We start from the raw sequence: 57,671 nt of genomic DNA, 5'->3' as shown, positions 1-57,671 counted from the left end.
GTGGCAAATAAGTTACGTACACAATAAGCTGGCCAACAAGCGCGCCCAAAAGCTGAGCCACAATATAAGGTGCAACATTTTGCCACGGGAACATGCCATTTACGGCTTGTGCAATTGTCATAGCAGGATTTATGTGTGCGCCAGAAATTCCGCCAAACATTAGCACTGGGAACATAACACCAAAACCGTAGCCCATAGCAATGTTTAGCCAACCTGCGTGATGACCTTTAGTGTTTTTAAGTTCAACATTAGCAACGGCTCCATTGCCAAAAATCATAAGAATGGCAGTGCCAATAAACTCAGCTGCCAACATTACTGTAAACGAGTGTTGCATGGTTCTTCGATCCTTCTTAATTGTTTTGCTGTTTTGCTCTTATTTAATAAATCATTTTCAAAGAAGCTAAGAAAATGACTTTTAACAATATCTTCCAACAATTATTCTTTGATAGTTTCCCCTAAGAGCCAGACAGTGTGTATGTGCGATGGTGCGGGGAGTAGCCAACCAGCGCTCGCCAGTACTTAAAATTCCCGAGCATCAAAAGAGGCTCACCACCTTGGCGAGCCTCTTGTTTACAAAAACAATCTTGCGGATTCATCTGCACAACATCCTCGTTGCAACGGTAAAAGTCTTAAGTATCCGTCCAACGTAATTGGAATCTAACATCCATACATTTTTGTGGGTTACCGCTCTTTTAATTTGTTCTTGTGATTATTATTATCACAACTTTTTACTCAAGAGTAAAGTGCAAAATTGCTTTTGTTAACATATTGTAATTAGTGTTCATTTGCACGCGGGAAAGTCGCAAGTTTTGCATCATTTTGTGAACATGCAATGGTTGTCATGTTCAAATGCGTTCACATATTGAAGATATCGGCGTGTCGAGCACTCGCAGCCGCCGACACTCAGTCGCGCACATCCCTTACAGCGCATACAATTACGGAGTATGGTACAAATTTTTGACGCTCCCTCAAAGGCGATTCTGCGCGGACAAATTGCAGAGCACATCGCCGAAGACGAAAAGGCAGAAAAGCGTGAAGCTCGTGAGGGCGAGCTACCGTTGCCAAAAGATCGCTTCTTTGACCGCGAGCTTAGCTGGTTAAAGTTCAATCGTCGCGTGCTTGAGCTAGCGCAAAATACTGATTTACCACTTCTTGAACGCGCTAATTTTGCAGCCATCTTTGCGTCCAACCTAGACGAGTTCTTTATGGTTCGAGTTGCAGGCTTAAAGCGTAGAATCGACTCGGGAATCGCAGTAACCGCAGCAAGTGGGCTTAGCCCGCGTCAACAATTGCGCGCAATTAGCGAGGTTACGCATCGTCGTCAAGATGAGCATGCGCATTATGTTATTGACCACATTTTGCCAGAACTTGCTAAGCAGCGCATTGTTATGCTCAGTTGGGATAAGCTTACGCAATCCGAAAAAGATAGACTTTCAGACTATTATCGCAAGCAGGTTTTCCCAGTATTAACGCCACTTGCAGTGGATCCTGCTCACCCGTTCCCATATATTTCTGGCAAGTCAATCAACTTGGCTGTTATTGTAGAAAATCCAAATTCTGGAAAGTCGCATTTTGCTCGCGTGAAGATTCCAGATAATTTGAATCGTCTTGTTCCAGTTGACGATTTAACAGACGAAGAGGGTCGCGAAGAGCGATACGGCTTTATTACTATGGAAAAGTTGATTGCAGCACATTTGGAATCGCTTTTCCCAGGCATGATTATTAAGGAAGCGCGATCTTTCCGCGTTACGCGTAACGAAGATATTGACGTTGAGGAAGACGATGCAGAAAACTTGCTCAACGCTATGGAAAAGGAGCTTTTGCGTCGTCGTTTTGGGCCGCCTATTCGTCTTGAGATTTCCGACGAAGCTAGCCCATTCTTGTCGCAGCTGCTCGCTAATCAATTGCGCGTAAGTCCAGAGGAAGTCTATCGTTTGCCTTCGCCGCTAGATATGACGGTTCTTTTTGAGTTGCAAGCGCTAGATCGCCCAGATTTGAAGTATCGTCCATTTATTCCTACTACAAATCGCCAGATTGCAGAAGTCGAAACTAGCCACGCGCAAGATATTTTCGCTTCGATTCGCGAGCATGATATTTTGTTGCATCACCCTTACGATTCGTTCTCTACTTCTGTTCAGGCGTTCTTGGCGCAAGCGGCGGCAGATCCAAAAGTGCTTGCAATTAAGCAAACGCTGTACCGCACGTCGAGTAATTCGCCAATTATTGACGCTCTTGTAGACGCGGCTCACGCTGGCAAGCAGGTGCTTGCGCTTGTTGAGATTAAAGCGCGATTCGACGAAGATGCCAACATTGCTTGGGCGCGCAAGCTTGAGCGCGCAGGCGTTCACGTTGTGTATGGCATTGTTGGATTAAAGACGCATTGCAAGCTTTCGCTTGTGGTTCGTCAAGAAGCCGAAGGATTGCGTCGATATTGCCACGTTGGTACTGGCAACTACAACCCTAAGACGGCTCGCCTTTACACGGACTTGGGCTTGCTTACTTGCGATCCTGTAGTTGGTCAAGATTTGACTCGTTTGTTTAATCAGCTTTCGGGTTACGCTCCAAAGTCAAGCTTCCATCGCTTGCTTGTTGCTCCTCGCACAGTTAGAACTGGCATTATTGAGCGAATTCGCAGGGAAGAGGCAGCGGCTCTTGCTGGAAAAGAAGCGTGGATTAAGATTAAAGTCAATTCTGTTGTTGACGAAAAGACGATTGACGCTTTGTATCGAGCGGCTCAAGCTGGCGTAAAGATTGACATTGTGGAGCGTGGAATATGCTCGCTAAAGCCTGGCATTGAGGGCTTGAGTGAGAATATTCGCGTTCGTTCTATTCTTGGCAGGTTCCTTGAGCACAGCCGAATCTACGCGTTTGCTAATTCTTGCGGTCCGCAAATTGGCGATGGCCCTGCAAGTGGCCCAGAAGTGTGGATTGGCTCGGCCGATTTGATGCATCGTAATCTTGATAGGCGCGTTGAAACGCTGGTTCGCATAAGTGCTCCAGACCAGGTGGAAGCGTTGATTCAGTACATTGATTTGCAAATGGCGGATTCAACGGTTTCTTGGTGGATGGATGGCGACGGCACTTACACGTTGCATTCTCGCGATGCAGAGGGCAGGCCATTGGTAGATAGCCAGGAATACTTGATTCGCACGCATACGCGTAAGCCGCGCGGCGTTAATTAACTTACGATTAGCAAAAAGCCAGGGCGTTTAGCTCTGGCTTTTTTGCGCTCCGAATTCGTTACATTTGTCTCGCTCGCGAGACATTTGTAACGCTGGCGGTTTCCCGACTTTGTACCAAATTTGGCAAATAGTTCGCGCGTTACAGCGCGCTCACGTCTTCGCCGCGCGTAAAGTCCACTGGACTTTACGTTTGAGCGGCTCAGCGCTCCGAATTACCTTTTCGCGCTACGCTCTAAGCGAAAAGGCAGGTCGGAGCGCGTACAAAAATGCCGCGCAAGATTTATTCAAGCGCGGCATAACATTAATCGCAGTTTAATCGCAAGTTAACTTGCAACTGAATTCGCAACTAATCACGAAGCGTAGAGAATATCTACAACAAAGTAAAGCGTTGAATTTGCAGGAATCGTTACGTTTCCTTTTGCGTCCTTCTTGTCTTCTTTGCCATATCCATCTTCTGGCGGAATTACCAAAAGAACTTGTGATCCAACTTTCTTTCCAGCTAAGCCTTTAGTCCATCCTGGAATAACTTGACCAGCCAGCGAGAAGTCTGCAGGAGTGCCGCGCTTCCATGATGAGTCAAATTGGTACAATTTTCCGTCTTTGTCTGTAGTCCATCCAGTGTAGTGAGCGGTTACTGTGCTTTTTTCGGTAACCACTTTGCCGTTGCCTTCAATCAAAGTTTGAGAAATCAACTTTCCATTTGGCACGTAGTTATTCTTATCTAATGACGGTGCGCCAGACTTATCGAGAGTTACCTTCGGCAGATTTTGCGGAATATCTTTAACTTTGTTGCCTGTTGCGCGATCAAGAGTTTTCATTGCAGAAACAAGAGTTAACACCATTACGTACGCGTCTTGCTTAGTTTGTGGATTTGCAGGAATTCCAAACGCAATCGTGGAATTAATCTTCCTGCCCTTAAGCAGCGTGTAGTAAGACTTGCTAGTAACACCCTTTTTAACAACAATTGAGCAGTCTGGCTTTCCTTGCTTCCATGTGTTCATAAGCTCTTTGCCGCTTTTAGCGTTGTACACAATGCCATTAGCGCATACGCGACTATTTTCTGGGATTTTAGTGCCATTTCCATCTTGCAAAATGGCGTAAGAATTTGGCTTAACATCTATAGGTGCTGTTAACTCAACCTTTGGCTGCTTTCCTAAAGCTCCGCTAGCCTTAACGCCACTTAAAACGCTCATTCCAGCTGCGTTTGCTTCGCTACTTGCTGCGCCATTGCTTGACTCGCTGTTTGCGCTACAAGATGCTAATCCAAAGCACATGGCAATTGCGCTCGCAGTACAAATTACTCGAGTTATAACTGATTTAGTCAAATTTAATTTGGTTTTTGTCATAAGTTTAAGACTATAACTTGCATGTGATTTTGGTGTGATTTAACTAGCGATTTGTGTGCGATTTTAGTGTGATTTAACTAGCGATTTTAGCGCGATTTAAGAGCGATTTAAGAGCGATTTAGTCGCAATTCCAGCGTGATTTATTGCGCAAAACATCAAACCTTATAAAAGATTAGTAAAGATTGTAGAATAGATAGCAGTGGATAAAATATAACGAATTTAGAATTACGTTAATAAGTTTGTGCGCGTGCGGGGTGCCTAATTGGCGGCGTGCCAAGCTTAAGAAAGAGGTTTGATGCAACGTCCTACAAAACGAGCTAGGTTTATGCGAGGAGTAGTGGCCCCAATTTTTGGCCTTCTTGCTGCTCTTAGTATTGTTCTTGGTGTGCTTAACGCAACTGTTTGGAAGCCAAGCTCTATTGTTTCGGCGCATGCAAACGTGTATGGGTCTAGATACATTGTTACAGATCCAGGCGTTTTGAATCTTGTTGACTATAGAGTAAAGATTAGCGTTGCGGCACTAAATAGTCGCAAGCCGATTTGCGTTGCAGTTGGCTTAGCTAAAGATGTTCGTGGATGGACTAAGGGTTATTCCGTTCAGCGAATAACGGGCCTTAATAACTGGAGTAGTCTTTCTACCGATGTTATGAAGGCAGACGATAATGCGCGTGTAGATAGCGCAAAAACGGCCGATTCTAAGGTTTCTAAAGACGTTTCTAAAGATGCTTCTAAAGACGTTGATTTTAAGGATTCCGATTTATGGACTAACGCCACTTGCCAAATGGGTTTGGCAAAGTTGTTTGTAAATGCTGCCGACTTTGAGCAAGTGGGGAATGCGGCGGATTTAGCGTTAAAGCAGGAGTCGCAAGAGCAAAATAGTGCGCAAAGCAATGCTCAAAATGGCGCGCAATCGCAGACTTCTCATCAAAAATTGTCGTCGGAGTTGCAATCAAAAATTGCACGCAGGGTTCTTATAATCGATCTTGGTAAGAATTCTCCCGAAGCTTTTGTTGAATTGCGTTGGCGCAGGCATAATCTTCCTGATTTTGCTACTCCTATGTATTTTGTAGGAGCGTTGTTTATTTTGCTATGTGGCCTTTCGGCTTCTGTGTTTGCAATGGCTCCGCATCGCAGACGAAACAAGCGACTTGTTGCAAGCAGAACGGGATTGATTAGTGTTGAAAACAATAGCCAAGAAGAAGTTAAGTTCTCGGAGGCTTTGGCTGGAACAATAGCTGGCGTTTTTGGTAGCAATAAAGACAAAAAGTCTAAGCATAAAGTGGGCTCTGGTGCGCATGCGCGTCACGGAGTTCACGCAAGAACGCGTACAACAAAGTCGCAAGCCGCTGGAGATTCTTCTATAAGCGTAAAGTCTGGTCTAAATTCTTCCCCTACTGCGGCTTTAGACGAAACAACTGTTATTTCTAAAGATGATTTGCAAGCTTATTTTGCAAGGCTTGCGAGCGAGTCGGGTTCTGATTTTAAGGGCGATTTTGCGGCAGTGAATAATGCTGCAGGGAATAACGCTGCGGAGAATAATGCAGCGGAGTCTTTCGACTTGTCTAGCGCGAATCAGTCGGAGCAATCGAAGGATTTGCATGAATCTGCGGAATCTAGCGAATCTAGCGAATCTAGAAATTCGGGAATTGCAGGGAAGTCTGGAAAATCACAAAAATCACAAGGCGCATCTAAATCACAAACTGGGTTTGCAAAAAAGCGCTACAAGAAGGAATCGTATAAGGATCGCAAGGATCGCAACGATTGCAAAGAAAATTTTGCTGACGACTCCAAGAAGACCAATCGCGGTGAACATAAAAATCGAGATGGCATAATGGATGCAGAGTATCGTAAAGACAACGATAATCGTAAGCGCGATAATCGCATTGGCGAAAATCTTGGCAAATCGTTGGAGGCTGGCGATTCGAGTAGCGCAAAGCCTGGTGAAGCAAGGCGCAAGTCGCGCAACCAGTTTAACCAGCGTGACAACAGAAGCCAAAATCGTGGCAAAAATCGCAAGTATAAAGGCTCAGAGAATCGCACGAGTGGCTATGCAAGTGGCGGAAATACCAACGGCAACAAGGTCAGCAATAACGCCAGCAATAATGCCAATCGTGGTGCAAATGGCTCTAATAATGCTAGCCATCAAAATGGCAGCCGCCAAAACGGTCCTCAAAATGGTTCCCAAAGTGGCTCCTCAAAACCTTCAAAAAACCGCAAAAAGTAACGTATTTTGGAAAGTGTGACTATGTTTTATGCGCATAAAATCAAGCACTACGCGCGTTTTGCGTGTGCTTCGGTAATTGCTTCGGCAATGTGCCTTACGCTTTGCGCTTGCGAAGGCCAAGTTCCTAAGGCTGCAGAAGGCTCTAGCGTTAAAGAGCTTCCAGATGTAACTCCAATCAAAGAAAAAGATATACGTTTAAGAGTTTTGCGCTCTTTAGAAAAAGCTAACGAAGAGAAAAACGCAAGTAATCTTGCGGAATACATGAGTGGCCCTTCGGCTCTTGTGCGCGCAAGTGAGCTGGCGATTGCTGCAAAAACGGGCAAGCTAGATGCAAAAACCACTATTCCGCGTGAAGTTGCTCAAACAATTGTTCCAACAAACGCAAGTTGGCCGCGCGATTTAATGACAATTACTACAACAACAAAAGACCAGCAGTCTAAACGTTTGTTGGTGATTCGCCAAGATAGCGCGCGCTCAAACTACAAGCTTTGGGCTGTTGCAAGGCTTTTCCCTGGTGTGCATTTGCCAAAATTCCCAGTTCCTTCAATCGGAGCTTCTATGGGCAAAGCTAATGATTCGGGGCTTGTTATGTCTCCACACGCGGCTGCGACTGCATATGCGGATGTTTTGCAAAGGGGAGAATCGAGCAAGTTTGCAAAGTATTTTGCTAATGATTACTTGCGATCGAAACTAAGCGAGCTTTCTAAAACAGTTCAAGCTGGAATGGAGCGAAATAAGGGATCTCAAGAACAAGTTTTTACTCCTATAACAAACCAGATTAGCGTTATGCGCGCAAGCGATGGGAGTGATTTGGTTATTGCTCGCATTGATTCAGTTTGGACTAGAAAAGCTGGAGAAGGCCGCGAATCTAGGCCAGCTTCCGACGAAGAAAAAGCGTTATTTGGGGATTCTAAAGCCACTTCTACAATGCGCGTAACTTATGTGAACGTTGTTGCTATGGTTGTACCTCCTGCTGGCTCGGATGCAAAGATTATTCCTGTTGGAGCGGAGCGTCAGCCTATAAAAGTGGAAGCGTTGTAGAAGCGCTTTAGGCTTGCTGTAATGCGTTTAACGTTTTAGAGATATTTGTAAAGCAATATAAGCAAAAGAGGAAATATGGTTGATTCGCAATCTATGGGCATGAATCCAGGCGGATTTTCGCTTGCTGGAGCAGTAGACTTAGAAGGCGTAAAGCGCAAAGCGGAGGCTCTTGCAAAGCGCGAAGCTGCCGAAAAATCTGGCAAACCGCAGTCTAAAATTCCGCTTGCAGGCGGATACGTGATTGATGTTAACGATCAAACTTTCCAGGCAATGGTTCAAACTTCCGTAAGTTTTCCAATTATTTTGCTTGTTTGGCAAAAAAGTGACGAAACTTCTTACGACTTAGCGCAAAAGCTTGCGGATTCTGTTAGCGCCTTAGATGGCAGAATGCAACTTGCGCGAATTGATGCGGATGAAAGCCCATCGATTGCTCAAGCTTTGCGTGCGCAGCAGCTTCCAGCTGTATATGGATTGGTTGGGGGCAGGCCAATGCCTATTTGCCAAGGATTGCCTAGCGAAGATGAGTTGAATCAGATTTGTAGTGCCATTTTGCCGCAATTAGTTAAAGTTGCGGAAAAGTCTGGTGTTGCTGGAACGGCTCCTTATGTTGATTCGGCATATTCTGGTGTAGACGATAATTCTGCGGATTCTGGCGACTCTGCGAATTCTGGCGATTCTGCCAATTCTTCCAGCATTCCACCTGAGCACAAAATTGCACACGATGCAGCTATGAATGGCGATTATGCTCTTGCTGCGCGCGAGTATGAAAAAGTATTGCAAGCTAATCCGAATGACGAATTGGCATCTCGTGAGCGCGCTAAGGCTTTGCTTCTTAGCAGAAATACGAATACAAACGTGGAGGCTGTGCGCAAGGCTGCTGGCGATAATCCTGGCGATGCTTCCGCTCAGCTTGCTGTAGCAGATGTAGATATGATTGACGGCCACATTGACGATGCTTTTGGCAGGCTTCTTGATTTTCTTGCTTCTCACAAAGATTGCGCAGAGGTGATTAAAGACCGCATGCTTGAGTATTTTGCAATGCTTCCAGCTGGCGATGAGCGCTTGAATCGCGCTCGCCGCCGTCTAGCGATTCTCCTTTATTAATACATCAGATATCTTGTATTACTTGAGTAATTTTTTGGTAATACCTCGGTGATAATCTAGTATCAATAGTCTTCGGCTTATGCGAGGTGTTTGTGAATGAGGGTTTATATATTGCCGCGCGTTCATAAGAGGCATCCAGAACTCACTGATGAAGATGTTCTTACAGCATTTCATAGTGTAATGATTGATGCACGCAGAGATAATGAAACCTGGGTATGTATTGGTCTTGATTCTCGTGGTAGAAATGTTGAGATTGTATACAAGCAGATTGGTGAAGATGTGTTGATATATCACGCAATGACTCCGCCAACTAAAAAGATTAAAATTGAGTTAGCTAAAAGAAGGTATTGAAAATGAACGAAGAGAGTCTACTAAGAAAATTTGGAATGACATCCGAGCAAATTGACAAGGATGTTGAGATTTTGGAAGATGAGAACCAAGATGATGGAGTAATAGGACCTGTATATTATGGGCTACATATGGCCTCTGCACAAGATGAACCTTTAGTTAGTATGACAATAAAACTACCTAAAGCGCAGCTTGAAAGCATAACAAAAGCTTCGAAAAGTTACCATATAAGCAGAAGTGAATATGTTCGCAGAAAGCTTGCAGGAGCTGTTAGTTAGTAAAAGAAAAGCCAAGATTCGCATTCGTGAGAAATATGCGATTCTTGGCTTTCTCGTAGCGGGGCATGGATTTGAACCATGGACCTCTGGGTTATGAGCCCAGCGAGCTACCGAGCTGCTCCACCCCGCGTCGGCTACTTTTAGCAGCTCTATCTACGATAGGGGCAAATTTGGATTTGTCAAGTCTTCGGCGTGTTTCTCGCATAATTTTATCGCGCAAGCAGTTTAATTTTAAACAAATGTGGAGTATAATAAACAAGTGACTAAAGCGAGTTATTAAGAATTTGCGTACTTGCTATAATCGCAACACTCGTTAATAATCAGCAATATAACTCAAATATAACTCAAATGTACAAACTAAGAGTAGAATCAGCTTTTTAGAGATATGTTTTCGTTTCGCACATACGTCAACGAATGAATTTACAGGATTTACGGTTTTACAAACTAGCTTGTGAATAACTTTAATATTTAGCGCAACTGTATTGTAAAAGAGTCCTACAAGGAGGCACGAATGAGTGGAGCTATCGAAGTTTTAGCGAAAGCTGCGCATATAAATGTTGCGGCGTTGCTAGCTTCAGCAAAGCCAGAGATGCCAAGCATTAATGACTTTTTGCCGCCAGAGATTTTATTCCAAGGCACACCTTTTGCCATGAATCGAATTATTATGGTGCGTCTTATTATGGCCGTAATCGTTATGATTATTTTTGGCATTGGAGCAGCCCGCGCAAAAGTGGTTCCAGGAAGATTCCAAAGCGTGCTAGAAATTCTAATGGACTTTGTGCGATTTAACATTGTGTACGAAATGATTGGCGAAGAGCGCGGAAAGCGTTATGTGCCAATGATTACAACTCTTTTTATAACAATATTCTTCTTTAATCTTTGCTCAGTTATTCCAGGCTTAAATATAGCTGCAACCGCAACTATTACAGGGCCATTAGTGTTTGCTCTTTGGGTTGTGTGCCAATACTTAATCACTGGAATTAGAGAAAAAGGATTCCTAACGTTCTTCCGCGAATCCTTGTTCCCAGCAGGCGTGCCATGGCCGATTTACTTTATTCTTACGCCATTGCAGCTGCTGGAATTGTTGATTGTGCGACCACTTTCGCTTACAATCCGTTTGTTTGCGAATATGATTGCTGGCCATTTGCTGGTGGCCACTTGCCTAGTATTCACCAACTTCTTTGTGGTGGATTCCAGCAATAAACTCCTTGCCTTAGGCGGTGCATTGTGGCTGCTTGGTGGCATTCTGTTTACAGTATTCGAAATAATAGTTGCAGGCTTGCAGGCATTTATTTTTACCGTTCTTGCATCTGTGTATATTTCGGAAAGTTACCCCGAGAAAGAAGAAAAATCTGCTGTTGCTGTTGCATAGATAGTTAAAACTAATTAAAGCAAACAAATAAATCAGGTTTAATAATCTTAGGGTTTATAACTGGTTACTGTTCCTAAAGAAAGGAAACCAATGAATAGTATCATCGCTCTCGCAGGATTGACGGGCAACCTTAGCATTCTCGGCTTTGCCGTTGCTACTCTTTCCCCTGCTATCGGAATGGCAATGGTTGTATCCAAGGCTATGGAATCCACTGCACGTCAGCCAGAAGTCGGCAACCGTATTCAGTTGTTCATGTTTATTGGCTTGGCATTCATCGAGGTTCTGGGCTTGCTCGGATTCGTTGCCTACATTATGGGAAGCTGAACCGAACGAAACAACTCGTTCCAACGCATACAAGTGTTGAAAGAATAGAAAGGACAAGCCATGGCATATGCAGCCGAAACTAATAAACTGGCGTTGTTCTTGCCGGAGCCTTACGACGTTATATGGTCGCTGGTTATTTTAGTTGTTCTTGCAGCGTTTTTCTACAAGTTCGTTATGCCTAAATTCCAGGCAATTCTTGATGAGCGCGCAGAGAAAATCGAAGGCGGAATGTCTAAAGCAGCCAACGTGCAGCGTGAAGCTGATGAGCTAAAGAGCCAGATGGAAGAAGAACTCGCCCAAGCTCAAGCAGATGCTGCAAAGACTCGCGAACAGGCTCGTGCACAAGCTTCCAAGATTGTTGATGAAGCAAGACAGCGTGCAGAGAAAGATGCTGCGAAGATTATTAGTGAAGCTCAGCATTCCATTGAAGCTCAGCATAAGCACGCCATGACTAGCCTCCAAGGAGAAGTCTCGGTACTCGCTGCGGCGTTAGCTGGAAAGATTCTTGCTTCTAAGCTAGATGACGATACCGTAGGCTCCAAAATCATTGATCATGTGATTGATGAAGTAGGAGACGTTAAGGATTCGGCGCAAAACAAGTAGTCAAAGCAAGCTTTCACTAAGTCTTAAGTTTTAAGTCTTATGTCTTAAGTCTTAAATCTTAGTGTTGCTAATCGCTACTTAGTTTTGCATAAATGAGGAGGTACGGATGCCAGAAAAGGCATCGCGAGTAAGCGAAAACTTATCGCGTTCTTCGCTTGCGCAAGCCATTTCAGACGCTCACGACGAAGCTCAGCGCATATCTGATGAGCTTTCAACAATGATGGATACGCTAGAAAAGTATCCAGAGCTTTCTGATGCCATTACCGATCCAAATAGGTCTTCGGAAGATAAGTCTCGCTTAATCGACGAGCTTATTGGAGGTAAGGCGCATCCCGTTGTTTTGCGCATTATGCACTACCTGGTGGGAACTTGGCACGGTGGCGCAGAAAGTGGCAAGACGGGCAGCTTTGGCGGCGCATGGTCTGGTTTTGAGCGCGAAGCAGGCGAAACTTTGGTTACTGTTACAACCGCTCAGCCTCTTACGGATAAGCAAATCAAGCGTTTGATTGAGATTTACAGCAATAAGTTGGGTCATCGTGCGTACATAAACCCAATCGTAGATCCAAACGTGCTTGGTGGAATGCGTATACGTATTGGCGATCAAGTAACAGACCGCACAATGTTAATGCAGCTTAAGCAGTTGCAGCGTTCTGCGCGCAATGGCGCTTGGACACAGGCAGTGAAGTAATAAATTAAGGAGAATTATGGCGGAACTATCTATTGATCCCGCCCTTATACGCAAGGCACTTGACGGGTTTGTTGACTCGTACAAGCCAGCAGACATGCCAACGCAAGAAGTTGGCTATGTTGTTACGGCTGGTGACGGCATTGCGCACGTAGCTGGATTGACTGGCTGCATGGCAAACGAGCTGCTCACCTTTGAGAACGACACCCTGGGCCTAGCGTTTAACCTTGATGCTCACGAAATCGGCGTGGTTATTCTAGGCGATTTTACGGGCATTGAAGAAGGGCAGGAAGTTTACCGCACTGGCGAAGTGTTATCTGTGCCAGTGGGAGACGCCTATCTTGGTCGTACAGTAGACCCATTGGGTAATCCAATTGATGGTCTTGGTGCGATTGAGTGCAAGGAGCGTCGTATTCTTGAAGCCCAGGCTCCAGACGTGATTCATCGTCACCCTGTGGATGAGCCTTTGTCTACTGGCTTAAAGGCTATTGACGCAATGACGCCAATCGGCCGCGGTCAGCGTCAGTTGATTATTGGCGATCGTCAAACTGGTAAAACCGCAATCGCAATCGATACGATTATTAACCAGCGCACAAACTGGGAAAGTGGAGATCCAAAGAAGCAAGTTCGTTGCATTTACGTAGCAATCGGACAAAAGGGTTCAACAATCGCTGCTGTACGTCAAAGCCTAGAAGAAGCAGGCGCTATGAAGTACACAACAATCGTTGCAAGCCCAGCTTCGGATTCTGCAGGTTTTAAGTACATTGCTCCATACACTGGCTCTGCAATTGGTCAGCATTGGATGTACAACGGCAAGCACGTTTTGATTGTTTTCGACGACTTGTCTAAGCAAGCAGAAGCATATCGTTCAATTTCTTTGCTTCTTCGTCGCCCACCTGGGCGTGAAGCTTACCCAGGCGACGTGTTCTATCTTCACTCTCGTCTGCTAGAAAGATGCGCAAAGCTTTCCGACGATATGGGCGGAGGCTCAATGACTGGCTTGCCAATTATTGAGACCAAGGCAAATGACGTTTCTGCATACATTCCAACTAACGTGATTTCCATCACCGATGGTCAGATCTTCTTGCAGTCCGATTTGTTCAACGCGGGTCAGCGCCCAGCAGTCGATGTTGGTATTTCCGTGTCTCGTGTTGGTGGTGCTGCTCAGGCTAAGGCTTTGAAGAAGGTCTCTGGCATGCTTAAGATTTCGTTGGCTCGTTACAAGTCTTTGGAATCCTTTGCAATGTTTGCTTCCGATTTGGATGCAGCTTCCAAGGCTCAGCTCACTCGTGGCGCTCGCTTAACCGAGTTGCTTAAGCAGAAGCAGTTCTCGCCTCGCTCTATGGAGCAAGAAGTTGTTTCCGTGTGGGCTGGTACTCATGGAAAGTTAGACGACATTCCTGTAAAAGACGTGCTTCGCTTTGAAAGCGAGATGTTGGATTATCTCGATAAGGGAACCGACATTTTGCAGGTGATTCGCGATACCGAGGACTTTACAAAAGAGACAGAAGCAAAGCTTGATGCAGCAATCGAAGATTTCCGTAAGTCGTTTAAGACTTCTGCAGGAAAGCCTTTGATTGTTAAGGATTCTTTGCCTCCTGCCGAGAATCCTGCTCCTGTTGAGAAGGAAAAGCTTGTTGCAAAGCCAAAGTCGGATGGTCGCGATTCAAGCAATAACGAGTCTGAGGGGAAGTAGCGTATGTCTTCCCAACTTGCATTGAAATCGAGAATTATTTCCACACAGTCTTTGGGTAAAATCTTTAAGGCTCAGGAAATGATTGCGTCTTCGCATATTGCAAAAGCGCGAGATATTGCGCTTAATGCTAAGCCATACAGCGACGCAATTTTCGATGCCGTGCAGGCGTTGGTAGCTCATCACGAAGCAAACATTAAGCATCCAATCTTTGGAAAAGAGCGTGCGGGCAATCGCGTAGCCGTGCTGGCGTTGACTTCCGACCGCGGAATGGCGGGCGCGTTTACGTCTTCGATTATTCGAGAAACCGAGGCTCTGCTTACAAAGCTAGATGCCGAAGGAAAGCACGCAGAGTTGTACGTGTATGGTCGCCGAGGTGCAACCTATTACAAGTATCGTAATCGAGACGTTGCAGGCACTTGGGAAGGGTCTACGGATCATCCTGATGTAACAATCGCAGAGCGAATCTCCGATACTTTAATGGACGCGTACATGACTCCCGAAGAAGATGGTGGTGTTAGCGAGCTTTACATTGTGTTCACTGAGTTTATAAACATGGTGAGGCAAAAGGTTCGCACTCTACGCATGCTTCCAGTTGAGCTGGTTCCGTTAAAAGACGGCGAAGAGTTTGCTATGCATCGTCCTGACTACGAAGCAGCTTCTGGCCCTTCGGCTTCGCTTTCTTCTACGGGTGCGGTTTCGGCGCGTGAAGAAGCTGTTAGTCGCAGTAATCCAGATGCTGTGGAATATTGCTTTGAGCCTAGCCCAGACGAAGTTTTGGATGCAGTTTTGCCAAAGTATATTCAGTCGCGTATTCACGAATGCTTGCTTACATCTGCAGCTTCCGAGACGGCTAGTAGGCAAAATGCTATGCACACGGCTACAGACAACGCCCGCAATTTGGTGGATGATTTAACGAGAAAGCTTAATGCTTCTCGCCAGGCTTCCATCACACAAGAACTTACCGAGATTATCGGCAGCGCTGATGCGCTGAATAATGAGGAGGAATAGGAGCATATGGCTGAAAATCAGACCACAGCACCTCCAGAAGATGCAAAGGAAGACGACCCAACTGCTGGTCGCGTAACCCGTGTTCAGGGTTCCGTGATTGACGTTGAGTTCCCAGTTGGCTATCTTCCAGATATTTACAATGCTCTCAAGGTTGATATCAACACCGTTGGAAACACGGAAGGAGATACCGTCCACGAGATTACATTGGAAGTTGAGCAGCACCTTGGTGATTCAACTGTGCGAGCAGTGGCGCTTAAGCCTACGGACGGTTTGGTTCGTGGCGCTTTAGTGCGAGATACTGGTGGCCCAATTTCTGTGCCTGTTGGAGATGTTACAAAAGGTCACGTTTTTGACGTTACTGGCAATATCTTAAACGCTAAGCCAGGCGAGAACATTGAGGTGACCGAGCGCTGGCCAATCCACCGCAACCCACCTGCCTTCGATCAGCTTGAGTCTAAGACTCAAATGTTTGAAACGGGCATTAAGGTTATCGATTTGCTCACTCCTTACGTGCAAGGCGGAAAGATTGGTCTGTTCGGCGGTGCAGGCGTTGGCAAAACCGTGTTGATTCAAGAGATGATTCAGCGCGTTGCACAGAACCACGGCGGTGTGTCTGTGTTTGCTGGCGTTGGCGAACGTACTCGTGAGGGTAACGATTTGATTGGCGAAATGGCTGAGGCTGGCGTTTTGGAGAAGACGGCGCTTGTCTTTGGTCAGATGGATGAGCCTCCTGGGACTCGTCTTCGCGTGCCTCTTACCGCTTTGACTATGGCTGAGTACTTCCGCGATGTGCAGAATCAGGATGTGTTGCTGTTTATCGACAACATCTTCCGCTTTACTCAGGCTGGTTCCGAGGTTTCTACGTTGCTTGGTCGTATGCCTTCTGCAGTTGGTTATCAGCCAAACTTGGCAGACGAGATGGGTGCGTTGCAGGAGCGAATCACTTCTACGCGCGGCCATTCTATTACGTCGCTTCAGGCTATTTACGTGCCTGCAGATGATTACACCGATCCTGCACCTGCAACAACGTTTACGCACTTGGATGCAACTACCGAGCTTTCGCGAGACATTGCAGCTAAGGGTATTTACCCAGCTGTGGATCCTTTGGCTTCTACTTCTAGAATTTTGGATCCTCGTTATGTTGGCCAGGCTCACTACGATTGCGCTAACCGCGTAAAGGCCATTTTGCAGCGTAATAAGGAGCTTCAAGACATCATCGCTTTGATTGGTATTGATGAGCTTGGTGAGGAAGATAAGACCACTGTGAGCCGCGCTCGTAAGATTGAGCAGTTCCTTGGTCAGAACTTCTACGTGGCCGAAAAGTTTACTGGCCGCCCAGGTTCTTATGTTCCAGCAGACGAGACGATTGAGGCGTTTACTCGCATTTGCGATGGCGTTTACGACGAGATCCCTGAGCAGGCGTTCTCTGGCATTGGTGGCATTGATGATCTTGAGCGTCGTTGGCACGATATGCAGCAAGAGTTTGGTGTGTGATTATGGCAGAAAAGCAAGTGAAAACGCTGCACGTTAGTGTGGTTGCAGCCAGACATCCTGTTTGGGAAGGCGATGCTAAGTTTGTTGTTATTCCTTCTGTGAATGGCACGATGGGCGTTCTTCCTGGGCATGAGGCTGTGCTTGCGTTGATTGATCACGGATTTGTAAAGGTTGACGATTTGCAAGGCGTTCGTCACGTTTTTAAGGTGACTGACGGCTTTTATTCCGTTGACAACGATCACATTACGATTGCTGTTGAGCATAGTTGCAATGTTGATAAAGACGGCAACGTTTTGCCCAATGCAAAAGTGATTTAAGCCTAACTCTTACGGTTTTATAAGACCTAAGTTTCATATATTGCAGGAGTTTGCGATTATTTATCGCGACTCCTGCTTTTGTTTTATCTGTTTTAGCGTTTTATCTGTTTTATTTCTGTTTTATCCCTGTTTATCTGTTATGGAAAGGTTATAACAATACATTAGGGGGGTAGGGTATCTGTATACTTTGTAATGATTTAATTTAAGCCTAAATTGAATCACTTATTGTGCTGTTTTAGCAAATAGGCTCTTCGCACGATGATTCGTGATGAGAGGAAAGGAAAAGTATGTTAAGTAAAAAAGCGATTGCCGCATTTGCAGCGGTAGCGACTTTTGTTTCGGGAATTGCGTTTGCAATGCCAGCGTTGGCTAATAGCGCGACTACAGTTCAAACGAATAGCGGTGGAGAATCTGCTAAACTCTCCCCTCTAGATACACTTAAAAAACGCGTGAACGATACTGGTCTTCTTAAAAGTGAAATTAATGAGATTTTAAAATACGTTAGCGAGAACGATTCAAAGGTTACTGGTAGTGGTGATGCTAACAATGCTGTTATTAAGCAAGTAGATAGCATGATTTTTAAGTATCGTGTTAGGCATCTCGACGTTATTGGTTTGCATGATCTTGCTAATGAGATGCGTAAAGCAGGAGATTTAAAGTCATCGAATAAAATTTTCTTTGGTTCTAATGGGCAATCACGCAAAGCTGCTCAAAGCGCATACGTTAATGGCAAAGCTGCTTTAGTTAAAAAAGCTGAAGATGAGGGTCTTACTTTAGTTGCTAACAAGATTAAAGAGTCTAATTACAGTTCTTTAGAATCTTTGGAAAATTTGCTTAACGAAGCAGAGAAGTATGCTAAGGAAGACTTAATTAAGCAAGCAAAAGCTAAAGGTTTCAACTTTACTGCTACGCTTATGAGCAAAGCTGCGACTTTTAGTGGCGCTCGTGCTTTATTTAACGAAGCTCAAAAAACAATTACAGATAGTGCAATTAAAGGCATTGTAGACCTAGGGACATCAGAGGAAGATTTTCTTAAGGCTTTAAAAGCAAGTGGTAAAAGTGCTACGCCTTCCCAGATTGAATTCTTTAGAAAAGAATTGCAAAAGCGTCGCGATGGCCAAGAAAAATCTTATACTAATGCCGTTGAATTAGCTCAGCTAGTTAACACGGGAATGTTTACTGCTACTGGTGATGAAAAGGCTGCTGTTGCAAAGTTCCTTGGAGTTGTAAATAGTTTTGGCAATAAGACTTTCGAAAAGTTTACTAATACTGAAGCAAATCAAGCTGGTGCTGCTGCTGTAAACTTTAGTAATACACTTTCTGCAAATCTTAAGAACGCTATTAAAAACTACAAAGATGAAAAGGAAAAGTTAGCTAAGCAAGCGGAGGATAAAGGCTTCCACTTTATAGCTAATTTGATTCGCAACTCTAAGAAGTCTAGATTGGTTGCTTTAGAGAATCTTCTTGCAGAAGCTAAGAAGAGCAAGAATAGTGCGCGTGAAAAGAATCCAGGAGCTTCTGGTGATGTTCTCCCAGATAAGCCTGCAGAAAAAGCTCCATCTGCTCCTTCTGCTTCCGATTCTGATGATGCTCAAGATTCTTCTGCAAAGCCTGAGTCTTCTGAAAAGCCATCTCAAACTAAAGCTGTAGTTCCTTCGGCTCCTGCTAGCGTTGATCAGCTTAAGCCAGAATTAAAAGGTACGCTAAAGGTTGGCTCCAACAACATTGCTGTTGCAGGTTCTGCAAACAAGGTTTCTGTGAACGTTAACAACAAGGCGTTCCTTGATCGCTTGCATCGCGAGGGTTCTGCCAAGGCTTACGCGTTCATGTATTCTACTCCTAAGCTTTTGCGTAGCGTGGATGGTAGTGATTTTGTGACTGTTAAGCTTGGTGCTGATGGTGTTCCTTATTTTGATGCGCAATTCCCTGCTGGTTATTCTGGAAAGCATACTGTTGTTCTTGTGGATGAGCAGGGCAATCAGCTTGCTTGGACGGATATTACTGTTGCGAATAGTACGTCTGGCCAGGGTGATGGTAAGGGTGTTTTGCCTGTTACTGGTGCTGCTGGCGTTTTAGTGGCGTTTGCTGCTTTGATGTTTGCTGCTTCTGGTGCAGTGTTGCGTAAGGTGCGTAGCTAATTAATATTACTGCTACGTGTTAGCGCTAGTGTTTTAGGGCTTTCGCGTGTGTTCGCTTGCTTGTTTTCTTGTTTGCTTGCGTTCGCACTCGAAGGCTCTTTTGTATTGCATGCTGTTGTTTTGCTTAGTTTGTGTTAAGCAGCCACTGTGCTATGTCTATTACGCGTATTCCTTCAATGTCGTAAGAATCGTATTATTTTTCACTTTTGAAAGCAAACACGTATTTCTACTTTCAAAACTGTAATATTTTTTAAGTTTTGAAAGTGGTGTTTGTTATAGCGCACAACTTAAACTTACGAAAAATAAAAGTTTGGGTTATTGATGACTTAAACTTGTAAAAAATCGAAGTTTAAGTCATAATATTTATAAGATTCGTAAAATTGTAAGATTCATAAAGTTTATGACTTTGCAATCTTGTGACTTTGTAATCAAAGTAATCATTGTTTTAAGAATTGCTAAATTTTTTAGGCGGAGTCGAGGCTTATTATGGTAAATTCGCAAGATCAGCTACTTGAAAGCGCAAATATGCAAATGCACAGTAATCGCCCTGCAATAGTCGGCAAAAATATTAAAAATCGCGATATTTACCTTAATCAGCTTATAGCTTTCAAAGATACAGAGCCTGTAAAAGTTGTGACGGGTATTCGTCGCTGCGGCAAGTCAACTCTGCTTAAGCTCATGCAAAAGTATCTACTCAACTCTGGGGTTGAGCAAAATCAAATTATATCTATAAACTTTGAGTCGCTCGAGTTTCAAGATATGAGTTACAAAGACTTATACAATTACGTTAAAAGTCGGATTGAATCCAACAGTATTGAATCCAACAGTATTGAATCCGCTGATATTGAGTCTTCTAGTATTAAGCATCCTAAAAAAACGTATCTTTTCTTTGACGAGCTTCAGCGTATAGATCGTTGGGAAGATGCAATTAACTCGTTTCGTGTAGATTTTGATTGCGATATCTATATAACTGGCTCTAACGCATACTTGCTTTCCTCGGAGTACTCAACGTACTTGTCTGGTAGGTATGTGGAAGTGAAAATGTATCCGCTTTCGTTCAAAGAGTTCGTTGATTTTCAGGATTATTCCATTGAAGAATATAAGTCTCCGCTCGGCGATTTGAAAAAAAGAGCGGTGAGCGCGAATGGTAGTAGTGTAGAGCTTGATGACTTGTTTGCAGCTTATATGCGTTACGGTGGTATGCCTGCAATCTGTGATATTGCTTTAGAATCAGGTTTTGATCAGAGTAGTGCAATGACTTTGCTGGACGGAATTTATTCCACTGTAGTAGTTCGCGATATACTCGAGCGCGAGAAGCGCCGCGGGCAAAGGCAGATTACAGACGCAGATCTTCTTAGAAAAATCATTATGTTTTTGGCAGATAATATTGGAAACAATACGTCATTAAATTCTGTGTGTAATACGCTTTCTTCTGAAAATCTTCTTGATGCTGTTGATAATAATTCTCGCGTCTTGCGCGCGCGCGGCGGCAAGCCTGCAACTCAAACTATATCCGCATATGTTAGTGCGTTAAAAGAATCTTACATGTTTTATGACGTTAAGCGCTTTGACATTAAAGGAAAGGATTATTTGCGCACTCTTGGCAAGTATTACATTGTTGACATTGGGTTGCGTAATTATTTGCTCGGATTTAGAGACAGAGATAGAGGGCATGCGCTAGAAAATGTTGTGTTCTTTGAGCTTTTAAGGCGCGGATATGATGTTGCTGTTGGCAAAATAGATAATTTGGAGGTGGATTTTGTTGCGACTTCTGCTTCCGAAAAGCTTTATATTCAAGTAACTGAAAGTATGATGGATGAGTCTGTGCGCGAGCGAGAGTTAAAGCCGCTTCGTAAGATCCAAAATAATTACGAAAAGCTGGTTATTACTTTGAGTAAGGCTTTAGATGATAATTACGAGGGCATTCGCGTTGAAAACATTGTTGATTGGTTGCTTAAGTAGGGTCTATAAGTAGGAATTACAAGTAGATGCTAGTGTTTTAGGGCTTTCGTTTGTGTTCGCTTGCGTTCACGCTCGAAGGCCCTTTTGTATTCCGCTTATTGCTTTCTGTTTATTATGTTTTGAGGCTTGCGTGAATGTCTTCTCACTTCGCAAAATTAAAAAATTGTCAAATTTGCGAAGTGGGATTTGGCTGGTTTTGCGAAGTGAGGTTTGCTTGGCATTAAAGCGCGTAAATCATGCTACGCCGAAACGAGTGGCGTTATGTTGATGTTGTCGATGCTACCTATGTTTCTATAGTGCGTTTTTGCGAAAATGTCGGTATAGACGAATGTTTTTTACTCGCTATGCCTTCATTTTGGCAAAATGTAGGTATAGAATGCGACTTTCTGTAAACTATGACGACATTTTGCTATTTTGTGGCTTTTGGGGGATATTGTTGTGGTTTTTGATGATTGATAGAGTGTTTGATATTGGGAGTGAGGCAAGCGATGTTTAGGAATGTTGTGGCGATTGAGCGCGCGCTCGGAACGGGGATTATTATCTCTAGCAGCGTGCCGATTTCGCATCGCGTGCAGAAGCGGATTCGTGCTTTTGTTGAAGAGTATGAATCGGTGCTTTCGCGCTTTCGTGCAGATTCGCTAGTTTCGCGTATGGCTCGTGCGGAGCATGGCGGCGAGTTTGAGTTTCCAGCATGGGCTGGGTCGCTTTTTGCACTTTATAGCGAATTTTACGCTGCTACTCGCGGAGCTTTCGACGCGTGCATTGGTGCGGATCTGCTTGCGCTTGGTTACAATAATTCTGTGCAATTCGTTCCAGAGTTGGCAGCGAGCGCGAGTTCTAATATAGGCAGTTGGGCTAATTATCGCCGCTCTTTGCCGATTACGTGGTCGGATATTTCGCAAGATAGCGGCAGTGCAACGCTTTGCACAAATCAGCCAGTGCAGCTTGATTTTGGTGCAGCTGGAAAGGGCTATTTTGTAGATCTCGTAACACAGATTATTAAAGAGGATCTTGGTAGTGATTCGCCTGCGGATTTTGATTTTTTGGTAAACGCTGGCGGAGATATGCGCGTTTGTTTTAGCGAAGAGAATGATCAAATAAAAGTGGCTCTGGAAAATCCTTTTGACACAACTCAAGCAGTTGGAGTTGCATCAATCGCAAGCGGAGCGTTGTGTGCGTCGTCTAGCGCAAGAAAGCGTTGGAAAGTAAAAGAAGCAAGTTGCTTAGGTAAAGATGCAAATGGCTTTGAGTCTAATTTAATTGCGACTCACTTGATTAATGCGCTTGATGGCATTCCTGCTTGCGATTTATGCGCAAGCTGGGCGTATGTGCCTAGCAAAACTTGCGATTTTCCAACTGCTTACGCCGATGCGCTCGCAACTGCGTTGTTTGTATCGCAAGGAAGCGATTTGCAAAAAATCGTGCAAACTACTGGCGCTGAGTTTGCTGTAATCTCGCCAAATAATGCGCTTCGCAAAACGCGCGCATTCCCAGCGCACTTTTTTGCCGAATGATGCCGAATGATGCTGAATAATGCAGGATAATGCAGGATAATGCCAACTAATGCCCAATAATTACTATGCGAGCTATCTTGCTTGCAAGAATCGAAGCTAGACGCAAGCGATGCGAGTGGCGTTGCTGCTGATTGTGCGCGTTTACAGTAGAATATTAAAGAACGCTTATTTAATTATTGCGTAATATTGCGTAGTATTGCGCTTATTTAATTAGCTTATATATTGCACATGCGCTTGCGCGAATTGCACGAATAGGGAGCAGTAAAATGGACACTCGCAAAGAAGAAGAACGCGCGGAATTACATCGCACGATTTGGAAGATTGCCGACGATTTGCGAGGTTCCGTTGATGGTTGGGATTTTAAAGCATACGTATTGTGCACTATGTTTTATCGCTATATTTCCGAGAATTTATGCGATTTTATTAATAAGAACGAGCATGAATCTAAAGACGGTGATCCAAACTTTGATTATGCAAAAATAAGCGATGAAGATGCCGAGCCTCTTCGCAGCGAAATGATCTCGGCTAAAGGCTTTTTTATACTTCCTAGCGAGCTGTTTTGCAATGTGTTGAAGCGTGCTCCTCAAGATAGCAATCTAAACGAAACGTTGAGCCGCGTGTTCCGCAATATTGAAGCTTCTTCTCAAGGAACTGATTCGTCTGACGATTTTAAGGGATTATTCTCCGATTACGATGTGAATAATATTAAGCTTGCAGACACTGTTGAAGGCAGAAATAAGCGTTTTGTTAGGTTATTGCAAGTGATTAGTGAGATGAAGCTTGGCAGTGTAAACAACAACGTGATTGAGGCTTTTGGTGATGCTTACGAGTATTTGATGGGCTTGTATGCGTCTAACGCTGGCAAGTCTGGTGGCGAATACTTTACGCCTGCAGAAGTTTCAATGCTGCTCACGCGCCTTGGAACAGTTGGAAAATCAAGCATTTCCAGCGTGTACGACCCTGCGTGCGGTTCTGGCTCGCTTCTGCTAAAGGCCAAAAAAGTACTCGGCATTGAAAACATTAGTGGCGGTTTTTATGGCCAAGAAAAGAATGTTACTAGCTACAACTTGTGCCGCATGAACATGTTTTTGCACGATGTGAATTTTGATAAGTTTACTATTACGTGCGGCGATACCCTTATAAAACCGCTAATCGAGGATAATAAAAAGTTTGAGCTAGTTGTTTCTAATCCGCCTTATTCCACGAGTTGGGAGGGGGATTCTGATCCGTGTATGATTAACGATTCTCGTTTTGCTCCAGCTGGAGTTCTTGCTCCAAAAAGCAAGGCAGACATGGCATTTGTTTTGCACTGCTTGGCGTATCTGGCGGAAGATGGTGCTGCTGCAATTGTTTGCTTCCCTGGAATCATGTACCGCGGCGGAGCTGAGCAAAAGATTCGCCAATATTTAGTTGAGCGTAATGCTGTTGATTGCGTTATTCAACTTCCAAGCAACTTATTCTTTGGTACTTCGATTGCTACGTGCATTATGGTTTTGCGCAAAAATAAGCGGAATGATACTTCTATATTGTTTGTTGATGCTAGCCGAGAGTTTGTAAAGTCAACGAATAGCAACAAGCTTTCGGACGAGAACATTGAGCAGATTGTTAAGTGGTACACTTCTAGGCAAGATGTGGAGCATATTGCGCACGTTGCATCTTTGGAAGAAGTGGAATCCAATAAATACAATCTTTCCGTTTCTACATACGTTGAAGCAGAAGATACTCGCGAAAAGATTGATATTACAGAGCTTAATGCGCAATTAAAAACGGTTTGCGCTCGCGAGCAAGAGTTGCGCGAACAGATTGAGAAGATTGTAAGCGAGATTGAAGCTGGCAGCGTTAACTTTGATAATAGCGAGGTGGCTCAATGACTAGCAAGCTTGAGGAGTTAATTGCTAAGCTTTGCCCGAATGGTGTGGAGTATAAAGTTTTAGGCGAATTATGTAATATTTGCACTGGTAAGTTGAATGCTAATGCAAAAGATGAAGATGGTATTTATCCGTTTTTCACCTGCGATGCAAACCCTTATAAAATTAATGAATATGCATTTGACACATCAGCAATATTGATATCAGGAAATGGTAGCCAAGTAGGTCATTTAAATCAATATGAAGGTAAGTTTAATGCTTATCAAAGAACTTATGTCTTAGATAATTTTAAACTCGTCATTAAACCTTTTTTATTTCATTTTATGGATGCCTATTTAAAACCATATATTATGGTGAACTGTAAAAAAGGCTCCGTACCATATATCACATTACCAATGTTACAAAGTTTTAATGTCCCTGTACCTCCGTTGGAGGTACAACGTGAAATAGTCCGTATATTGGACTCTTTCACGTTACTTACAGCAGAGCTTACAGCAGAGCTTACAGCAGAGCTTACAGCTCGTAAAAAGCAATACGAATACTACCGCGATACCTTGCTTACATTTGACGACAATAATCCTCTTCGCTCGCTTATATCGCGCTGCTGCCCGAATGGTGTGGAATATAAGAAGATTGGTGATATTGCCTCCGTAGATAGGGGTGGAAATTTACAGAAAAAAGATTTTTGTGAGCACGGAATACCATGCATACATTATGGTCAAATTTATACGAAATATGGTTTGTTTGCTAGTAAATCTTATACATTCATAGATAGTGAATGTGCAAGTAAACAAAGATTTGCGCATAAAAACGACATCGTAATGGCTGTAACAAGTGAGAATATTGAGGATGTTTGTAAATGCGTGGCTTGGTTTGGTGAAGAAGATGCTGCTGTTAGTGGACATTCTGCAATTATTAGGCATAACCAAAATGCAAAATATTTAGTTTATTATTTTCATTCATCAATGTTCTTTTTACAGAAGAAGAAACTCGCTCATGGCACTAAAGTAATTGAGGTCACTCCATCTGATTTGTTAGATGTCAAAATCCCCGTCCCACCTCTTGAAGTACAGCATCAAATCGTACAAATTCTGGATCGTTTTGACGCACTTTGCAATGATTTAACTCAAGGCTTGCCTGCAGAAATCGAAGCTAGACGCAAGCAATACGAGTACTATCGCGATCAACTCCTAACCTTCAAGCGTGCGTAATTAAGAATTCGAGTGTGAGTAGATAAGAAGGAAGCAAAATGAAAATTGTGTTAGAGAATCAAGATAGCACTGTAATGTCTACATTTACGCCGAGTGCGCGAAACGACGGCAGCTATCAAAGCGAAGCACAACTCGAAGAAGAGTTCATCAACATTTTGCAATCCCAAGGCTACGAGTATGCTCACATTCACAACGAGAAAGATCTTATAGCAAATCTTCGCGTGCAAATTGAAAAGCTCAACGACTATCATTTTTCAAATGACGAATGGGAAAGATTTTTCAAAGAAAATATCGCAAACAGCACTGACGATATAGTTAAGAAAACAGATACTATTCAGCGCGATAACGTTAAAATACTCAAAAAAGATGACGGCACAGATAAGAACATTACTATTATTGACAAAGAAAATATTCACAAGAATATTGTGCAAGTAATCAATCAGTATGCTGTTAATGCAAGCGATAGCGCAAACGATAATGATGCAAATGGCCCTGCGCGTAGCAATCGTTACGATGTGACTGTTCTAGTAAACGGCTTGCCAATGGTTCATATTGAGCTAAAGCGCAGAGGTGTGCCTATTAGAGAAGCGTTCAATCAGATTAACCGTTATGCTCGCGACTCATTTTGGGCTGGAAGCGGAATATTTGGATACGTGCAAATTTTCGTAATCTCAAATGGCACTGAAACAAAGTATTACTCTAACTCAACTCGCAATAATGCGTACAACGAGCAGAAAAGCAAAGGATCTAGCAACACAACAACAAGTAACAGTTTTGAATTTACAAACTATTGGTCCGATGCTCAAAACACTATAATCTCCGACTTATGCGATTTTGCTAGAACATTCTTTGCAAAGCACGTAATTCTTAACATTCTTACAAAATATTGCGTTTTTAATGCAGACAAATGCTTGATGGTAATGCGACCATACCAGATTACTGCAGCAGAAAACATAGTGAATCGCGTAAAATACATGTTTGCTAATGCGAGCAAAACGCCAGCATCAGAGCGTCAAAAGGGCGGCTATATTTGGCATACTACTGGATCTGGCAAAACGCTAACTAGCTTCAAAACATCGCAGCTAGTAAAAGCGTTAAAAGACGCAGAAGGCAAGAATCTTGTTGACAAAGTTTTGTTTGTTGTAGACCGTAAAGATCTTGACTATCAAACAATGAGAGAATACGACAGGTTTGAAAAAGGAGCCGCAAATAGTAACACTTCAACATCTGTGCTTACAAAACAGCTAGAAGACAATACGGAAGAATGCAGGCTTATTATAACCACTATTCAAAAGCTTAGTAGGTTTATAAGCAACAACCCAAGCCATGAAATTTACAAAAAGCGCATAGTGTTTATTTTTGACGAATGCCACAGAAGTCAGTTTGGAGGCATGCATGCAGATATTGTAAAACACTTTAAAAATGCTCTGCTTTTTGGGTTTACTGGCACGCCAATTTTTGAAGCGAACGCTGCTGGCTCCGACGCTGCGCATATTTCTACAACCGAGCAAACCTTTGGACCGTGCTTGCACACGTACACAATCATTAACGCGATTAACGATAAAAATGTGTTGCCATTCCGCGTGGAATACGTTGCTACTGTAAAAACGTCGAGCGAGCTGGAAAAAGCAACCGACGAATTGGTTAAAGATATTAATCGATCAGATGTAATTAAGCACCCGGAGCGCGTGCATAATGTTGTTCAATACATTATTGAGCATTTTACTCAAAAAACGTATCGCAACGAGAAAACTTACAAATACAAGCGCATTATTAACGTTAAAGAACTTGCTGCAGATAAGCATAATACTTTAGATGCTAAAAAATCTTCTGAAGCAGTTGACGTAAACGGATTTAATTCAATCTTTGCTGTTGCAGACATTCCTCTTGCAAAAGCGTATTACAACGAGTTCAAAAAGCAGCAGCAAAATCTGCCTCCAAGCGAACGCTTAAAAGTAGCAACTATTTTTAGCTATGCAGTAAACGAGGGTGAGTCAGATTCTTCGGCGTACGCCAACGGCATGGGTTCTCTTGGAGAAGAAAATTCAGAAAGCACGGCAAATCTAGACGCAAATTCGCAAGAATTCTTGGAAAGTGCAATAAAAGACTATAACGAAATGTTTAATACTGCGTATGATGCGTCAAATAACAAATTCCAAAACTATTACAAAGACGTTTCAATTCGCATGAAAAATAAGGAAATTGACGTTTTGATTGTAGTCAACATGTTTCTAACTGGTTTTGATGCAACAACTTTGAACACGCTTTGGGTAGATAAAAATCTTCGCATGCATGGGCTTATTCAAGCGTTTTCGCGCACAAATCGAATCTTAAACTCCGTTAAAACATTCGGAAACATTGTGTGCTTTAGGGATTTGAGTTATAGAGTTGACGAAGCGGTAGCTCTTTTTGGAGATAAAGATGCGCAAGGTATTGTGCTATGCCCTACGTTTGAGCAGATTTATAACGGTTATATTGATGCTAAAGGAATTGAGCGTTGTGGATACAGCGATTTAGTAAATGAGCTTATGGAAAAGTATCCGCTGCAAGGATTCAACATTGTTGGAGAAGAGAATCAGAAAAAGTTTATATCGCTTTTTGGTAATATACTGCGATTGCGTAATATGCTGAAAGCTTTCGATCAATTTGAAGGCAACGAAATAATCAAAGAGCGCGATATGCAAGATTACTTGGGGCATTACCAGGATTTGCATGAAGAGTGGAAGCGCAAAGAGCAAAAAGGCGAGATTGCAGACATTACGGATGACGTTGTGTTTGAGATGGAGCTTGTGCGCCAAGTAGAAGTAAATATTGACTACATTTTGATGTTAGTAGAACATTACCATAGCAAGCATTGTAAAGATAAAAATGTTCTTGCTTCTATTAGGGTGGCGGTTGACTCTAGCCCGCAGTTGCGTAGTAAAAAGAAGCTTATTGAAGGGTTTATTGCGCAGCTTAACGAGAATGAGCTTGGGAATCTTGTGGATTCTGAAGGTAACATTACCGTTTACGATTCTAACGGCAACAAGTTGAGCATTGTTGATTGCTGGAGCGAGTATGTTGAGAAAAAGTATAATCATGATTTGGCGCAACTCGTGCAAAGCGAAGGATTAAACGATGCTTTGACTCGCAAGTTTATGGAGAAATCTTTTAGCGCTGGCGAAGTGAGTGAGCTTGGTACAGATATTAATGATTTAATGCCTAGAATGAGCAGATTTGGCGCTGCGGCTAAGGCGCGCGCTGAGAAGAAAAGTCGCATTGTAGAAAGTATGAGAAACATGTTTAATGAGTTTGTTGGGCTTATTGGCTTTTCTCAATATGATTCGCAAAAAGATTGATAATTATCGTTATCAATATCATTTTTGTAATATTTGCGAGTTTTTTGCTCTGAACTATATCAATCTACTTGATATATCGATATTATGTTGATGGGGTTACTTGCGAGGCGACTTCAAATATAACAAAACGGAACAAGTTCTAGCAAAACAGAACAACCGCGTAGAAATCGCCAAAAAATTTGAACGATTAAAACTGAAGACTAAAAACTGAAGCTAAAACTTAAAGATAAAAGCTCCAGCAAAACTAAAAAATAGAACGAAAATAAAAGAAGTTGGGTGCGCTCGATGGGGATTAGAGCCAAAGGAGATATGGAGACATTATGCACGCGTGTGCAAAAGCGCGCCAAAAAGCACAGCAAGTGTATGCATTTTTACTTGCTATATGCGTTTTTGTAAGTTGCGCAATAGGGGTTGCTGGGGTTGCTGGATTTGCTGGAATTGCTGGGCTAATCGCAGCTCCAACGCCTGCTTATGCTACGGATGCCAATAAAACATACAACACTTGGTCGGAAGTTTCTTTAGCTATTAAAAGTCAGCTAGAACAAGGCAAAAGCGAGTATGCAAACGCAAATATGGCAGGAGCGGCAACCAGGTTTCAAGCTGCATACAACTCTGTTTATGTAGCTTCAAACATGATTACAGTTGTGCGAGATACGATTAGTCAGAATAAAGTTCAATCGCAAAGTGATCAATTCCAACAGTTACAAACGTTGGTGTATCAACAAAATCAGTCCGCGCAAATTAGTGAAGTCGTATCTGCTCTAGAAGCAGACGTTGCGCAAACAGCATCTCAATTAGACTCAAACACAAATCTAGATAAGCCGAATGTTTATGCATCCAAATTGCGTGCGCAGATCGCAAAAGAACGCAAAAAGCTCGATGCCGCAAAAAAGAAGAATCTTGGACGAAACGGCAGAACTTGGAGTCAAGTAGCGCAAGAAATGAACGTTATACTCGACAAATCTGCATCAACGTATAAAGCAGCAAAAGCAAATAAGCAAGAAGTTGCCAAAGCTGTTGATTTAGTGAACGAAGCCTATTACCAGTATTACGAAAAGCTCGGTTTCGAGAAGAACGTTATGAACGCAATAAGCGGAAGCCGAGTAAGCACTGTTGAATATCAATTCAAAGAGTGCAGGCAGGCTATGAACAATGGCAAATCATTTGCGCAAACAAAAAAGCTGTTTACAGTTCTTAAGTCAATGCTTATTGAAGATGCATTCAAGCTAGACGGCGGAGCGGCGGCTAATGCCAATGTGTTTATGCAATTTATAACAAGCTCCTTTGGTCAGGCTTTTATAATCTTGTTGCGCGAAGGGTTGGAAGCTATGCTGGTTGTGGCTGCAATAATCGCGTATCTTATTAAATCTGGGCACAAGCACATGGTTAAGTACATTTACATGGGTCTTGTTGCTGGAATTGCGGCGTCGCTTGTTGTTGCTGCGCTATTTGGATTGTTGTTCAATGGCTCTGGACCGCAGCAAGAGATTACGGAAGGCGTTGTGGCGCTGTTTGCAATGCTTATGCTGCTGTACACAAGCAATTGGATGATTTCAAGATCTTCTGTGCAAGCTTGGAACGAGTATATTCGCAACCAAACAACGGCAGCTGTTTCTAAAGGCAGCTTGATTTCTCTAGCGTTGCTAAGCTTCCTAGCAGTGTTTCGCGAAGGCGCAGAAACCGTGATTTTCTACCAAGCGATTTTTGCTGTATCAAGCGGAGCTGACTCCATGATTTGGGGCGGATTCGTGGCTGCAGCCGCCGTGCTGGTTGTAATCTTCTTACTGATTCGCTTTGCATCTGTGCGCATACCGATTCGCCCGTTCTTTGCAGGAACAAGCGCGCTTATGTGCATTTTAGTGGTGATTTTTGCTGGCGGAGGTGTGCATGCGCTTATAGAGGGCGATGCGCTCGCTGGCGCGTATATTCAAGGCTTGCCAACTAACGATTGGCTTGGATTCTATCCGTACGTTGAAACGATTTCGGCGCAAGTCGTAGCTGCAATCGTAGTTATTGCGCTGTTGTGTGTGAGTTTTGTGCGCGCGCGCAAATCGCAAGCAACCGTTGGCAACAATTAACGGATAAGTCAAAACTAAAAATCAAAACTAAAAATCAAGCAATAATAAACAATAACTAATAGAAAAGGTTAGATATGAAGAATAAAAAGATGATGGCAATTGCAGCCTTAGCGCTTGCAGGAATGCTAACACTCACTGGCTGTGGCGCAAACGGAAACGCAGCAAAGTCTGCGTCAAAGCCACAATCATCTGAGCAGAAGGCCGACGATAAGGGCGGAGACAAGGGCTTTGAAGAGGTTCCAGTTGGACCTCACCAAGACCAGAACATTGGCCCGCTTACGATTGGCGCTGTGTACTTCCAGCCAGTCGACATGGTTCCAGCAGGCATGGGCTTAAAGGCAAGCGAGGCAAGCTTCCACCTTGAGGCAGATATTCACGCAAACAAGAAAGGTGCACAGCTTGGCTATGGAAAGGGCGAGTTTATTCCAGATTTGACTGTGAATTATCAAATTATTGATAAGGCGAGCGGTGACGCTGTTGTAAAGGGCACGTTTATGCAAATGAACGCTTCCGACGGCCCACACTACGGCGCAAATGTTAAGCTCGATAAGGCTGGAAACTACAAGTTAGTGCTTTCTGTTGAATCGCCAGAAAAGAAGGGTTGGATGCTTCACGTAGATCCTGCTACGGGCGTGACTGGCCGATTCTGGACTGAGCCAATTACCGCTACATTCGACGATTGGAAGTACACTCCACGTCAGTGGTAGTTTTGCCAGTAGAATGCATGAGTAATGCATAAATAGTGCAAAATGGCGCATAAATAAAAAACAAAAATAGATAACAAATAACACATAAATAGCAAAGGAGGGAACATGCTCAGGATGTTCGTTACAGTACTTCCAGGGCTGCTCCCTCTTGCGCTGCTTACAATGGGATTAAGCGCAACGCTAAGCGTTGGCGAGGGACGAGATAAGCCAATCAGCTGCCGCTGGCGACTTTTTGGTTTGATTTTTGGAACAGTTGCGGCGCTTGTTTTTGCATTTTTGCGCGCAAGCGTGGTGATTAATCAGCGCAATTTTGTGAATCTTCCAGCGCTTTGCATTGCAGTTCCGCTAGATATTGCAACAATCGCCTGTGTTGGCGCATCTGGCAAAACGGTTGCAAAATGGCGCAAAAATCCGCTGCCCTTGCACATAAGTAATGCAATTGGCGCGCTTTGCCTAGCGTTTACAGTGTTTTACGCGCTCCCAGACGTGATTTTGCAGCTTACGATTTTCGTAGACTCCAGCACGCCTCCGTTTACTTCCGATATGCTTCTTCGCGCGCTAGGATTTATTCTTGGTGCGGCTTCTGCGATTTGCATAAGTCTTATGGTGCGATCTTTGCGTACAACCGCGAGTATTGGCGCCTTTAAAATCGCAATTATTCTAAGCTTAATAATTTTGCTAATTCAGCATTTAACATCCCTGCTGCAAATTATGCAAGGAAGTATTTTGCTGTATATAGACGATTTTTCGTTTAGCATTCTTGTTTGGCTTATAAACAACGCTCCGCTTATGATTATTGCGCAAATTTGCGTATTTTTGATTCCTGCATTTGCGTCTATTGTAATTGGTTTTAAGACGCCTGTAGATGGAGAAAATCCTGCACAAATCCGCGCAAAGCGAGCGTTTAAGCGCAAGTCTAGAAGGTCTGCGCTTGCGGCGCTAATGGCTGCAATCGTAGTAATACTTACGCTTACTGCTGGCGTGTATCTTATGAATATTAAGCCAACGCTTACGCCGCCAGAACCGTACGAGTTGCATGATGGCGTAGCAACAATCAACTTTGTGCAAATTAGCGATGGCCACTTGCATAGATTCCAATACAAAGCTAAAGATGGCACTGTTATGCGCTTTATAATCATAAAGAAAAATGGTGGAGCGTATGGAGTGGGCTTGGATGCTTGCGAAAATTGCGGAGACGCAGGCTACTACGAAAAAGACGGCAAGATAATATGCCGAAAATGCGATGTTGCAATAAATTTGGCGACTATTGGTTTTAAGGGCGGATGCAACCCGATTCCATTCCCATACAAGGCTGGTGGCGGCAAAATTATCATTCACACAGCCGATTTAGACGTGCTTAGCTCGCACTTTAAGTAGGAGTGCTTGCAAATGTTTATGATTCGAATGGTTGTGCGCTCCCTTGCTAGGCAGATTAAAAAGCGAGTTCTTATAGCGATTGTTGTGTGCTTGAGTGCGTGTGTAAGCGTTGCAATGCTTAGCGTTGTTTACGACGTTGGAGACAAAATTAACGCGGAGCTTAGCTCTTACGGATCCAATATTATTGTTCAGCCTAAGTCGAATGCTGTTGTGAACGACTTGTATGCGTCTCGCACAAAGTCAGCTTATAGTAATTCGCAATCTTCGCAATCTTCACAAACTTTGGCTGATGCGGAAAGCGAAGAATCTACTGCTTTTTTGAAGGAATCGGATGCTGCAAAAATCAAAATGATTTTTTGGGCGTTTAACATAACGAATTTTGCGCCAAAACTAACGATTTACGCAAATCTTAAAGCAAATCTTAAAGCAAATTCTTCTACTGAATCTGCGAATTCTGCTAGCTCCACTAGCTCCACTAATTCCACTAATTCTGCTAATTCTGCTAATTCAGTAGTTCCGATTGTTGGCACGTGGTTTAATCGCAAGCTTGCGCTCGCTTCTGGAGAGACAACAGTTGTTGGCGTGCAAGGAATGCGGTCTTGGTGGAAGATGATTGAAGGCAGATTCCCACGTGATTTTAAGCACGAAGTCGCTGTTGGTGCAAATCTTGCTAAAAGTCATAATCTAAAAGTTGGTCAGCGAATAAAACTAACTCGTTCTGGCAGGCAAATCTCACTTAAAATTGTTGGCATCTACGATTCTGGAGATAGCGACAATAACGCGATTTACGCGGATTCCAGCGAAGCTCAAAGCCTTGCAAATAAGCCAAATATGGTTGAGGCGATTGAGGTTAAGGCTTTGACTACGCCAGAAAACGATTTAGCGCGTAAAGCAGCTAAGAATCCAGCGGCTCTTAGCCAAGAAGAGTGGGAGACTTGGTATTGCACGGCTTACCCAAGCTCGATTACTTACCAGATTGAAGAAGTGATTCCAGGAGCCGTTGCAAAGCAAGTGCGGCAAGTTTCGGCTATGCAAGGCAGCGTGCTTAACAAGACGCGCGCTGTGATGGTGCTTATGACGGCGCTTAGCTTGGTTGCGGCGGCTGTTGCGGTTGCAAATCTTATGGCGGCTGCGATTTCGGAGCGCTCGGGGGAGCTTGCGCTGCTCAAGGCGCTGGGTGCGCGCGATGGCGCTGTTGCGCGGCTAATGCTTATGGAAACAGCGGTTATTGCGTGCGTTGGTGCGCTAATTGGCATGATTGCAGGCTTTGGAGTTGCACAAGTGATTGGATTTGGCGTGTTTGGTTCTGCGATTTCGCTTCGACCAATGGTATTTGTGCTGGTGTTTGTTCTTCTTGCGATTACTGTTCTTGCTGCCGCTGGCTCTTCTATTCGCTCTATTTTGCATGTGCGTCCTGCGGAGGTGCTTCATGGGCGTTAAATCTGGTTCGGGTATGACTTCTAATAGCGCAATGTTTGCGACTATGCTCTTTGGCGCGGTTTTTCGCCGAAAGTCGCGTGCGCTTATGGCAGTAGTTGCCACTCTTGTTGGTGCTGCAACGCTATTTTGTTTGGCTGCAATTTGCATTGTTGTTCCTCAACAAATGAGTGACGAAATGCGCGCATATGGAGCGAATATTATTGTGACGCCGCTTGCAGGCGAGTGGAAAAATGGCATTGATCGCGCAATGGTTTTGCACACTAACGACATGGTTCTTGCAAAAGGCGCTATGCGATTCTCTACGTACCGTTACGAAAATGTGCGCATTAATGCGGCTCCGTACGTGCTTGCTGGAGTAGATGTTTCTGCTGTTAAGTCGCTTAATAAGCATTGGAATGTGGACGGCGCTTGGCCTAGCAGTGGAAACGTTATGGTTGGGCGAGATGTGTCTACTGCTATGGGCTTGAAGATTGGTTCGCGCATTGCAATCGCGTATCGCGCTGGCGATAATTCCTCGGATTCGCATAAGCCTGCACAAAAGTCTCAAGGTAAGTCGCAAGGTAATCAAGCAGATAATCAAACAGGTAATCAAACGGAAAAGTCTTCCCAAAATAAGCTTGTTGAAGGCAGAGTTTCCACGGATATTATGGATACTCACGGCACAACTTTCCGCGTTTGCGGCATTCTAGATACGGGAGACGCCGAAGATTCCATGCTTTACGCAACTAACGCGGATTTGCGTGTGCTTACAGGCGTTAAGCGCGGTGCGGACGTGATTGCTTACTCGTCTTCTGCGCCGAACGTAGATGCTGTTGTGCGCAGCATTAACGATATGACTTCTATGCGTGTTCGCGCGCAACAAGTAACCAAAGTTACGGCTGCAGACACTGGCATTATTGCTATGCTTCGCAGCCTATTTTGGATTGTTTCGCTGGTTGTTCTTGCGTTGATGATGGTTGGCGTAAGCACTACGATTTCTTCGATTGTGCAACAGCGCAGAAATGAGATTGGCTTGCGCAAAGCTTTGGGCGCGAGTGCTAAGAGCATTGGCGTTGAATTCACTGCGGAATCTGGGCTTTATGGCTTTATTGGCGGAATCGCAGGTACGGCAGTAGGGTATGGTTTTGCGCGTTTGCTTGCGTCAATGGTGTTTGCGCGAGATTTGAGCGTGAATTGGTGGCTGGTAGCGTTTTCTATTGTGTTTAGCGTTGCAGCGTCTTGCGTTGCCGCGTTGCCGCCTGTTTTGCGCGCGTCAAGAATCGACCCTGCGATTGTGCTTCGAGAAGAATAGTTTAGAGTGATTTTAGAATGATTTTAGAATGTTTAGTTAAGGATTTTTAAGGATTTGATATGGCAGAGAATGTAGAAAATAGGCAGGAAAATACAGATTCCAAGACAGAAATGCTGTTGACTTTGGACCACGTTTCCAAGATTTACGGCTCTCTTCGCGCTGTTGACGATTTGTCGCTTACTGTGCCGCAAGGCGAGTGGCTTTCGATTGTTGGCTCGAGCGGCTCTGGCAAAACTACGCTAATGAACATTATTGGGTGCATGGACTCGCCGTCTAAAGGATCCGTTGCTTTGCAAGGCCGAAAGCTCGAGGATTTGAACGCGGGTCAGCTTGCAGATGTTCGTAAAAACGTAATCGGTCTTGTGTTTCAAAAGTTTTATCTTGTGCCGCATTTAACAGCAGTTGAAAACGTGATGGTTGCGCAATATTATCATTCAGTTGTAGATGAATCGCAAGCAATGGAAGCCTTGGAGCGAGTTGGATTAAAGGATCGCGCTCACCATTTACCAAGCCAGCTTTCTGGCGGTGAGCAGCAGCGCGTGTGCGTTGCGCGTGCTCTTATTAACTGCCCGAAGTTGCTTCTTGCAGATGAGCCGACTGGTAATTTGGACGAAAAAAATGAGCAGATTGTGCTCGACTTGTTTAAGCAGCTTCACTCCCAGGGCACTACGATTATTGTTGTAACGCATGATTCTTTGGTTGCTCAATGCGCGGATCGCGAAATCATGCTTAACCACGGTGTGCTTGTTGGGGAGCGTTGGAATAATGATAGTGCGCGCAAAGAGTACGAGGCGATTGGTGGAAAACCTGCGTTTACGAGCGCTCACGTTGATGAAAGTGTTGCAGAAGCTTTGCAAAATCATGAGCCTACTAAATCGCCTAAATTAGCGAATTTAGATGATTAGTTTTTAGATGATTAGTTGCGTATGGTTTTAATTTAAGATTTAAAGGCGATGATTTTATGGTTTCAGATAATATGTTTCACGATGTTTCACGCTGCAATAATTTGCGTGATGATTTGAAGTCTAAAAAAATTGCAAAAACGGTTGCTGCGATTGCTGTTTTAGCTAGCTCAAGTGCGTTTCTTGCATCTTGCGGTGAGCCGAGTGCTGTTCCAATGAATGATGAGTTTGCTGGTAATTCTGGTCAAAGCGAAAACGATAGTGGCAATGCTTCGAAATCTTACGATTCTGGTGCTCAACAATCGCACGCTTCTGCGCAAAGTGAAGATTCTGGGGACTCTAAAAACCAATCTAAAACCGATACTGGCAACTACAAAGATGGCGATTACAAAATCAAAGCTACGTATGGCCCAGTTGCAGAAGACAGTATTGATGTGAATTTAAGCGTTGCAAGCGGCAATGTGAGTAGTGTTGAAATTACGCCTCACCCGTTTACGCCAATCTCCAAAAAACACATGAGCGCTTTTAGCGAGGCTATTCCAGGTAAAATCGTTGGAAAGCCGTTGAAAGATTTGCATATCTCGGTTGTTGCTGGAGCAAGTTGGACTAGTGATGCCTTCAACAAAGCGCTTGACGTTGCTCGTCAAGAGGCCTCAATTCAATCCGCAAAATAATTTACAGCAACCTTAATTTTTAATATAACCGTGATTATATTGTTGAATATTTGTGTGTATTAATAGGGGTTAGTACTGCAGTTGTTTACAATACTAACCCCTATTTTGTTTATTTTTTATGAAATTATTGCTTATTTATTTTTATGCGCTTTAATTTTGCTATTACTACAGCAAGTCCGAATATTGCAATCGCAGCAAAGGCAGTTAGTAATATTTCGCTTCCTGTTTTTGGAAGTTGGTTATTATCGTGTTTGCGTTTTTCTGCAATTTTATTATTCGGATTTTCTTTTGGTTGTGGCGCAGGGTTTGGTGTTTTTTCTGGCGTCGGCTTATATTTTGGCCATGGTGTTTGTTCTGGGGTTGGTTCTGGAACGGGTGTAGGTTCTGGAACAGGCGTTGGTTCTGGAACAGGCGTTGGTTCTGGAACTGGTGCTGGCGGTGTTGGGGGTGTCGGCGGAGTTGGAGGAGTTGGAGGATTATATTCTACTGTGAGAGAAATATCATTAGCGCCTGCTGCTGCGTCAGAGTTTTTCCCTTCGCTTGTTTGCGAGCCGTTCCAAGTAAAGTCAAATAATTTTGTTGTTCCATTAAATGTTGCAGCTGCGTGGAATGAGCCCGATACGGTTCCAACAATTGTAGCTTTTCCGGAGAAATCTTGGTTTATCTTTATTCCCGGAATAGTGATTTTCATTGCGTCGCCAAGATTTGTTTGTACTGCTGTCTGTAATTCCGCATACGTTTTAATACCAGATTTCAAATTAATAGTAACTGTTACAGTTTTGTCTTTAACTTGCACATCCTGGATAGCAAAAGTATCTGAGAATCCATCGAGCTTAAGCGTATTTTTTGTGATATTTTCAGGCAGCGTTAAACTGTCTGGGATAGTAAATGTAGCCATGAAAGAAGATGTCATATCGCTTAGAGCAATATTGCTATAATCTGTCGCTTTTACTTTGTTAAATTTATTTTCTATCGCTTTCATTTGGTCTTTTACTACTGAAGCTGTGATTGTGCCAGTGAAATCAATAGTTTGTCCTGGTGTAACTTTGTATGCTGTAGTTGCTGTGTTATCGCCAGTTAATAAATCTGCAGGAAGATTAATATTCTCCTGCTGTATGTGTTCAATGCTTGGATCAATCTTCCACTTAAGGTAGAAGGTAAGATCATCGTTCACTTTTGGATCATTGTCAATAGTAGCTTTTTCTGTTCCATCCTTGTCTTTGAACCAGTAGTAGTAATCTGTGCTATACACATAGCCAAAGAGTGAGTTTTCTTTTTTCTCATTTATTAAATGATAATATTTGCGCGTGGCAAGATTCGTATAATTTGCATCTGAATCGGAACTTGCTTTGCCACTAATGCCAGGTGTGTCTATATTGACATTATCATCCAAACTTTTAATAAGATTGATTAGCGTCTTGTTTTCGCTAAATTTTGCTGTTTTCTTAACAACAGCAACATCTCCACCGTGCTCATCTTTTTTAATCTCAAATACTTTTGTATTTTTCTTAAAAATACTGCTATCGGAGAAAGTTCCGCCGTTTGCTGAGAATTTTACTGTAAATTCTTTTTCTTCCCAATTTGCATATAAGTCAATTAAGTTTTTATTCTTCGCTATAGCAATATTGCTACCTGCTTTTACAGTCTTGCCTTTGCCGTTTTTCTCTGTGGTCCAACCTTTGAAGACCATTCCTTCGCGGGCAAATTTTGCATTATTCTTAATAACTTCGTCGAATGAAAGAACTTTGCTGGTGCGTTTTGGGTTAGTTTCACTAACAAGGTATGTTGCATCATCTTGAGCGCAATTATGGTAGCGAACAGCATAAGATGAGGCATCTTTTTCCCATTTTGCATACACTGTTGTGTCGCTTGTTATAGGCATACTTTCAGTAAATTGTTGCTCTTTATTCTCAGCGTTCTTGAAGAACCACCCGAGGAACTTATATCCAGGAGCAATTGGATTTGCTGGTACTTCAGTACTTCCTCCTGCCACTGTTTTTGCAAAGTTTAATGCGTAACCTCGTACGGCAAGGGATTCTTTTGCTTTAGTTGAAGAGTCAGAGAATATAGCTTCTTTAGCTTTTTTAGAATCCTCAGCATTTGTATCATTGAGCTCGAATGTCACTTTTGCTGCTGGAACCCATACGTGCTTTTTGTTATCTTTAGAAGCTTTTTTAACTGAGTATATGTAGGCATTTCCATTTTTGTTAATTGGTTTTATCTCATTTACAGAACTATCAGCAAGAGTAAAGAGACTTAGCCTTTCATTACCGTTTTCTTTACCGTTTACAGGAACAGTGCTTCCCCTGTTGCTGTGATAATCAGGAGCATATGTAACCATGTGCGAGCCTCCAGTAACAACATAGCTATTTCCTGTTCCAGCTCCACCATCTGCATTTTTGATTGCCGGGCTATCTATTAAGCAGTCTTCTCTAAGTTCAATAGATCCGTTTTCCTGAGCTCCAAAAAGCGCTCCACTATTTTTTCCATTGCCTTTGATTGTAGAATCGGAGATAATTACTTTTCCGGTATTTACATTTAAGCCGCCAGTGCCACCATTATTAAATTCAAGAGTAGAGTTGGTAACAGTTAATTTTCCGTTTGATATTCCAACGGAAATGCCTGCTGTAGATCCTGCATTCGCAACAATTCGTGAATTATTGGTAACAGTTGAGTCGCCTTGAATTGTTAAACCAGTTGAGTGCCTCCAACCAATTTTATTAATCACAAACTCCGAATTATCCATGTTTAATTTGTTTACGTAGTATGACATTCCAAAGCCTGCTACAGTAAGTGAAGAATTCTTCAAAGTTAAATCTCTTGCATCAAACCATGTGCGAATTTGTGATTTAACGTTAATAGTAGCGTTTTCGAAAGTAATACCATCAGCATAAAAATCTGTATCACAGTTGTCGTCAGCAGTAATTGTTAATTTATCTTTGCTTGTACCTTTTACTGTTCCCGCAAGGTAGATTCCGTTACTGTCTTTTACTCCGTTATCTTTGAAATTGTATGTGCCGTCCGTAATAAGAGAGCCTTCTTCTGCTGTAAGTGCTACCTTAAACGCAGTCATTTTCAATTCGCCGTCACCGCGAAGTGTGGAACCAGATTTCAGCGTGATTCCATCGTTGGCACTATTCGAGCCTGTTATTGTGGCGCCGGATTTATCGATAGAAAGTGTAATGCCTTGTGGAATTTCTATAGGTGCATTAAGTGAAAAATTGCCTTTAATGTTGATATTTGCAGGTTTTTGTGTGGCTTTTTCAAGAGCTTTTTGAATAGTTTTTAATGGCTTACTTTCAGATCCATCGTTTGTGTCTGATCCGTTTGTGCCATCTACAACAAGTTGTGTTTTTGGAGCTGGGTTAGTTACGGTTACTTCTGTTGATGGGGGGGGGTAACAGCTAATGCACTTATTGGATATACAGAAAGTAGCGACATTGCTGCAATGATAGTTGAAGCAGTAAGTATGCGCATGCCTTTATATTTATTATTTCTTCTCATTGTTAGCTCCATATTATCTGCTGAAGTTTGGCATTAGTTAATGCATCGTATTAGTACAATCTCTACACTATACCCGTAGAAGGTAAAAGTATACTCGTATTTGTATTAAACACGATAGTTTGTGAATATTTGCAAATGCTCTAATTAATAGTGCAATATCATCTGTGCTGTGTGTTTATAGCAGCAAAATGTTGAATATTTCATATAAAATATTCCCATGCAAATTCTTTTTTTGGACGAGAGTGGAACTGCACCTAAATGTGATGCTGTAGAGCAAAATCCTTATTTTGTTTTGGGTGGATTAGTTATTCCTGAATCGAAATGGAAATCATTACAAAGTAATCTGCACGGATTAAAAAAGAAATATGGGATTGAAGGGGAAGTTAAGTGGCGTTATTTTATTAATCATCCATTAAGCAACAAGACCACGCCTCTTTCTAATTTAAGTGTTAATGAATTGAATGAATTGCGTGAGGATCTGTTTAAACTGATTTCGGAAAATGAAAATTTTAAAATTATTGCTGCTGTAGTGAACACTAAGGAGTATTACGATAAATATAAAGATGACAATGCTGAAAATATGTATCACACTGCATTTGAAAAAATATGTGAACGTTTTCAGTATTATCTTCAAGATTTAAGTAAAAATGCTGGTACAAAAGTTTATGGAATGATAGTTATTGATGCTCGTAATAGTAAGCAAAATAAGCAACTTGATGATTTCCATTTTGATTTACTTAATAATCATGACTCACATCGAGCTGATTATAACAATCTAATTGAAGGATTATTTATAGCAGCTTCGCATCACAGTGTAGGTGTGCAGTTTGCAGATTTAGTTGCAGGAGCAGTTTATAGAAAATGTTCTAAAGGAGATTCAACTTTTTATAATATGATAAGAAATAACGTTCGTAGAAATAGTCAAGGTAAAGCGGAAGGATTTGGAGTAGTAGCTGTACCTAGTGGTAGCCGTATTATTGAAAAGTGAAATAATAAAAATAGACGCCGTGTTGAAGATTAACCTCAAACCTGCAATATGGCGCAGTCACGACGTGTGTAAATTATATCATAAATTGCTTATTGTTCGCAATAATGCGTTTTGGTACTACAGTCACCTTAATCTTTGACTTCAAAAATAGTGCCTTCGTTGCGAATCATCGTTGCGGGCGTGGCGGCGGTTGTTGCAATAAATGGAATAATAGCATTACTGTATTCGTGCATGAACTGTGCAAAATCATGATCCCAAGAAATAAGCGCAACGTACAAAATAAGGAATTCGAATGCTGTAAATATTGCCCACTTAAGAATCCAAATAAGCGTTTCTTTAATAAGTTTTATATAGTACTTGCTCATGAGTTGTTTCCCTTCCAATTTGCTGTTTTGTTCGTGAGTATTGTAGCTAATTCATGTGCATTGCTTCTCGTTCGTATGCGTTTTGCATTTCTAGTATAAATGTTGCAATCCCTCGAGCAATACGATGTACTTAGAACTCAGTACTCAAGATTGCGCGGAAAATGTTGGTAATTAGACTTAAAGCAACGCACAAATATATTGAAAATATGTGTTGCGAATATAAGTTGTGAATACGTTACAAATAAAGGAGATACGAACATGAGTAGCGCAGATATGGGTAGTGTAAGCATGAGTGATTTTGGTATAAACTCTTGGCAGCCAGAAGATAACGTAAACAAAATAGGAAATGTTAGTGAAAATAGCATTAATCAAATTCAGAAGCAGGAAGATAACCTTGCGGAAAATAGTAGCGAAGAACTTTCACAAGATGAAATTGATGAATTAGCTAAGCAATTAGAAGAATTCTTTACAAAATATATTGTGCTAGAAAATGGCTCTTTTGTTGTAAAAGAGGATGCTATTATTGCAGACGGCTATGGCGATCATATAGAATATTTTCGCAATGCCGCAAAAGGATTAAATCTTTCAATGGAAGATCAGCAATAAGCTTAAATCCTTAAAGTCTTAAATCTTTAAAAATCGCTTTCATCAATAGGGTGACCTTGTGGGCGCTTTATTACTCGCCACAAAATCACCAATGTTAAAACGCCATTTGCAATTCCATAGTAATAAATCCAAGGAACGTGAATAAGCCCACAAATAAAGCATGAAATAATATTTATTAAATTATTTGAGTAATTGTTGAGTATTTGCTTATTTTGCGATTCGACTTTTTTGCGCTCTCGCTCAAGAGTCATTATGTAATCTTTGTTGCTTTCTATATTCTCAACGTCACTACTTATGCTGTTAGCGCCCGCGCCGCTAAGCTTAGATATATTATTTTCTATATACGCATTTTTTGCTTTAATAACGCTTTTGAGCAAGAAAAAATATGCACAAGAATACATTGCAACAGAAAGAAGTCCTGGAACAAGCCACAAAACGAAAAAGCCAAAACTACGCATAAAAGCAGCTGCTGAGGCGAACGCCATCGCAGCTACTTCTGCGGAGTGCAATACTACTAATCGTTTTGTCATATAATCCTGCTGCAATCATTATTGAATATGAATTTCAACGCAACCAAAAGTCACATATTGTTACTTATTATAACCAAATTTGACTTACATGCATTACTTGTAATCATTTATTACTACACAATTTGCCCTACTTTGCGCGCGTTTATAAAGTAGAATATAAGAAAAGTAGCGTGTGATTGCAAGAAAGCCATTATGCCAAAAACGTATGCAATAGTAGATAACGACCCATTAGTTTTAGCGGTTATGCGAAACGTGCTCAGCAAGCTTTTGCCAAGCGAGTACGTGTGCAAATGGTGCGTAAAATCAGGCGTGCAAGCTTTGAAATATTGCCAAGTAACAAAAACTACTCCGGATTATATTTTGATAGATATGTCAATGAAAGACATGTCTGGAGTGGAAGTAATACGTGCAATTCGTGAGCAAAACAACAGCATTATTTTAATTGGCATGACTTCTTACGATTGTAGATCCTATGCTTCTATGGTTTCGCAAGTTGGCGGGCAAGCAATGGTTGCTAAAGACAACTTCAAAGGACTAGCAGAAGCTTTGCAATATTGCGATAATCAGCACGTGTATGGCTGCCGTTGTGTTAAAGATGTTGCTTACGATTTTGCTACTCCGCAAGAATCTTTTATTAGGCTTTCTAAATCAAGGTCGCGTAGCGTTTTGCCGCCTCAAGAACTAAAAATTATGGATCTGCTCGCTAAAGGTTACACAACGAATCAGATTGCGTCTCAACTTGGTCTTATGCCAAACACTATTAACACGCATATTCATAGAATTTACAAAAAGTTGCATGTTTCTAACCGAGTGCAAGCAATATCCGCGTTTGCTGCAATGCAAAATCGTGAGCAAAATAGCAATATGCAATATTTTAATGATTCGCCGCAGAATCATCCGAATTTTTTGCAAGAAACGGATAATGCATGTTAATGAAAACATTTTCGCGCGTTATTGAGTTGGTTAAAAGCTGGAAAATTCAGCGAACTTTATTCATAATATTGGCGATTCTTGTAGTGTCAATGGATGTGCAATCTTGCAATACAGCTGGTTTGTGGCATAACCCGCAGCAATCTGTGTGCCAATACGTTTGGATGTTTGCAATATTTCTTTTGATTGCTTTTTCGCGCCAAATATCCCTCGTAACTCCGATTTTGTATTGCGTAACGTTAGCAGTACCAGGTGTAAATGCAACTTGCTTTCTTTTTTCATTGATCGCTAGCATGTTTGTTGCAGGCTTTTACGATTCGTGGAAGTATTTGCTTTGTGCGTACATAGTTTCGCTGAATATTATGTACTTTGCAAAAATGGCGTACATTCCGCTTACTTTTCCTTGTTTTATTCTTATTTCCATGATTTGCGGTTACGTTTTGCGCAAGTATTTGAACATGTTGGAAGAAAATAATCGCGCAAAAATGGATATTGTGCGCAGTGAGTTCCAGTCTTATATTGCTTCTGTTGCATTGCAATTGCACGACGATGTGAACAATGAGATTACGGATATTACATTGCTTGCGACTGATGCTTTGTATGCCGAGAAAAGTGATCATACAAAAGAGTCGCTAGAGCAGATTGTTGAGCATTCTCGTAATGCGCTTTCTAAAACGCGACTTGTTATTAATCTACTTGAGCAAGCTGAGCATAAGTATGATGATTCTTTAGATTCAAATATTGCTAGTATTGCTGGCACGCAGTTTATTTATGGTTCTAATGGTAATAATTGCATGACTTTGGCTGATTTCTTATGCAATATTCGCGCACGCTTACAGGCTGAACGTAAGATTTGTGAGCAGCTTGGGTACTATGGCTCTCTAACAGTAAATGATGAAAGTTCGGGAAGTAACGATTTTACTGCATCTGCAACTGTTAGTACTGAAAAAGCTCAATGTGCTATTCGCATGTGCAGCGAGTTGCTTACTAATATTCGCAAGCATTGCAATACTAGCGTTGATTTTTCTATGAATGTTACGGTTGATGAGCGCGAATGCAAAATAATGTGTATGAATTCGATTTCGACGTTGAATAAGTTTGGTGAAAGGCTTGTTTTTGGCAAAGGGCTACTATTCCACAAAAAATCTGTGGAACGTTTAGGTGGATCTTTAAGCGCGCAAAAAGATGACGACACTTGGCTGGTCAATGTTGTTATTCCGCTAAATTAGCATCACTCAAATCATGCGTTATCGTGGCAGAAATTACAAAAATTGCAAAAACTGCCACGATAACTCCATAAGTGCGCGGATATTTAAAAATAGTTCCAAAATGTAAATATTCTTAAATATTGATTGTTAGGAACATACAAACTGCTAATAGTAAAAGTTTTCTAAAAACACTATCGTTAAAAATAGGTACGCCTATTTGTGTAGATAAAATCTGCACGTTAGTATGTTGATAATTTACAAAACAGGAATCACAAGGAGGTGCTTATTATGACTAATCCTTTGCGCGGTATACGAGAAGAAGATATCGTCAAGTATTTTAAAGATCACAATCTTTCAGTTGATAAGACGTATGTATTTACAATGAAATACGACCCTTGGTGGAAAGATTTAATCAAACTATTTTTGTTACCTAAATTATTCTATGTAGCGCAAGGCGTTGTTGCGCGTATTATTGCTGCCACTAATAATGAGTTTATTGTTGTTAATCCGAATGTCATTTTAGGCTCGGGTAATCTAGCTAAATTAGACGATAAGTATCTTCGTCGTATTGCGTGGAATCAACTCACTAATTTTGAAGTTATAAATAAGCCAACAACTCAAATAATTCGTTTTACTGCAAATGGCAAAACCGAAGAATGGAGCATGCCAACGGAAAGTGCTAGCGTATGGCACTTTAATGTGTACAATCTTGATAATTTGAGAAAAACAGTACAATCGCACATCTCTTGATAATCGGATTCCAAAACAAGATACCATATATTGTATGAACACTACTTACGCAATTGTTGATAATGACACGCTTGTATTGCGATATATGCAACTTCTTCTAAAAAGTCGTTTGCCTGAAAACTTTGTTTGTGCATGGATGTGCTCTTCTGCAAAACAAGCTATTCATCGTTGCGTTACAGAAAATACTCCTGATGTACTTTTAGTAGATATGTCAATGAGAGAAATGAGTGGCGTTGATGTAATTAAAGCAATTCGCGAGCGCAATAGCAATATTGTTTTAATTGGAATTACTTCCTACATGCTGGATGAATACGTATTGCAAGTTGCTAAGTCGGGTGGTCAAGCGTTAATACATAAAGACAATTTATCAGACGTAGTTGCAGCTATCCAATCGCGCACAACAAGCTACGGGTGCCCAGAATTGCCACAATATATTGACTATTTTCACACTCCGCAAGAATCATTTAATATGATTTCTCAACTTCCGAAGACTTCAGTTTTGTCTCCTCAAGAATCGGAAATTATGCGCTTGTGCAAACAGGGGTATTCTACGAAAGAGATTGCAGATCAGCTTAATGTGAAAGTTTCAACAGTCAACACGCATTTACGGCGTATTTATGGAAAACTTCAAGTTAAAAGTCGCATGCAGGCGCTCGCTGCGCTCGCAAAATACTCGCATGACATATAACGTGTAAGAAATTAACGTGTAAAAGTAGGTAGTTATGAAATTATTAACGCGTATGATAAATTTTTTGCCGCATGATGCTTGGCAGAAAATTGGAATTGGTGCAGTCATAAGTTGTACTTTGATTCTTGAAATTTGTTCCTATAATAATCTTCATTACTACTCTAATTGGCATGCAATTACGGTTGAAATAGTATGGATTGTAATCTGCTTATGCATTGCAATATGGCCACGTAAAGCATCTTTTATTGTGCTCATTTGGATGCCGTTGGTAATTGTTGCGCCCAATATCAACTATTCATCTATGATGCTTACCATATTGATTTGTTTGGCAATTGCTATAATTACTCAACCTTGGTACACCGTGCTTTCTTCTTGTGGAGTATCTTTATGGTTCTTTGTTATATGCGATTTTCAAAACGCTTATGTGTTAGCGTGGTGGCTTCTTATCACTCTTATTTCTAGCGCAATCGTAAAATACTATATTTCTACTATTCACCAACAACAGGAACAGTTATTTGCGCAACGTTACAACGTTTTTCAAAAATATGCCACTATTGCAGCAATTCGCATACATGATGAAGTAACTAATGAGCTTTCCAGCATTATGATGATGGCCCAACAATCTATTGAACCTCAAACAACTCATGACCAAGAGCACGAAAATTCGCGAGAGATTCTTCAATGTGCTACTACAACTATTCATAAAGCACGCAATATCATTTCTCTTCTTGACAATGCTACAACTGCAAGCACTAGCGATGTTATGCAATCGACTACATGTTATAAAGATTTTTGCACAGGCTTACGCGCTCTATTTGACTGTGAACAAAAGTCATTTGAAAAGCTTGGCTATATTGGTTCCATTGACTTGAGTAGTGATTTAACTGCTGAAGATTCTCAATCAATGCGTTTGCCTTTTGAAGAATGTGCTCAAATTGAATATATTTGCCGAGAACTACTTGCAAACGTAAAAAAGCATGCTGCAAAGCCTAAAGAATACGCTATGAATGTAATGCTTAATGACAATGAATGTCACATTACGTGTATAAATAGTGCGCAACGCGGTATTCTTGCTAACTTGCAATTAGGATATGGACTGCGTTTTCATAAGATGCTTGCGGAACGAGTTGGCGGAACTTTTAAAGTTATTGAAGATGACGATTCGTGGATTATTAATGTACACGTTCCTATTCATGCAGAGAAATAGCCATTGTGCAAGAATAAATTATTGTGCTTTCTTGCGCTTTAATCGAGTATTTGGAAGTATTTCGACCGAGTATTTGGACGAACCTTTGCGCAGCAGATGCAAGTAAGCGGTTAATCTGTTATGCAGAATGCTGTTTCGTTGCTATGTTATACACGTTATCGTGGCAAAAATTGCAAAATTAGCAAAATCTGCCACGATAACGTGTGATTATGGCTGCGCGATATGGTCGTAACTATTGTCGCTCAATCAGTTAAAAAACATTGTTTGTGCGTCAACAAAGTTGATGCTTGTTTTAGCATGACGAGGATTGTAAGAAGTTGGATACTTTGTAAACAGCATAAATATTTTCTTATAATCGCTATTTTTTGCATTCTCAACTAAAGTTGCGCGCTGTAACAACTTGCTAACTGCTTCAGCTTCGTTAAGATTATTACGCCACTTACATTCCGCAATAAGAAGCTGCTTGTTAATATCGTCTTCTGCAACAATATCAATATCGGTTTGCTCACGAGCAATAGGATCCGCACCCCACCATTTACCTAACTTAGTTGGCAAAAAGTCCATTCCGCCAACTTTGCATTGGTGCACAATCCACTGTTCGCACATTTTCTCAAACTGTTGACCTACAAAAGTACTAAACACTTCATGCTCGCCACCAAGAACACTACTTGCGGCAGCGTGTGAAAGTCCGCGTTCAATTAATCCTTTATTAGGCGCTACAAACCTATACCAATACGCAAAAAATGGGTCACAAATCTGCCATAATCCTTTTTTGCAATGAAGTAGATTCATGCCAAATGGAATATTTCTTTCAATTAATCCAAGTCCTTCTAGTGTTTTCAAATACACGTTCACTGATGTAGCTGGCAATCCAATGCGATCCGATATTAAAGTCGGAGTATTGCATCCCGTAGCAAGAGCATTTAGCACACTATTGTATGTTGAAGGATCGCGCAATTCCTGGCGCATGAGCATGTCTGGTTCAGCGTACAAAATTCCCGAAATGTTAAAGCATAATTGCTCAAGATTTTCCGCAAACGAAGACTTATTATCCAACTGTTCAATATAGTATGGTGTTCCTCCAAGGGATGCAAAATAGTTGATTTTATCTTCCCAAGTAGCATTATTTGGCATAAGCTCAGATGCTTCAAAAAGATTAAATGGTTGCAAGCGAATCTGCGCGGTACGTCTTCCGTAAAGCGGACTCTTTTTACCAAGCACTTCACTTTCCATGAATCCTTCGTTACTGCCACACAAAATAAGAGTCATGTTCGTGTTCTTAAACTTATGATCTATTGCAACTTGGAATGTTGACGCTAAAGACTTATCTGCTTGTGCTGCGTACGGAAATTCGTCGAAAACTATAATAAGTGGAGATTGAGAAGCGCTTTGATCTGCGTTGTTAGATTGTTGTGCAACAAAATCGAGAGCGTCGTTCCAATCATTAAACGATCCTGTAGTTGATGGAAGATTGAAAAAGTCGTACACAGTGCGCGAGAAATCACGCAAATTCTCGATATTAGTTTGCTCGCGAGCAGTAAAAAGTATTGCGCGCTTATTTTTACAAAATTGTGAAATAAGTGAAGTTTTTCCTATTCGTCTTCGACCATAAACTATTGCCATCTGGAACGAGTGATTGCTGTTTTCATACAGTTTTTCAAGTACTTGTAACTCGTCTTGTCTGCCAACAAAAACCATATTCCACCTGCCGTTACGCCAATAATTGCAATATTTTTCAGCGCATCTTATTGATGCCGAATATACGCTCTAGTTAATATAATCGCGATTATTATAATCATAATTATAATAATCTAAATTATATTATTTTGCAATATGATCAACGCAATCATGCGTTATCGTGGCAAAAATTGCTAACTAGAATAAGTCGTCATGAGATCCTAAGCGTAGGAATATAATGCAATCTTCTTTAACTTGATACAACAGTAGAACATCTGCAGACACATGCAATTCATGCACACCTTTATATGAGCCTTTAAGAATATAATCTCTATAAGTTGCAAGCTCGCGAGAATCTGCACCATTGCAAATAAGTCTCACAATATTGATTACCTGTTCAATATCGTAATGCTTCTGCTTATATTTCTTAACATCTCGCAGATAGATTGGACTATAAAATGGCGGTTTAGGCATTGCGCATCAGCTCAGCAAAATCGTCAACAGTACCTGCAGCTATTGGTTTTTCTTTCATAGCTTCATCAATAGCGTGCTCATATGGAGAACTTTCAAGTGAAAATGGGAAACGTTGCGTATTTACAATCTGATACAAAAATAGGTTGACTGCTGAACTCATATCAAGACCATAATGTTCAAGAACTTGCGATGCGCTATCTCGTATTTCTGGATTAACTCTTACACTTAATCTGCCTGTTTTGGCTGTTTTTGTAGAAGTCATGTCGTTTCCTTTAAGCTTAGAATCATAAATTTGTTATTCATGCTTTGCTTTATTATAACAGACCTACAGCACCCAACGTAATGCCAAAGTAGCACCATTGTGTACACAATTATTACAAAATAACAAGTTATCATGGCAGAAATTGCAAAATTGTATCCTGCAGGATAAAATATTTTTATGGAGATACTTAAAACAGATGAGTATCGCAATTGGATGAGAAAATGGTAAATATAAGTAAATGGGATGCGAGTGAGTATCTTGAGAACGATGATGATGTTATTGCATATCTCAATGCCGCAGCAGAACTTAACGATCCTCGCTTGTTGCAAGCTGCTATAGGTGATATTGCAAAAGCTCGAGGCATGAAAGAGATTGCTCAAAAAGCTGAGGTTGGAAGGGAAAGCCTTTATAAAAGCTTAAGACGAGACGGCAATCCTAGCTTCCAAACTATTGCGAAGGTTGTTCAAGCGTTAGGTGGACGTATTGCAATAGAACCAGCAAATGCGTGACGCGCACAGTTATCGTGGCAAAAATCGCAAAATTAGCAAAAACTGCCACGATAACTCGTTTTTGTGTTTTATAAGTCCTGTAACGCAATTCTTTTATCTTCTGCAGACTGCTTAGATGACTTATCGTCCCTCTTAAGAGAATGCGCATATCGAATAAGACTTCTTGCAATAAAGAACACCAAAGCACATATAGCAAGTGCGATAAGAATGTCAATTATCGGACCCAATAATGCATAGCTCATGATTCATCCTTTCTTTTTCTATATTCGTTTATGAGTGTTCGAGCTGTGTTAACATCGTATTTATCGTCAATGGCAAGACTCTTTACTAAAAGAACGAACGGGTCTTCTGGTTCATTGTCACTTATGCGCAGTTTTTCAATGAGCCTGTTAAGCCTGATTCTCATCGTTGGGTAAGAGACTTGATACATTTGCGACATTTCTTTTAACGATCCAGACGATAATACAAAGTTCTTTATAAACGACATATCTTCGTCTGTGAGATTAGCAATCCATTTTGGAATATGATCCATATCACCCCTTTCTTCAGACTATAAACTTTAATTAAATTAAACTTTTATTAAAAATATTAAAGTTGTTGTATGAGTTTGTCAAGAATAAACATAAGAGATATGACGCAAAGCGACATTTTTATGTCGCCAGAATTGTCGCTTTGTCACCAATGGATACAAAATTTAGTCATTTTGCTTAGCGTTAAGAACGTTCAATAAGTTTATAATTTCATCAAGTACGCTTGAAAATGTTATTCCTTTTGTATAACTATATTTTTTCGAATAATTTTGCCACTGTTGATTTTGCCTTATTCACAGTAGCACTTCCAGTGTTTGCTTGACTTTATTGGATATATTCATTTTTGTTGCATACTCATGAAGCTTTATAAGATCTTTCCCGTTATGCCTACTGTAAGCTTGAAGAGTTTTAACAAAGAGTTCAGAATCAATACTGTTTCTGTTTATTATAAAATCACAAATAATGCGTTCAAAATCATAAACACGTACTTTATTCCCCATTGTGGTAATCGTTGTAGTAATGCCTAATTTGCTATACAATTTTGAGACCCAATGAATAGTTAAATTTGATGGTGGATTATTAAAACGATATCCTCTAGGAACGCTTACTTCAAAATGTTGTGGAATTTCATCTGTAAAACCTTGAAGATAAAGAGCTGAAACATAAGAGAATACAGCTTGTGGATAACGATATTGAAAGAAGTAATATTCGTCATAATCACCATTGGAAGAGAGAAAAATTCCCCTTTCAATTCGATTAAGAACACCTTCGTTTTTCAAACGAGTTAAATATATAGTTGGAATATTTAATGTTTTACAATCTTTGTATGTAATTATTCCATGATGGTTATCTAAATAGTCAAGGAGCATCTCTTTGTTTGACATAATAGCCTCACTTCTGTTGCTTTCATACTAATATTTTATCTTTTTTGTAGTGTAAAAGCAACAAGAATTGCAGACGTCATATTTTTTTTAACAAGTTATCATGGCAAAAAATGCAAAATTAGCAAAAACTGCCGCGATAACGCCATAAGTGCGGGGATATTTAAAAATAGTTACAAAACGGAAATATTCTTAAATAATTAAATAAAAAAGGTTGCTTATGAAAAGTGCATAAGCAACCTAATTAATTAGTAAAGCGGCTAGCGATTAGTGGTTAGCGGCTAGCGATTAGAAGTCCCAATCGTCGTCATCGGTTTCAACAGACTTGCCCATAATGTAGCTAGAACCAGAGCCAGAGAAGAAGTCGTGATTTTCGTCGGCTGCAGGAGAAAGAGCTGCGAGAATTTCTGGGCTTACGTGAGTTTCTTCTTCGCTGTACTTAGCAGGGTAGCCAAGGTTCATCAAAGCTTTGTTAGCGTTGTAACGCACGAAGTCAAAAACGTCATCGTGGAAGTCAAATCCTTCATAAATCTGACCAGAATACTCAACTTCCAAATCATACAAAGTATCAAGCAAGTTCATAGTGAACTTTTCAAGATTCTTCTTGTCGTTCTCGCTTCTAAGCTCCAAACCGCGCTGGAACTTGTAGCCAGAATAGTAGCCGTGAATTGCTTTATCGCGCAAAATCAAGCGAATCATATCGGCAGTGTTCATCATCTTACCGCGAGAAGCAAAGTAAAGTGGAAGGTAGAAGCCCGCGTAAAGAAGAAGCGAAGAAAGCATAGTTGCAGCAATCTTGCGCTTAAGTGGATCTTCGCTCTCATACTCGCAAAGCACGGTGGTAACGCGCTGCTGCAAAACGTCGTTACCAACAGCCCAACGGTAAGCCTCATCAATTTCTTCGCTAGAGCAAAGAGTAGAGAAAATAGAGGAGTAGGAGCGCGCGTGAATCGACTGCATAAAAGCAATATTCGTGTAAATAGCCTGCTCGTGCTCCGTGCGCGCATGCTCAATCTGGCAAAGCTCACCAATAGTTGCCTGGCTGGTATCAAGCAAAGTCAAGCCTGTAAAAACGCGAGTAGTTGTCTTGCGCTCAAGATCGGTGAGGGAACGCCAAGAAGGAATATCGTTGCTCAGCGGCACCTTTTCTGGAAGCCAGAAGTTAGCAATAAGACGATTCCAAACGTCCAAATCTTTGTCGTCAACAATATTGTTCCAATTAACTGGGCGCACGCGAGATCCGTGATGGTAGCGGTATTGAGCTGGAGTGATGGAATCTGCCATCATTTGGTCGCTTGCGATTACGCGATTCGTGCCGAAAGGCTTATCGAGGCTACTTCTAAGCTCGGTTGGGCTGAGTTCTGTCATAATTACTCCTGATTCTGTGTTTACGTTTTATAAAATTTTTAAGTTTTTGATTTAATTTGCGAAAGATTTACAACCATAAGGTTTACAGCGTGCAGCTTACGCAACCCTCGATTTCTGTACCTTCCAAAGCCTTCTGGCGAATACGAATGTAGTAAAGAGTTTTAATACCCTTACGCCATGCGTAAATCTGAGCTTTGTTCAAATCGCGAGTAGTTGTAGTGTCTGGGAAGAACAAAGTAAGAGACAATCCCTGATCCACATGCTGAGTTGCCTCCGCGTAAGTGTCAATAATTGCCTTCCAACCAATCTCGTAAGCATCCTTAAAGTACTGCATATTGTCGTTTGTCATGTATGCAGCAGGGTAGTAGACGCGTCCAACTTTACCCTCTTTGCGAATCTCAATGCGAGAAGCAATAGGGTGAATCGAACTCGTGGAATGGTTGATGTAAGAGATTGAGCCAGTTGGAGGAACAGCCTGCAAATACTCGTTGTAAATGCCGTCGCGCAAAATCTCGTCGCGCAACTGCTCCCAGTCCGAAACGGTTGGAATTGCAACGTTAAAACGCGCAAACAAATCGCGAACCTTTTGAGTTTTAGGCTCAAGCGAGCGGCTGCCATCAGTGTACTTATCGAAGTAGTTGCCTTTGCCTGCAGGCTTAGCGTAATCGCTAGTCTTAAAGCTTGCAAAAGCAGTCCCGCGCTCTACAGCCAAAGCGTGAGAAGCCTTATAAGCGTGGTAAGCAACAGTCATAAAGTACATGTCTGTAAAGTCAAGAGCTTCCTCGCTTCCGTACTGCATATGCTCGCGCGCAAGGAAACCGTGCAAATTCATTTGACCCAAGCCAATAGCATGGCCTTCTGCGTTACCGCGACGAATCGAAGGCACGGAATCAATCGAAGTGTGTTCCGAAACAGAAGTGAGCGCGCGCACGGCCAAATCAACGCTTGCACCCAAGTTTCCATCCATTGCCTTAGCAATATTAAGCGAGCCAAGATTGCAAGAAATATCGCGACCAACGTGGCTATAAGACAAGTCAGCGTTATAAGTGCTTGCTTCTTGAGTTTGCAAAATCTCGGAGCACAAGTTGCTCATAGTAATGCGGCCCTCAATAGGATTTGTGCGATTAACAGTATCCTCAAACAAAATGTAAGGGTAGCCAGACTCAAACTGAATCTCCGCAAGCGTCATAAAGAATTCGCGAGCATCAATGTACTTCTTGTGAATACGAGGATTTGCAACCATCTCATCGTAATGCTCGGTAACGGAGATGTCTGCAAAAGGCTTTCCGTACTCACGCTCAACGTCGTAAGGGCTAAACAAAGCCATCTTTTCCTTACGTTTAGCAAGCTCAAAAGTAATATCTGGAATCACAACACCCAAAGAAAGCGACTTAATACGAATCTTCTCGTCCGCATTCTCGCGCTTAGTGTCGAGGAAACGCATAATATCTGGGTGGTGAGCGTTAATATACACGGCACCAGCGCCCTGACGAGCGCCAAGCTGATTAGCATAAGAGAATGAATCTTCCAAAAGCTTCATAACAGGCACAACGCCGCTCGACTGATTCTCGATGCGCTTAATAGGAGCGCCAAGCTCGCGCAAGTTCGTAAGGAGCAGAGCAACGCCTCCGCCGCGCTTAGAAAGCTGCAAAGCAGAGTTAATTCCGCGTGCAATAGACTCCATGTTATCTTCCAAACGCACGAGGAAGCAGCTCACAGCCTCTCCGCGCTGAGCTTTACCAAGATTTAAGAACGTTGGAGTTGCTGGCTGGAATCGGCCTGCAAGCATTTCGTCCAAATAGTTGAGCGCTGCTTTTTCGCTGCCATCTGCAAGCTCCAAAGCAACTGCTGCTGCGCGCTGAGCGAAGTTTTCCAAATATTGCTTGCCGTCGAAAGTCTTTAAAGCGTAAGAAGTGTAGAACTTAAAAGCACCCAAGAATGTGCCAAAAGTGTGGTGAGCGGATTCTGCGTGCTCGTAGAACTTATCTAGAAACTCGTCGCTGTATTTATGGAAAACGTTGCCGTTGTAGTAGTAGTTGCTAATCAAATAGTTCAAGCGCTCGCGAGTGGAAGCAAACTTCATGCTGTGTTCTTGCACGTAACCCGAAACGTAAAGCTTTTCTGCTTCCGTGTCTTTATCAAACTGAATGCCTTTTTCTGGATCAAAAAGACCGAGCATAGCGTTAAGAACGTGGTAGTCGCGGCTGTTGCGAATGCGATCGGCAGTTGTGCTGCTAGCAGTGCTGGCATCGTCAGTGTGATCAAGATTAAGCGAAGTAGATTCGCTCATCGGATCCGTGCTATTCATGGGTTTTATTCCTTTCTTCGTGCGTTGTTTTTGCTTTTCAAACGCTGATTGATTTTATTTATGTGCTGTATTTGTTGTTTTTGTTTATTTGTTGTTTTTGTTTATTTCGTTTATTCTGTTTCTTTTAATTGCCTTAAAAATCTTGGTATTCCCTGCGCTACTTTTTCTATGTCTTCTGCAGTTCCCGTAAGCTCAAACGAATACATGTTTGGAATTGCGCATTTTCCAGCGATTTGACCGCCTGCAGCGCAATATGCGTCTCCAAAATTCGTATTTCCAGAAGATATTACGCCGCGAATAAACGAACGATTTTCGCGATTGTTTAGGAATTTGCGCACTTGCATTGGTATTGCTTTCTTAATATTTCCGCCGCCGTAAGTTGGCACAATCAAAACGTATGGTTCGCGAACGTGCAATTCTGGTTCTTTTGGACGAAGCGGTATGCGATACACGTTCACATTGCTGCTTGGAAAATCGCAATTTTTCACGAATCGTAGTGTGTTTTCGGAGACGGAAGAAAAATAAACTACAGCTCCGATTGATTCGCCTTGTGCGCGCGCTTCTGGTTCGCTTGGTTGTGACATATTTTCTTGATCACACATTTTTATACTTCTTGATTGCTTTGATTATTTTGCGTATCTTGCTTATTGTTGATTGCTTTAATCGTTTTAATCGTTTTTATTTTCGTCTTCTAGTTGGCTTGCGATTTGTGCAATCAAATCTGGGCGATACCCACTCCACGACGAGTTTGGAGTAATCACCACTGGCGCTTGGCGATATCCTGCAGCGCGCAATTGGTCTAAAGTAGAAGGGCTTTGAGTTAAATCTACTGTTTCAAAATTCACGCCTAGCTTAGTGAATTGACGCTTTGTGGCATCGCACTGTGGGCAATGTGGCTTTGTGAAAACTGTAATAGTCACGGTTCGTCTCCCTTCGTTGTGTGTATTGTGCGTATTTAACGCTTTTTCTTTATGATTATTTAAGTTTGTGCTTTTGGGCACGATTTAACAGTCTACTACCACTTAACACTATTTGTAGTGGCGTGTTGTATGGATAATCCCTATATTTAGTGTGTCCAAATTTTGGCTATCACGCGTGTCTATAAGATTTAAGCGGTATTTACGCTTTCTAAATAGTGACTAATAAAAGTAAAAATGTAATCTTTATCACAAAATTGCCATTAATGCGCGAGCTATGCAGTACGCCTTGTGATCGCAACAAAAACGCTTGTGCATATAAAACGATAAACTTTAAAAAGTGTGTTTTGATTGATTAAGTGTTAAAAATAAAACAATCATAAAATAATAAAACGGTTATAAATATTACTGTTATAAATATTAAAAGATAGAGGTGCAAAATGGCGG

Annotated in this window: 52 protein-coding genes and 1 tRNA gene (2 of these 53 running past the window's edge); 37 read left to right on the top strand and 16 right to left on the bottom strand. The window is 41.9% G+C overall.

Annotated elements, in window-relative coordinates:
- A protein-coding gene (locus tag NYP55_RS04225) for an MIP/aquaporin family protein (protein WP_415694956.1) crosses the window boundary here: on the bottom strand, window positions 1-334 show its start. The gene continues 398 nt to the left of window position 1, outside the view; 334 of the gene's 732 nt are visible here — the first part of the coding sequence; its start codon is at window positions 332-334; its stop codon lies off the left edge, out of view.
- A gap of 610 nt (window positions 335-944) precedes the next feature.
- Here NYP55_RS04225 and NYP55_RS04220 point away from each other — a divergent pair.
- Complete coding sequence (locus tag NYP55_RS04220) at window positions 945-3,182, top strand: RNA degradosome polyphosphate kinase (RefSeq protein ID WP_004131519.1); 2,238 nt, start codon at window positions 945-947, stop codon at window positions 3,180-3,182.
- A gap of 350 nt (window positions 3,183-3,532) precedes the next feature.
- Here the strand turns inward: NYP55_RS04220 and NYP55_RS04215 are convergent, their stop codons facing one another.
- A complete protein-coding gene (locus NYP55_RS04215) occupies window positions 3,533-4,528 on the bottom strand; it encodes an FKBP-type peptidyl-prolyl cis-trans isomerase (RefSeq protein WP_415680894.1) in 996 nt (331 codons plus the stop codon).
- Window positions 4,529-4,823: 295 nt separating this feature from the next.
- Between NYP55_RS04215 and NYP55_RS04210 the strand changes: the two genes are divergently transcribed.
- The 5 genes from NYP55_RS04210 (at window position 4,824) to NYP55_RS04190 (ending at window position 9,523) form a co-directional block, all read left to right on the top strand.
- A complete protein-coding gene (locus NYP55_RS04210) occupies window positions 4,824-6,752 on the top strand; it encodes a hypothetical protein (RefSeq protein WP_101889512.1) in 1,929 nt (642 codons plus the stop codon).
- A gap of 21 nt (window positions 6,753-6,773) precedes the next feature.
- Window positions 6,774-7,793 carry a DUF8094 domain-containing protein gene (locus NYP55_RS04205; protein WP_004131526.1) on the top strand — a complete coding sequence of 340 codons (1,020 nt, stop codon included), beginning with the start codon at window positions 6,774-6,776 and terminating at the stop codon, window positions 7,791-7,793.
- 75 nt (window positions 7,794-7,868) lie between these two features.
- Window positions 7,869-8,897: a tetratricopeptide repeat protein gene (locus NYP55_RS04200; protein WP_004132260.1), complete on the top strand. Its 1,029-nt coding sequence runs from the start codon at window positions 7,869-7,871 to the stop codon at window positions 8,895-8,897.
- 96 nt (window positions 8,898-8,993) lie between these two features.
- Entirely contained in the window at window positions 8,994-9,248 is a 255-nt protein-coding gene (locus tag NYP55_RS04195; RefSeq protein ID WP_004131529.1) for a hypothetical protein, read from the top strand.
- Window positions 9,249-9,250: 2 nt separating this feature from the next.
- Window positions 9,251-9,523 (top strand): hypothetical protein, encoded by a 273-nt coding sequence (locus NYP55_RS04190; RefSeq protein ID WP_004131531.1) that lies wholly within the window; start codon window positions 9,251-9,253, stop codon window positions 9,521-9,523.
- Between the two features lie 56 nt (window positions 9,524-9,579).
- On the opposite strand, the gene NYP55_RS04185 is transcribed toward NYP55_RS04190, so the two are convergent.
- Window positions 9,580-9,653 (bottom strand) — tRNA-Met (locus NYP55_RS04185).
- Window positions 9,654-10,034: 381 nt separating this feature from the next.
- Between NYP55_RS04185 and atpB the strand changes: the two genes are divergently transcribed.
- From atpB to NYP55_RS04080, 21 genes are all read left to right on the top strand, one after another.
- A complete protein-coding gene (atpB, locus tag NYP55_RS04180) occupies window positions 10,035-10,895 on the top strand; it encodes a F0F1 ATP synthase subunit A (protein ID WP_060785815.1) in 861 nt (286 codons plus the stop codon).
- 90 nt (window positions 10,896-10,985) lie between these two features.
- Entirely contained in the window at window positions 10,986-11,219 is a 234-nt protein-coding gene (gene atpE, locus NYP55_RS04175; protein ID WP_004105752.1) for an ATP synthase F0 subunit C, read from the top strand.
- 60 nt (window positions 11,220-11,279) lie between these two features.
- On the top strand, window positions 11,280-11,822 hold the full coding sequence (locus NYP55_RS04170; RefSeq protein WP_004131533.1) for a F0F1 ATP synthase subunit B: 543 nt from the start codon (window positions 11,280-11,282) through the stop codon (window positions 11,820-11,822).
- A 106-nt stretch (window positions 11,823-11,928) separates the two neighbouring features.
- Window positions 11,929-12,510: a F0F1 ATP synthase subunit delta gene (locus tag NYP55_RS04165; RefSeq protein WP_004114200.1), complete on the top strand. Its 582-nt coding sequence runs from the start codon at window positions 11,929-11,931 to the stop codon at window positions 12,508-12,510.
- A 16-nt stretch (window positions 12,511-12,526) separates the two neighbouring features.
- Entirely contained in the window at window positions 12,527-14,203 is a 1,677-nt protein-coding gene (atpA, locus tag NYP55_RS04160; RefSeq protein WP_004131535.1) for a F0F1 ATP synthase subunit alpha, read from the top strand.
- A 3-nt stretch (window positions 14,204-14,206) separates the two neighbouring features.
- The gene (locus tag NYP55_RS04155) at window positions 14,207-15,211 is read left to right on the top strand and encodes a F0F1 ATP synthase subunit gamma (RefSeq protein ID WP_004131536.1); all 1,005 of its coding nucleotides are present in this window, start codon (window positions 14,207-14,209) and stop codon (window positions 15,209-15,211) included.
- A gap of 6 nt (window positions 15,212-15,217) precedes the next feature.
- Window positions 15,218-16,705 (top strand): F0F1 ATP synthase subunit beta, encoded by a 1,488-nt coding sequence (gene atpD, locus NYP55_RS04150; protein ID WP_415691408.1) that lies wholly within the window; start codon window positions 15,218-15,220, stop codon window positions 16,703-16,705.
- Window positions 16,706-16,707: 2 nt separating this feature from the next.
- Window positions 16,708-17,022, top strand: coding sequence for a F0F1 ATP synthase subunit epsilon (locus tag NYP55_RS04145; RefSeq protein WP_004131539.1), 315 nt, complete (start codon window positions 16,708-16,710; stop codon window positions 17,020-17,022).
- Between the two features lie 287 nt (window positions 17,023-17,309).
- The gene (locus NYP55_RS04140) at window positions 17,310-19,160 is read left to right on the top strand and encodes a hypothetical protein (protein ID WP_472781605.1); all 1,851 of its coding nucleotides are present in this window, start codon (window positions 17,310-17,312) and stop codon (window positions 19,158-19,160) included.
- Window positions 19,161-19,646: 486 nt separating this feature from the next.
- Entirely contained in the window at window positions 19,647-21,122 is a 1,476-nt protein-coding gene (locus tag NYP55_RS04135; RefSeq protein WP_205727579.1) for an ATP-binding protein, read from the top strand.
- Window positions 21,123-21,610: 488 nt separating this feature from the next.
- Window positions 21,611-22,636, top strand: coding sequence for an FAD:protein FMN transferase (locus NYP55_RS04130; RefSeq protein ID WP_472781604.1), 1,026 nt, complete (start codon window positions 21,611-21,613; stop codon window positions 22,634-22,636).
- A 266-nt stretch (window positions 22,637-22,902) separates the two neighbouring features.
- Window positions 22,903-24,507 carry a type I restriction-modification system subunit M gene (locus NYP55_RS04125; RefSeq protein ID WP_472781603.1) on the top strand — a complete coding sequence of 535 codons (1,605 nt, stop codon included), beginning with the start codon at window positions 22,903-22,905 and terminating at the stop codon, window positions 24,505-24,507.
- Window positions 24,504-25,715: a restriction endonuclease subunit S gene (locus tag NYP55_RS04120; RefSeq protein ID WP_472781602.1), complete on the top strand. Its 1,212-nt coding sequence runs from the start codon at window positions 24,504-24,506 to the stop codon at window positions 25,713-25,715. The genes NYP55_RS04125 and NYP55_RS04120 overlap by 4 nt, the downstream gene beginning before the upstream one ends.
- A 38-nt stretch (window positions 25,716-25,753) precedes the next feature.
- Window positions 25,754-29,053: a type I restriction endonuclease subunit R gene (locus tag NYP55_RS04115; RefSeq protein WP_472781601.1), complete on the top strand. Its 3,300-nt coding sequence runs from the start codon at window positions 25,754-25,756 to the stop codon at window positions 29,051-29,053.
- Window positions 29,054-29,373: 320 nt separating this feature from the next.
- Entirely contained in the window at window positions 29,374-31,131 is a 1,758-nt protein-coding gene (locus NYP55_RS04110) for an FTR1 family iron permease (RefSeq protein ID WP_472781600.1), read from the top strand.
- 74 nt (window positions 31,132-31,205) lie between these two features.
- Window positions 31,206-31,838, top strand: a complete 633-nt coding sequence (locus NYP55_RS04105) for an iron transporter (protein WP_004131558.1) — start codon at window positions 31,206-31,208, stop codon at window positions 31,836-31,838.
- Between the two features lie 105 nt (window positions 31,839-31,943).
- Window positions 31,944-33,215: a Fe-S-containing protein gene (locus NYP55_RS04100; RefSeq protein WP_415704418.1), complete on the top strand. Its 1,272-nt coding sequence runs from the start codon at window positions 31,944-31,946 to the stop codon at window positions 33,213-33,215.
- 12 nt (window positions 33,216-33,227) lie between these two features.
- Window positions 33,228-34,655 (top strand): ABC transporter permease, encoded by a 1,428-nt coding sequence (locus NYP55_RS04095; protein WP_472781599.1) that lies wholly within the window; start codon window positions 33,228-33,230, stop codon window positions 34,653-34,655.
- A complete protein-coding gene (locus NYP55_RS04090; RefSeq protein ID WP_115761474.1) occupies window positions 34,645-35,946 on the top strand; it encodes an ABC transporter permease in 1,302 nt (433 codons plus the stop codon). The genes NYP55_RS04095 and NYP55_RS04090 overlap by 11 nt, the downstream gene beginning before the upstream one ends.
- A gap of 59 nt (window positions 35,947-36,005) precedes the next feature.
- Entirely contained in the window at window positions 36,006-36,851 is an 846-nt protein-coding gene (locus NYP55_RS04085; protein ID WP_020759153.1) for an ABC transporter ATP-binding protein, read from the top strand.
- Between the two features lie 56 nt (window positions 36,852-36,907).
- A complete protein-coding gene (locus tag NYP55_RS04080; RefSeq protein WP_018631954.1) occupies window positions 36,908-37,522 on the top strand; it encodes an FMN-binding protein in 615 nt (204 codons plus the stop codon).
- A 124-nt stretch (window positions 37,523-37,646) separates the two neighbouring features.
- On the opposite strand, the gene NYP55_RS04075 is transcribed toward NYP55_RS04080, so the two are convergent.
- Window positions 37,647-40,595, bottom strand: a complete 2,949-nt coding sequence (locus NYP55_RS04075) for an InlB B-repeat-containing protein (RefSeq protein ID WP_020759152.1) — start codon at window positions 40,593-40,595, stop codon at window positions 37,647-37,649.
- Window positions 40,596-40,620: 25 nt separating this feature from the next.
- Between NYP55_RS04075 and NYP55_RS04070 the strand changes: the two genes are divergently transcribed.
- Together NYP55_RS04070 and NYP55_RS04065 are read left to right on the top strand one after the other, a co-directional pair.
- A complete protein-coding gene (locus tag NYP55_RS04070; protein WP_032839599.1) occupies window positions 40,621-40,800 on the top strand; it encodes a hypothetical protein in 180 nt (59 codons plus the stop codon).
- Between the two features lie 443 nt (window positions 40,801-41,243).
- Entirely contained in the window at window positions 41,244-42,014 is a 771-nt protein-coding gene (locus NYP55_RS04065; protein WP_018631957.1) for a DUF3800 domain-containing protein, read from the top strand.
- Between the two features lie 128 nt (window positions 42,015-42,142).
- On the opposite strand, the gene NYP55_RS04060 is transcribed toward NYP55_RS04065, so the two are convergent.
- Window positions 42,143-42,379, bottom strand: a complete 237-nt coding sequence (locus NYP55_RS04060) for a hypothetical protein (RefSeq protein ID WP_004133587.1) — start codon at window positions 42,377-42,379, stop codon at window positions 42,143-42,145.
- Between the two features lie 258 nt (window positions 42,380-42,637).
- Between NYP55_RS04060 and NYP55_RS04055 the strand changes: the two genes are divergently transcribed.
- Entirely contained in the window at window positions 42,638-42,985 is a 348-nt protein-coding gene (locus NYP55_RS04055) for a hypothetical protein (protein WP_102704800.1), read from the top strand.
- Between the two features lie 26 nt (window positions 42,986-43,011).
- Here the strand turns inward: NYP55_RS04055 and NYP55_RS04050 are convergent, their stop codons facing one another.
- On the bottom strand, window positions 43,012-43,515 hold the full coding sequence (locus NYP55_RS04050) for a hypothetical protein (protein WP_004133583.1): 504 nt from the start codon (window positions 43,513-43,515) through the stop codon (window positions 43,012-43,014).
- A 192-nt stretch (window positions 43,516-43,707) separates the two neighbouring features.
- On the opposite strand from NYP55_RS04050, the gene NYP55_RS04045 reads away from it, so the two are divergent.
- The 5 genes from NYP55_RS04045 to NYP55_RS04025 all read left to right on the top strand — a co-directional run bounded on the left by NYP55_RS04045 (window position 43,708) and on the right by NYP55_RS04025 (window position 48,298).
- Window positions 43,708-44,448 (top strand): response regulator transcription factor, encoded by a 741-nt coding sequence (locus NYP55_RS04045; protein WP_004133581.1) that lies wholly within the window; start codon window positions 43,708-43,710, stop codon window positions 44,446-44,448.
- Entirely contained in the window at window positions 44,442-45,674 is a 1,233-nt protein-coding gene (locus tag NYP55_RS04040; RefSeq protein WP_102704799.1) for a sensor histidine kinase, read from the top strand. The genes NYP55_RS04045 and NYP55_RS04040 overlap by 7 nt, the downstream gene beginning before the upstream one ends.
- A gap of 267 nt (window positions 45,675-45,941) precedes the next feature.
- Complete coding sequence (locus NYP55_RS04035) at window positions 45,942-46,403, top strand: hypothetical protein (protein ID WP_102704798.1); 462 nt, start codon at window positions 45,942-45,944, stop codon at window positions 46,401-46,403.
- A 34-nt stretch (window positions 46,404-46,437) separates the two neighbouring features.
- Window positions 46,438-47,091: a response regulator transcription factor gene (locus NYP55_RS04030; RefSeq protein ID WP_016635753.1), complete on the top strand. Its 654-nt coding sequence runs from the start codon at window positions 46,438-46,440 to the stop codon at window positions 47,089-47,091.
- 34 nt (window positions 47,092-47,125) lie between these two features.
- Window positions 47,126-48,298, top strand: coding sequence for a sensor histidine kinase (locus NYP55_RS04025; RefSeq protein WP_016833941.1), 1,173 nt, complete (start codon window positions 47,126-47,128; stop codon window positions 48,296-48,298).
- A gap of 246 nt (window positions 48,299-48,544) precedes the next feature.
- Here the strand turns inward: NYP55_RS04025 and NYP55_RS04020 are convergent, their stop codons facing one another.
- From NYP55_RS04020 to NYP55_RS04010, 3 genes are all read right to left on the bottom strand, one after another.
- Entirely contained in the window at window positions 48,545-49,996 is a 1,452-nt protein-coding gene (locus tag NYP55_RS04020) for an ATP-binding protein (protein ID WP_102704797.1), read from the bottom strand.
- 177 nt (window positions 49,997-50,173) lie between these two features.
- A complete protein-coding gene (locus NYP55_RS04015; protein ID WP_102704796.1) occupies window positions 50,174-50,449 on the bottom strand; it encodes a type II toxin-antitoxin system RelE/ParE family toxin in 276 nt (91 codons plus the stop codon).
- Window positions 50,442-50,711 carry a type II toxin-antitoxin system RelB/DinJ family antitoxin gene (locus NYP55_RS04010; RefSeq protein WP_102704795.1) on the bottom strand — a complete coding sequence of 90 codons (270 nt, stop codon included), beginning with the start codon at window positions 50,709-50,711 and terminating at the stop codon, window positions 50,442-50,444. The genes NYP55_RS04015 and NYP55_RS04010 overlap by 8 nt, the downstream gene beginning before the upstream one ends.
- Window positions 50,712-50,932: 221 nt before the next feature.
- On the opposite strand from NYP55_RS04010, the gene NYP55_RS04005 reads away from it, so the two are divergent.
- Window positions 50,933-51,220: an addiction module antidote protein gene (locus NYP55_RS04005; RefSeq protein WP_009994045.1), complete on the top strand. Its 288-nt coding sequence runs from the start codon at window positions 50,933-50,935 to the stop codon at window positions 51,218-51,220.
- A 68-nt stretch (window positions 51,221-51,288) separates the two neighbouring features.
- Here the strand turns inward: NYP55_RS04005 and NYP55_RS04000 are convergent, their stop codons facing one another.
- From NYP55_RS04000 to NYP55_RS03970, 7 genes are all read right to left on the bottom strand, one after another.
- On the bottom strand, window positions 51,289-51,462 hold the full coding sequence (locus NYP55_RS04000; RefSeq protein WP_020757086.1) for a hypothetical protein: 174 nt from the start codon (window positions 51,460-51,462) through the stop codon (window positions 51,289-51,291).
- Window positions 51,459-51,752 carry a DUF2089 family protein gene (locus NYP55_RS03995; RefSeq protein WP_472781598.1) on the bottom strand — a complete coding sequence of 98 codons (294 nt, stop codon included), beginning with the start codon at window positions 51,750-51,752 and terminating at the stop codon, window positions 51,459-51,461. The genes NYP55_RS04000 and NYP55_RS03995 overlap by 4 nt, the downstream gene beginning before the upstream one ends.
- 291 nt (window positions 51,753-52,043) lie before the next feature.
- Window positions 52,044-52,634: a type IV toxin-antitoxin system AbiEi family antitoxin domain-containing protein gene (locus NYP55_RS03990; protein ID WP_102704793.1), complete on the bottom strand. Its 591-nt coding sequence runs from the start codon at window positions 52,632-52,634 to the stop codon at window positions 52,044-52,046.
- 285 nt (window positions 52,635-52,919) lie between these two features.
- Entirely contained in the window at window positions 52,920-53,999 is a 1,080-nt protein-coding gene (gene nrdF / locus NYP55_RS03985; RefSeq protein WP_102704792.1) for a class 1b ribonucleoside-diphosphate reductase subunit beta, read from the bottom strand.
- Between the two features lie 82 nt (window positions 54,000-54,081).
- Entirely contained in the window at window positions 54,082-56,307 is a 2,226-nt protein-coding gene (gene nrdE, locus NYP55_RS03980; protein WP_102704791.1) for a class 1b ribonucleoside-diphosphate reductase subunit alpha, read from the bottom strand.
- Window positions 56,308-56,417: 110 nt separating this feature from the next.
- Window positions 56,418-56,909 (bottom strand): class Ib ribonucleoside-diphosphate reductase assembly flavoprotein NrdI, encoded by a 492-nt coding sequence (gene nrdI, locus NYP55_RS03975; protein WP_020758056.1) that lies wholly within the window; start codon window positions 56,907-56,909, stop codon window positions 56,418-56,420.
- Between the two features lie 66 nt (window positions 56,910-56,975).
- Window positions 56,976-57,227 (bottom strand): glutaredoxin family protein, encoded by a 252-nt coding sequence (locus NYP55_RS03970; RefSeq protein WP_004114274.1) that lies wholly within the window; start codon window positions 57,225-57,227, stop codon window positions 56,976-56,978.
- Window positions 57,228-57,664: 437 nt separating this feature from the next.
- Here NYP55_RS03970 and gndA point away from each other — a divergent pair, with 437 nt between their 5' ends.
- Window positions 57,665-57,671 carry the 5' end (the start) of an NADP-dependent phosphogluconate dehydrogenase gene (gene gndA, locus NYP55_RS03965; RefSeq protein WP_102704790.1) on the top strand. It continues 1,454 nt past the right edge of the window, so 7 of the gene's 1,461 nt are visible here — the first part of the coding sequence; the start codon lies at window positions 57,665-57,667; the stop codon falls past the right edge of the window.

The sequence above is a fragment of the Gardnerella sp. c10Ua_31 genome (genome assembly GCF_055700915.1).
This window is presented reverse-complemented; position numbering and strand designations above follow the sequence as displayed.

What these genes read in the sequence shown, in the direction of transcription:
- NYP55_RS04220 (WP_004131519.1), top strand. Translation starts at nt 945, where the DNA reads ATGGTACAAATTTTTGACGCTCCCTCAAAGGCGATTCTGCGCGGACAA.
- NYP55_RS04215 (WP_415680894.1), bottom strand. Translation starts at nt 4,528, where the DNA reads ATGACAAAAACCAAATTAAATTTGACTAAATCAGTTATAACTCGAGTA.
- NYP55_RS04210 (WP_101889512.1), top strand. Translation starts at nt 4,824, where the DNA reads ATGCAACGTCCTACAAAACGAGCTAGGTTTATGCGAGGAGTAGTGGCC.
- NYP55_RS04205 (WP_004131526.1), top strand. Translation starts at nt 6,774, where the DNA reads ATGTTTTATGCGCATAAAATCAAGCACTACGCGCGTTTTGCGTGTGCT.
- NYP55_RS04200 (WP_004132260.1), top strand. Translation starts at nt 7,869, where the DNA reads ATGGTTGATTCGCAATCTATGGGCATGAATCCAGGCGGATTTTCGCTT.
- NYP55_RS04195 (WP_004131529.1), top strand. Translation starts at nt 8,994, where the DNA reads ATGAGGGTTTATATATTGCCGCGCGTTCATAAGAGGCATCCAGAACTC.
- NYP55_RS04190 (WP_004131531.1), top strand. Translation starts at nt 9,251, where the DNA reads ATGAACGAAGAGAGTCTACTAAGAAAATTTGGAATGACATCCGAGCAA.
- atpB (WP_060785815.1), top strand. Translation starts at nt 10,035, where the DNA reads ATGAGTGGAGCTATCGAAGTTTTAGCGAAAGCTGCGCATATAAATGTT.
- atpE (WP_004105752.1), top strand. Translation starts at nt 10,986, where the DNA reads ATGAATAGTATCATCGCTCTCGCAGGATTGACGGGCAACCTTAGCATT.
- NYP55_RS04170 (WP_004131533.1), top strand. Translation starts at nt 11,280, where the DNA reads ATGGCATATGCAGCCGAAACTAATAAACTGGCGTTGTTCTTGCCGGAG.
- NYP55_RS04165 (WP_004114200.1), top strand. Translation starts at nt 11,929, where the DNA reads ATGCCAGAAAAGGCATCGCGAGTAAGCGAAAACTTATCGCGTTCTTCG.
- atpA (WP_004131535.1), top strand. Translation starts at nt 12,527, where the DNA reads ATGGCGGAACTATCTATTGATCCCGCCCTTATACGCAAGGCACTTGAC.
- NYP55_RS04155 (WP_004131536.1), top strand. Translation starts at nt 14,207, where the DNA reads ATGTCTTCCCAACTTGCATTGAAATCGAGAATTATTTCCACACAGTCT.
- atpD (WP_415691408.1), top strand. Translation starts at nt 15,218, where the DNA reads ATGGCTGAAAATCAGACCACAGCACCTCCAGAAGATGCAAAGGAAGAC.
- NYP55_RS04145 (WP_004131539.1), top strand. Translation starts at nt 16,708, where the DNA reads ATGGCAGAAAAGCAAGTGAAAACGCTGCACGTTAGTGTGGTTGCAGCC.
- NYP55_RS04140 (WP_472781605.1), top strand. Translation starts at nt 17,310, where the DNA reads ATGTTAAGTAAAAAAGCGATTGCCGCATTTGCAGCGGTAGCGACTTTT.
- NYP55_RS04135 (WP_205727579.1), top strand. Translation starts at nt 19,647, where the DNA reads ATGGTAAATTCGCAAGATCAGCTACTTGAAAGCGCAAATATGCAAATG.
- NYP55_RS04130 (WP_472781604.1), top strand. Translation starts at nt 21,611, where the DNA reads ATGTTTAGGAATGTTGTGGCGATTGAGCGCGCGCTCGGAACGGGGATT.
- NYP55_RS04125 (WP_472781603.1), top strand. Translation starts at nt 22,903, where the DNA reads ATGGACACTCGCAAAGAAGAAGAACGCGCGGAATTACATCGCACGATT.
- NYP55_RS04120 (WP_472781602.1), top strand. Translation starts at nt 24,504, where the DNA reads ATGACTAGCAAGCTTGAGGAGTTAATTGCTAAGCTTTGCCCGAATGGT.
- NYP55_RS04115 (WP_472781601.1), top strand. Translation starts at nt 25,754, where the DNA reads ATGAAAATTGTGTTAGAGAATCAAGATAGCACTGTAATGTCTACATTT.
- NYP55_RS04110 (WP_472781600.1), top strand. Translation starts at nt 29,374, where the DNA reads ATGCACGCGTGTGCAAAAGCGCGCCAAAAAGCACAGCAAGTGTATGCA.
- NYP55_RS04105 (WP_004131558.1), top strand. Translation starts at nt 31,206, where the DNA reads ATGAAGAATAAAAAGATGATGGCAATTGCAGCCTTAGCGCTTGCAGGA.
- NYP55_RS04100 (WP_415704418.1), top strand. Translation starts at nt 31,944, where the DNA reads ATGCTCAGGATGTTCGTTACAGTACTTCCAGGGCTGCTCCCTCTTGCG.
- NYP55_RS04095 (WP_472781599.1), top strand. Translation starts at nt 33,228, where the DNA reads ATGTTTATGATTCGAATGGTTGTGCGCTCCCTTGCTAGGCAGATTAAA.
- NYP55_RS04090 (WP_115761474.1), top strand. Translation starts at nt 34,645, where the DNA reads ATGGGCGTTAAATCTGGTTCGGGTATGACTTCTAATAGCGCAATGTTT.
- NYP55_RS04085 (WP_020759153.1), top strand. Translation starts at nt 36,006, where the DNA reads ATGGCAGAGAATGTAGAAAATAGGCAGGAAAATACAGATTCCAAGACA.
- NYP55_RS04080 (WP_018631954.1), top strand. Translation starts at nt 36,908, where the DNA reads ATGGTTTCAGATAATATGTTTCACGATGTTTCACGCTGCAATAATTTG.
- NYP55_RS04075 (WP_020759152.1), bottom strand. Translation starts at nt 40,595, where the DNA reads ATGACTGCGTTTAAGGTAGCACTTACAGCAGAAGAAGGCTCTCTTATT.
- NYP55_RS04065 (WP_018631957.1), top strand. Translation starts at nt 41,244, where the DNA reads ATGCAAATTCTTTTTTTGGACGAGAGTGGAACTGCACCTAAATGTGAT.
- NYP55_RS04060 (WP_004133587.1), bottom strand. Translation starts at nt 42,379, where the DNA reads ATGAGCAAGTACTATATAAAACTTATTAAAGAAACGCTTATTTGGATT.
- NYP55_RS04055 (WP_102704800.1), top strand. Translation starts at nt 42,638, where the DNA reads ATGAGTAGCGCAGATATGGGTAGTGTAAGCATGAGTGATTTTGGTATA.
- NYP55_RS04050 (WP_004133583.1), bottom strand. Translation starts at nt 43,515, where the DNA reads ATGACAAAACGATTAGTAGTATTGCACTCCGCAGAAGTAGCTGCGATG.
- NYP55_RS04045 (WP_004133581.1), top strand. Translation starts at nt 43,708, where the DNA reads ATGCCAAAAACGTATGCAATAGTAGATAACGACCCATTAGTTTTAGCG.
- NYP55_RS04040 (WP_102704799.1), top strand. Translation starts at nt 44,442, where the DNA reads ATGTTAATGAAAACATTTTCGCGCGTTATTGAGTTGGTTAAAAGCTGG.
- NYP55_RS04035 (WP_102704798.1), top strand. Translation starts at nt 45,942, where the DNA reads ATGACTAATCCTTTGCGCGGTATACGAGAAGAAGATATCGTCAAGTAT.
- NYP55_RS04030 (WP_016635753.1), top strand. Translation starts at nt 46,438, where the DNA reads ATGAACACTACTTACGCAATTGTTGATAATGACACGCTTGTATTGCGA.
- NYP55_RS04025 (WP_016833941.1), top strand. Translation starts at nt 47,126, where the DNA reads ATGAAATTATTAACGCGTATGATAAATTTTTTGCCGCATGATGCTTGG.
- NYP55_RS04020 (WP_102704797.1), bottom strand. Translation starts at nt 49,996, where the DNA reads ATGGTTTTTGTTGGCAGACAAGACGAGTTACAAGTACTTGAAAAACTG.
- NYP55_RS04015 (WP_102704796.1), bottom strand. Translation starts at nt 50,449, where the DNA reads ATGCCTAAACCGCCATTTTATAGTCCAATCTATCTGCGAGATGTTAAG.
- NYP55_RS04010 (WP_102704795.1), bottom strand. Translation starts at nt 50,711, where the DNA reads ATGACTTCTACAAAAACAGCCAAAACAGGCAGATTAAGTGTAAGAGTT.
- NYP55_RS04005 (WP_009994045.1), top strand. Translation starts at nt 50,933, where the DNA reads ATGGTAAATATAAGTAAATGGGATGCGAGTGAGTATCTTGAGAACGAT.
- NYP55_RS04000 (WP_020757086.1), bottom strand. Translation starts at nt 51,462, where the DNA reads ATGAGCTATGCATTATTGGGTCCGATAATTGACATTCTTATCGCACTT.
- NYP55_RS03995 (WP_472781598.1), bottom strand. Translation starts at nt 51,752, where the DNA reads ATGGATCATATTCCAAAATGGATTGCTAATCTCACAGACGAAGATATG.
- NYP55_RS03990 (WP_102704793.1), bottom strand. Translation starts at nt 52,634, where the DNA reads ATGTCAAACAAAGAGATGCTCCTTGACTATTTAGATAACCATCATGGA.
- nrdF (WP_102704792.1), bottom strand. Translation starts at nt 53,999, where the DNA reads ATGACAGAACTCAGCCCAACCGAGCTTAGAAGTAGCCTCGATAAGCCT.
- nrdE (WP_102704791.1), bottom strand. Translation starts at nt 56,307, where the DNA reads ATGAATAGCACGGATCCGATGAGCGAATCTACTTCGCTTAATCTTGAT.
- nrdI (WP_020758056.1), bottom strand. Translation starts at nt 56,909, where the DNA reads ATGTGTGATCAAGAAAATATGTCACAACCAAGCGAACCAGAAGCGCGC.